General features: G+C 59.3%; 54 protein-coding genes (1 of these 54 running past the window's edge). 42 read left to right on the top strand and 12 right to left on the bottom strand.

The genetic code is table 11. The features are described from left to right. A protein-coding gene (locus HMPREF2849_RS08525) for a LysR family transcriptional regulator (protein WP_070546711.1) crosses the window boundary here: on the bottom strand, window positions 1–226 show its 5' portion. Its footprint begins 677 nt before the window's first position; only the first 226 of its 903 coding nucleotides appear in the window; its start codon is at window positions 224–226; the stop codon falls past the left edge of the window. A 69-nt stretch (window positions 227–295) separates the two neighbouring features. On the opposite strand from HMPREF2849_RS08525, the gene HMPREF2849_RS08520 reads away from it, so the two are divergent. Then, the gene (locus HMPREF2849_RS08520) at window positions 296–1219 is read left to right on the top strand and encodes a TDT family transporter (RefSeq protein WP_224433164.1); all 924 of its coding nucleotides are present in this window, start codon (window positions 296–298) and stop codon (window positions 1217–1219) included. On the opposite strand, the gene HMPREF2849_RS08515 is transcribed toward HMPREF2849_RS08520, so the two are convergent. Both HMPREF2849_RS08515 and HMPREF2849_RS08510 read right to left on the bottom strand, forming a co-directional pair. Beyond that, window positions 1220–2410, bottom strand: a complete 1191-nt coding sequence (locus tag HMPREF2849_RS08515) for an MFS transporter (protein ID WP_049189543.1) — start codon at window positions 2408–2410, stop codon at window positions 1220–1222. Continuing rightward, window positions 2410–3135, bottom strand: coding sequence for an IclR family transcriptional regulator (locus HMPREF2849_RS08510; RefSeq protein WP_070862879.1), 726 nt, complete (start codon window positions 3133–3135; stop codon window positions 2410–2412). Before HMPREF2849_RS08510 ends, HMPREF2849_RS08515 begins: the two co-directional genes overlap by 1 nt. A 65-nt stretch (window positions 3136–3200) precedes the next feature. Here HMPREF2849_RS08510 and leuC point away from each other — a divergent pair, with 65 nt between their 5' ends. Continuing rightward, a complete protein-coding gene (leuC, locus tag HMPREF2849_RS08505) occupies window positions 3201–4628 on the top strand; it encodes a 3-isopropylmalate dehydratase large subunit (RefSeq protein WP_049189542.1) in 1428 nt (475 codons plus the stop codon). 62 nt (window positions 4629–4690) lie between these two features. After that, window positions 4691–5281, top strand: a complete 591-nt coding sequence (gene leuD, locus HMPREF2849_RS08500; protein WP_070862878.1) for a 3-isopropylmalate dehydratase small subunit — start codon at window positions 4691–4693, stop codon at window positions 5279–5281. Window positions 5282–5298: 17 nt separating this feature from the next. Here the strand turns inward: leuD and HMPREF2849_RS08495 are convergent, their stop codons facing one another. Beyond that, entirely contained in the window at window positions 5299–6279 is a 981-nt protein-coding gene (locus tag HMPREF2849_RS08495) for an NUDIX hydrolase (protein ID WP_172954645.1), read from the bottom strand. A 112-nt stretch (window positions 6280–6391) separates the two neighbouring features. On the opposite strand from HMPREF2849_RS08495, the gene HMPREF2849_RS08490 reads away from it, so the two are divergent. Together HMPREF2849_RS08490 and HMPREF2849_RS08485 are read left to right on the top strand one after the other, a co-directional pair. Beyond that, a complete protein-coding gene (locus tag HMPREF2849_RS08490; protein WP_016422532.1) occupies window positions 6392–7390 on the top strand; it encodes an NAD(P)H-dependent glycerol-3-phosphate dehydrogenase in 999 nt (332 codons plus the stop codon). A 35-nt stretch (window positions 7391–7425) separates the two neighbouring features. After that, complete coding sequence (locus HMPREF2849_RS08485; RefSeq protein WP_070862877.1) at window positions 7426–8529, top strand: D-alanine--D-alanine ligase family protein; 1104 nt, start codon at window positions 7426–7428, stop codon at window positions 8527–8529. A gap of 10 nt (window positions 8530–8539) precedes the next feature. Here the strand turns inward: HMPREF2849_RS08485 and HMPREF2849_RS08480 are convergent, their stop codons facing one another. Next, window positions 8540–9520 (bottom strand): DUF3515 domain-containing protein, encoded by a 981-nt coding sequence (locus HMPREF2849_RS08480; RefSeq protein ID WP_070862876.1) that lies wholly within the window; start codon window positions 9518–9520, stop codon window positions 8540–8542. A 111-nt stretch (window positions 9521–9631) separates the two neighbouring features. Between HMPREF2849_RS08480 and HMPREF2849_RS08475 the strand changes: the two genes are divergently transcribed. The 16 genes from HMPREF2849_RS08475 (at window position 9632) to ftsY (ending at window position 27872) form a co-directional block, all read left to right on the top strand. Continuing rightward, window positions 9632–10588 carry a thiamine-phosphate kinase gene (locus tag HMPREF2849_RS08475; protein ID WP_070862875.1) on the top strand — a complete coding sequence of 319 codons (957 nt, stop codon included), beginning with the start codon at window positions 9632–9634 and terminating at the stop codon, window positions 10586–10588. A 37-nt stretch (window positions 10589–10625) separates the two neighbouring features. Continuing rightward, complete coding sequence (locus tag HMPREF2849_RS08470; RefSeq protein ID WP_038628617.1) at window positions 10626–11291, top strand: uracil-DNA glycosylase; 666 nt, start codon at window positions 10626–10628, stop codon at window positions 11289–11291. Between the two features lie 6 nt (window positions 11292–11297). After that, window positions 11298–12824: a DAK2 domain-containing protein gene (locus tag HMPREF2849_RS08465; RefSeq protein WP_070862874.1), complete on the top strand. Its 1527-nt coding sequence runs from the start codon at window positions 11298–11300 to the stop codon at window positions 12822–12824. Window positions 12825–12828: 4 nt separating this feature from the next. Then, on the top strand, window positions 12829–14979 hold the full coding sequence (locus HMPREF2849_RS08460) for an ATP-dependent DNA helicase RecG (RefSeq protein WP_070862873.1): 2151 nt from the start codon (window positions 12829–12831) through the stop codon (window positions 14977–14979). Between the two features lie 24 nt (window positions 14980–15003). Beyond that, a complete protein-coding gene (locus HMPREF2849_RS08455) occupies window positions 15004–15276 on the top strand; it encodes an acyl-CoA carboxylase biotin carboxyl carrier protein subunit (RefSeq protein WP_070862872.1) in 273 nt (90 codons plus the stop codon). Beyond that, entirely contained in the window at window positions 15277–15843 is a 567-nt protein-coding gene (rsmD, locus tag HMPREF2849_RS08450; protein WP_048735471.1) for a 16S rRNA (guanine(966)-N(2))-methyltransferase RsmD, read from the top strand. It begins immediately after the preceding gene. A gap of 45 nt (window positions 15844–15888) precedes the next feature. Next, a complete protein-coding gene (gene coaD / locus HMPREF2849_RS08445; protein ID WP_016422540.1) occupies window positions 15889–16362 on the top strand; it encodes a pantetheine-phosphate adenylyltransferase in 474 nt (157 codons plus the stop codon). A gap of 10 nt (window positions 16363–16372) precedes the next feature. After that, on the top strand, window positions 16373–17134 hold the full coding sequence (locus tag HMPREF2849_RS08440) for an SPFH domain-containing protein (RefSeq protein WP_049171555.1): 762 nt from the start codon (window positions 16373–16375) through the stop codon (window positions 17132–17134). 29 nt (window positions 17135–17163) lie between these two features. Continuing rightward, entirely contained in the window at window positions 17164–17724 is a 561-nt protein-coding gene (locus HMPREF2849_RS08435) for a YceD family protein (RefSeq protein WP_070856655.1), read from the top strand. Between the two features lie 42 nt (window positions 17725–17766). Next, window positions 17767–18495, top strand: coding sequence for a ribonuclease III (rnc, locus tag HMPREF2849_RS08430; protein ID WP_038628630.1), 729 nt, complete (start codon window positions 17767–17769; stop codon window positions 18493–18495). After that, window positions 18495–19358: a bifunctional DNA-formamidopyrimidine glycosylase/DNA-(apurinic or apyrimidinic site) lyase gene (gene mutM, locus HMPREF2849_RS08425; protein WP_070862871.1), complete on the top strand. Its 864-nt coding sequence runs from the start codon at window positions 18495–18497 to the stop codon at window positions 19356–19358. The genes rnc and mutM overlap by 1 nt, the downstream gene beginning before the upstream one ends. 18 nt (window positions 19359–19376) lie before the next feature. After that, window positions 19377–20837, top strand: a complete 1461-nt coding sequence (locus HMPREF2849_RS08420; protein ID WP_049181285.1) for an alanine/glycine:cation symporter family protein — start codon at window positions 19377–19379, stop codon at window positions 20835–20837. Next, a complete protein-coding gene (locus tag HMPREF2849_RS08415) occupies window positions 20827–21108 on the top strand; it encodes an acylphosphatase (RefSeq protein WP_070862870.1) in 282 nt (93 codons plus the stop codon). The genes HMPREF2849_RS08420 and HMPREF2849_RS08415 overlap by 11 nt, the downstream gene beginning before the upstream one ends. A 257-nt stretch (window positions 21109–21365) precedes the next feature. After that, complete coding sequence (locus HMPREF2849_RS08410) at window positions 21366–22682, top strand: ammonium transporter (RefSeq protein ID WP_070862869.1); 1317 nt, start codon at window positions 21366–21368, stop codon at window positions 22680–22682. A gap of 88 nt (window positions 22683–22770) precedes the next feature. Next, window positions 22771–26265, top strand: coding sequence for a chromosome segregation protein SMC (gene smc, locus HMPREF2849_RS08405; protein ID WP_070862868.1), 3495 nt, complete (start codon window positions 22771–22773; stop codon window positions 26263–26265). A 47-nt stretch (window positions 26266–26312) separates the two neighbouring features. Further along, the gene (gene ftsY / locus HMPREF2849_RS08400) at window positions 26313–27872 is read left to right on the top strand and encodes a signal recognition particle-docking protein FtsY (protein ID WP_049171536.1); all 1560 of its coding nucleotides are present in this window, start codon (window positions 26313–26315) and stop codon (window positions 27870–27872) included. Between the two features lie 167 nt (window positions 27873–28039). Here the strand turns inward: ftsY and HMPREF2849_RS08395 are convergent, their stop codons facing one another. After that, window positions 28040–28789, bottom strand: coding sequence for a hypothetical protein (locus HMPREF2849_RS08395; protein ID WP_048735495.1), 750 nt, complete (start codon window positions 28787–28789; stop codon window positions 28040–28042). A gap of 477 nt (window positions 28790–29266) precedes the next feature. After that, entirely contained in the window at window positions 29267–30118 is an 852-nt protein-coding gene (locus HMPREF2849_RS08390) for a hypothetical protein (RefSeq protein WP_070862867.1), read from the bottom strand. A gap of 605 nt (window positions 30119–30723) precedes the next feature. On the opposite strand from HMPREF2849_RS08390, the gene ffh reads away from it, so the two are divergent. After that, window positions 30724–32322: a signal recognition particle protein gene (gene ffh / locus HMPREF2849_RS08385; RefSeq protein ID WP_070862866.1), complete on the top strand. Its 1599-nt coding sequence runs from the start codon at window positions 30724–30726 to the stop codon at window positions 32320–32322. A gap of 16 nt (window positions 32323–32338) precedes the next feature. Here ffh and HMPREF2849_RS08380 read toward each other — a convergent pair whose 3' ends face one another. Then, on the bottom strand, window positions 32339–34489 hold the full coding sequence (locus HMPREF2849_RS08380) for an acyltransferase family protein (RefSeq protein WP_070862865.1): 2151 nt from the start codon (window positions 34487–34489) through the stop codon (window positions 32339–32341). A 298-nt stretch (window positions 34490–34787) separates the two neighbouring features. On the opposite strand from HMPREF2849_RS08380, the gene rpsP reads away from it, so the two are divergent. The 4 genes from rpsP (at window position 34788) to HMPREF2849_RS08360 (ending at window position 37440) form a co-directional block, all read left to right on the top strand. Then, complete coding sequence (rpsP, locus tag HMPREF2849_RS08375; protein WP_038628648.1) at window positions 34788–35270, top strand: 30S ribosomal protein S16; 483 nt, start codon at window positions 34788–34790, stop codon at window positions 35268–35270. Window positions 35271–35414: 144 nt separating this feature from the next. Next, window positions 35415–35909, top strand: a complete 495-nt coding sequence (gene rimM / locus HMPREF2849_RS08370; RefSeq protein WP_070862890.1) for a ribosome maturation factor RimM — start codon at window positions 35415–35417, stop codon at window positions 35907–35909. Continuing rightward, window positions 35906–36793: a tRNA (guanosine(37)-N1)-methyltransferase TrmD gene (gene trmD / locus HMPREF2849_RS08365; RefSeq protein ID WP_069358773.1), complete on the top strand. Its 888-nt coding sequence runs from the start codon at window positions 35906–35908 to the stop codon at window positions 36791–36793. The genes rimM and trmD overlap by 4 nt, the downstream gene beginning before the upstream one ends. After that, window positions 36793–37440, top strand: coding sequence for a phosphatase PAP2 family protein (locus HMPREF2849_RS08360; RefSeq protein WP_070546686.1), 648 nt, complete (start codon window positions 36793–36795; stop codon window positions 37438–37440). The genes trmD and HMPREF2849_RS08360 overlap by 1 nt, the downstream gene beginning before the upstream one ends. Here the strand turns inward: HMPREF2849_RS08360 and HMPREF2849_RS08355 are convergent. Beyond that, window positions 37400–37894, bottom strand: coding sequence for a DUF1877 family protein (locus HMPREF2849_RS08355; protein ID WP_016422552.1), 495 nt, complete (start codon window positions 37892–37894; stop codon window positions 37400–37402). The two genes, HMPREF2849_RS08360 and HMPREF2849_RS08355, sit on opposite strands and share 41 nt — an antisense overlap. A gap of 82 nt (window positions 37895–37976) precedes the next feature. On the opposite strand from HMPREF2849_RS08355, the gene HMPREF2849_RS08350 reads away from it, so the two are divergent. Then, window positions 37977–40292: a Tex family protein gene (locus HMPREF2849_RS08350; protein ID WP_070862864.1), complete on the top strand. Its 2316-nt coding sequence runs from the start codon at window positions 37977–37979 to the stop codon at window positions 40290–40292. A gap of 38 nt (window positions 40293–40330) precedes the next feature. Here the strand turns inward: HMPREF2849_RS08350 and HMPREF2849_RS08345 are convergent, their stop codons facing one another. Then, window positions 40331–41314, bottom strand: coding sequence for a DUF1648 domain-containing protein (locus tag HMPREF2849_RS08345; RefSeq protein WP_048735516.1), 984 nt, complete (start codon window positions 41312–41314; stop codon window positions 40331–40333). Window positions 41315–41654: 340 nt separating this feature from the next. Between HMPREF2849_RS08345 and HMPREF2849_RS08340 the strand changes: the two genes are divergently transcribed. From HMPREF2849_RS08340 to HMPREF2849_RS08300, 9 genes are all read left to right on the top strand, one after another. Continuing rightward, complete coding sequence (locus HMPREF2849_RS08340) at window positions 41655–43055, top strand: HNH endonuclease signature motif containing protein (protein ID WP_070862863.1); 1401 nt, start codon at window positions 41655–41657, stop codon at window positions 43053–43055. Window positions 43056–43194: 139 nt separating this feature from the next. Continuing rightward, on the top strand, window positions 43195–43536 hold the full coding sequence (gene rplS / locus HMPREF2849_RS08335) for a 50S ribosomal protein L19 (RefSeq protein ID WP_005509575.1): 342 nt from the start codon (window positions 43195–43197) through the stop codon (window positions 43534–43536). A gap of 74 nt (window positions 43537–43610) precedes the next feature. Continuing rightward, entirely contained in the window at window positions 43611–44408 is a 798-nt protein-coding gene (gene lepB / locus HMPREF2849_RS08330; protein WP_048735525.1) for a signal peptidase I, read from the top strand. Further along, window positions 44383–45087: a ribonuclease HII gene (locus HMPREF2849_RS08325; protein WP_224783775.1), complete on the top strand. Its 705-nt coding sequence runs from the start codon at window positions 44383–44385 to the stop codon at window positions 45085–45087. Before lepB ends, HMPREF2849_RS08325 begins: the two co-directional genes overlap by 26 nt. 54 nt (window positions 45088–45141) lie before the next feature. Further along, entirely contained in the window at window positions 45142–45444 is a 303-nt protein-coding gene (locus HMPREF2849_RS08320) for a DUF2469 domain-containing protein (protein ID WP_005509529.1), read from the top strand. A 211-nt stretch (window positions 45445–45655) separates the two neighbouring features. Beyond that, a complete protein-coding gene (locus HMPREF2849_RS08315; RefSeq protein WP_049194021.1) occupies window positions 45656–46078 on the top strand; it encodes a YraN family protein in 423 nt (140 codons plus the stop codon). Next, entirely contained in the window at window positions 46079–47611 is a 1533-nt protein-coding gene (locus tag HMPREF2849_RS08310; protein WP_070862862.1) for a YifB family Mg chelatase-like AAA ATPase, read from the top strand. It abuts the gene before it with no gap. Between the two features lie 29 nt (window positions 47612–47640). Continuing rightward, complete coding sequence (gene dprA / locus HMPREF2849_RS08305) at window positions 47641–48777, top strand: DNA-processing protein DprA (protein WP_070862861.1); 1137 nt, start codon at window positions 47641–47643, stop codon at window positions 48775–48777. Between the two features lie 290 nt (window positions 48778–49067). Beyond that, window positions 49068–49922 (top strand): tyrosine recombinase XerC, encoded by an 855-nt coding sequence (locus tag HMPREF2849_RS08300; protein WP_049170927.1) that lies wholly within the window; start codon window positions 49068–49070, stop codon window positions 49920–49922. Between the two features lie 14 nt (window positions 49923–49936). Here the strand turns inward: HMPREF2849_RS08300 and HMPREF2849_RS08295 are convergent, their stop codons facing one another. Then, complete coding sequence (locus tag HMPREF2849_RS08295) at window positions 49937–50458, bottom strand: murein hydrolase activator EnvC family protein (RefSeq protein WP_070429359.1); 522 nt, start codon at window positions 50456–50458, stop codon at window positions 49937–49939. Between the two features lie 376 nt (window positions 50459–50834). Here HMPREF2849_RS08295 and rpsB point away from each other — a divergent pair, with 376 nt between their 5' ends. The 5 genes from rpsB (at window position 50835) to HMPREF2849_RS08270 (ending at window position 55033) form a co-directional block, all read left to right on the top strand. Beyond that, on the top strand, window positions 50835–51656 hold the full coding sequence (gene rpsB, locus HMPREF2849_RS08290) for a 30S ribosomal protein S2 (RefSeq protein WP_038628671.1): 822 nt from the start codon (window positions 50835–50837) through the stop codon (window positions 51654–51656). A gap of 55 nt (window positions 51657–51711) precedes the next feature. After that, window positions 51712–52539 (top strand): translation elongation factor Ts, encoded by an 828-nt coding sequence (gene tsf / locus HMPREF2849_RS08285; protein ID WP_048735543.1) that lies wholly within the window; start codon window positions 51712–51714, stop codon window positions 52537–52539. 182 nt (window positions 52540–52721) lie between these two features. Continuing rightward, complete coding sequence (gene pyrH / locus HMPREF2849_RS08280; protein ID WP_005509726.1) at window positions 52722–53447, top strand: UMP kinase; 726 nt, start codon at window positions 52722–52724, stop codon at window positions 53445–53447. Between the two features lie 83 nt (window positions 53448–53530). Then, a complete protein-coding gene (gene frr, locus HMPREF2849_RS08275; RefSeq protein WP_038628675.1) occupies window positions 53531–54088 on the top strand; it encodes a ribosome recycling factor in 558 nt (185 codons plus the stop codon). Between the two features lie 39 nt (window positions 54089–54127). Beyond that, window positions 54128–55033, top strand: coding sequence for a phosphatidate cytidylyltransferase (locus HMPREF2849_RS08270; RefSeq protein WP_049170784.1), 906 nt, complete (start codon window positions 54128–54130; stop codon window positions 55031–55033). 21 nt (window positions 55034–55054) lie between these two features. On the opposite strand, the gene HMPREF2849_RS08265 is transcribed toward HMPREF2849_RS08270, so the two are convergent. Next, window positions 55055–55483, bottom strand: a complete 429-nt coding sequence (locus HMPREF2849_RS08265; RefSeq protein WP_065421645.1) for a lipopolysaccharide assembly protein LapA domain-containing protein — start codon at window positions 55481–55483, stop codon at window positions 55055–55057. 117 nt (window positions 55484–55600) lie between these two features. Between HMPREF2849_RS08265 and rlmN the strand changes: the two genes are divergently transcribed. Then, the gene (gene rlmN, locus HMPREF2849_RS08260) at window positions 55601–56698 is read left to right on the top strand and encodes a dual-specificity RNA methyltransferase RlmN (protein WP_083327229.1); all 1098 of its coding nucleotides are present in this window, start codon (window positions 55601–55603) and stop codon (window positions 56696–56698) included. The last annotated feature ends 67 nt before the right edge of the window (window positions 56699–56765 follow it).

The raw sequence follows: 56765 nt of genomic DNA, 5'->3' as shown, positions 1-56765 counted from the left end.
CGAGGAGGTCTGGGAGTGCGTCGATAAGCACTTGCCCGTTTTCCGTGGGAGATACGCCGTAGGGGGAGCGTTCGAAGACGGTGATTCCCAGCGCTTTTTCCGCCCGCGCGATGCGTGCGGACATGGTCTGCTGATTGATGCCTAGCTCACGCGCGGCCTTGGAGATCGAGCCTGCACGGGCGGCGGTGAGAAGTGCTTCGAGTTCGGCCACAGCGGAGGGGTACATGCATTTATGGTACCCCTCACAGAGTTTGGTGATAGCTGTAGCTGTGGCAAGAACAAATACGGTATGAGCATGACCAACTCTTCTCGCCGTGATGTGCTGGCACCCGCCGGGCCCGCGTGGGCAGGATCTCTGATGGGTACGTCCATCTTCGCCACACTTGCGCACATCCATGAGGTGCCGGTGATTCCGGAGCTTCTTCTAGTCATGGCGGTGGGCATTCTCGGCTTTATGGTGGTCGGCTGGCTGCGCCTTCGAAACCCGCCTTTCCACTCGAAGCTGATGGCGCCGTGGGGCATGCTCTCGATGGGCATCATGGCTCTCGGTAGTGCTGCGACTGCGCTAGCTAGTAACTCATCGTGGCAGCTGATGTCCTGGTGGATCGGTGCGCCGCTGGCAATCTACGTCAGCCTTCGCCAACTGCGAGGATTCGAAGGCGAACCAACTTTTCAGTGGGGCCTCGCGCTAGTCGCCCCGATGGTGGCGGCGACAAGTGGCGCACAGCTGAGCGTTGACTACGGCACGTTCTATCACGTCTGCGCACAAATACTCTTTTGGATGGCGCTGATTACGGTTCTGCCGGTTTTCGTACGCTGCTACGTCGCGCTGTTCTCTGGCGCCATGCGCATCCCCGATTCCATCGCCGGTACTGCCTGGATTCCGCTCGGGCTGGTCGGTCAGTCCACGGCCGCTGCGCAGCTGCTTTTCAACCGAACCTCCGCTGTCGCTTACGGCACCGCTGTGCTCATTGTCGGTGTCTTCCTCGCCGCCATCGCTTTACGACGATTCACCCGCGCCGTAATCAGTTGGGCCGGATACAGCCCTGGTTGGTGGGGTGCAACCTTCCCCGTGGGCACTCTGAGTCTTGGTACGCACAGCCTGGGTGACATTACCGGCGTGCAGTGGCTATACGTGGCCAGCGCTGGGCTGCTGTGTTTGCTGGCTGTGCACTGGTGCGCGTGCGTGGCTCGATTTGTTTGGTGGGCGCGGAGCTAGCTAGTCAAGCTCGACCCGCACCCGCCCGTTGCGGTTCTGGTCTTCTCGTGGCGCAATACCCAGCGCGGCGGCGGGGAACAGAGCCGTGACGGCAAACAGCGCGGGGAAGCCCGCAGCGGCCACAATCGCACCCGAAACCGGAGGCGTTGCAGCGTAGATAATGTTCTGGAACGTGTTCTGCGTACCCATAGCGCGTCCGGACCAGAAGGGGCCTGCGTATTCAGCAACTGCGGTGAAGGCGAGTCCATTCGGGCTGACCACAGCAACGGCCAGTGCGCAGACCAGCAAAGTTCCAAGCGTGCGCCAATCAGCCCAGCTGGCAATCATCATTGCGACAGCCAAAACAAAGGTCGCACCCGAGACCCAGCGGTAGGGGCGGATGCGAGATCGCACTCGGTCAGAGACCACACCCATCAGTGCTCGCGATCCGGCACCGAGCAGCTGCGAGACCATCACAATTGTGCCCGCCGTGCCATCGGAGTACCCCACAGACAGCAACCACACCAGAATGTAGGCACCCATCATCGACTGCGGCCAGGACAGCAGCGCCGAGGCGATGTGGATGCGCACGAGGTACTTGCCGTCCCGGTAGGGGCTGGCCGTGACGGTGGGGTTCGAGGCATCAGGGCGAGGGGGATTCTTCACGCCTATCAGTACAAGCAACGCCAGCACGGCGCACAGGATTGCGGGCATCGCGAGTGCGACTCCGATGCTGTAATTCTGCGCGAGAGGGTGCAGGGTTACCGCTGATAGTGCAGCGCCGAGGGGCTGAGCCATTTGGCGAATGCCCATCGCAGTGCCGCGCTGATGCGGTGGGTACCAGCCCGACACCACGCGGCCGGATGCCGAATTCACGCTCGCCGCCGCACACCCGGCGAGAAAGAGCGTGGCCCCGAGCAGAGCCGGGCTTGACGACGAAGCTAGCGCCGCAAGCCCCGTCGTTAAGGCAGTAGAGGTCAGGCCGGCGAACAGAGCTGCGCGTTCGCCATAGCGGTCGACAAACCAGCCCCAGGCGATGAGCGTGAAGACAATACCGGCCGCCGGCATTGCTGCGACGAGGCCGGCGGCGGAGAGGCTTAAGCCGTTTTCCTGTAGGGATGGGATGAGAAAAGGCACACCCATGTGAACGACGGACGAACCGACCGCCGCGAACATGGACAGAAGAAGGACAAGGTGACGGTAAGCGGGCATTACAGTCGGGAGCTCATCTCTTCAGCGGCGCCGAGAACCTTTGCGCCCCAGCATTCGTAGGGCGACGGAGTCATGCGCTCCACGGGGCCGGAGACCGATAGGACTGCAATCATGCGATGGTTGCTATCGAAAACCGGGGCGGAGACGGAGGCAAGTGCGGGATCGCGCTCACCCATGGACTCGGACCAGCCGAGACGTCGGCAGTCGTCGAGGTCCTGTTGGTTGAAGTCGGCGTCGGGAAGCATTCGCTCAGCGAGGTTGGCCGGGCCAAAGGCCAGGAGAACACGTGCGGCGGAGCCGGCGGTTAGCGGCATGCGAGAGCCAACTGGCACGGTGTTGCGCAGTCCGGTGGCGGGCTCCATGGAGGCAATACAGGTGCGGGTATCGCCGGTGAGCCGGTAGAGCTGCACTGACTCGCCGGTGACCTCTACCAGCTTCGGCAGGATGTGCGCTGCGGCGTCGGCAAGCAGGTCAGTGGTGACAGGCGTGATCTCGGTGAGCCCGGGGCCCGTCGTCCAGCGGCCGTCCGGAGTGCGGGTGACAAGGCGGTGCACTTCCAACGCCGTGGCCAGCCGATGGGCGGTCGCGCGGGGCAGCCCGGTGTCCTCGCAGAGCTCGGCGAGGGTGCGAGGAGTTTCTGCAACGGACTTGAGAATGAGTACCGAACGATCGAGAACTTTAATGCCACTTAGAGCTGGCGTCTCGGATGTGCTAATCTGTCCCATGCCATGATATTAACATCTCATACTTTGAGATAAAAGCGATATATCCGGAAGGCGGCTCACCCACTATGCGCACCACGGACACTAGCCCGAAGACTCTGGCCGAGAAAGTCTGGCATGACCACGTAGTCAAGCAAGGCGACAACGGCGAACCAGATCTGATTTATATCGATCTGCACCTCGTCCACGAGGTTACCTCGCCGCAGGCTTTTGATGGCCTCCGTCTGGCAGGGCGCAAGGTACGCCGCCCGGATTTGACCATCGCAACCGAGGACCACAACGTTCCGACCACTGTCGCCGGCGGCAAAATCAATCTGATTGAGGAGCCGACCTCTCGTACCCAGATTGCCACACTGCGCAAGAACGCCGAGGAGTTCGGTATCCGCCTGCATCCGATGGGCGACCGCGAACAGGGTATCGTGCACGTCGTCGGCCCACAGCTGGGCCTGACTCAGCCGGGCACCACCGTCGTCTGTGGTGACTCGCATACCGCAACCCACGGTGCTTTCGGTGCTATGGCCTTCGGTATCGGTACCTCGGAGGTTGAGCACGTTCTGGCTACCCAGACCCTGCCGCTGAAGCCTTTCAAGACCATGGCGGTCAACGTCACCGGCGAACTGCAGGATGGTGTTACCGCCAAGGATTTGATTCTGGCGATTATCGCCAAGATTGGCACCGGCGGTGGTCAGGGCCACGTTATTGAGTACCGCGGCGAGGCCATCGAGAAGCTGTCGATGGAAGCCCGCATGACCATTTGCAACATGTCCATCGAAGCCGGTGCCCGTGCCGGCATGATTGCTCCGGACGAGACCACCTTCGAATACCTGAAGGACCGCCCGCACGCGCCGCAGGGCGAGCAGTGGGACGAGGCAGTCGAATACTGGAAGTCCCTGGTTACTGACGAGGACGCGAAGTTCGACAAGGTCGTTGAAATCGACGGTTCCGCGCTGACTCCATTCGTTACCTGGGGTACTAACCCTGGCCAGGGCGTGCCGCTGGGGGAGACCGTGCCAGATCCGGAGTTCATCGCTGAGGACTCCGACCGCATCGCGGCCGAACGCGCACTGGAGTACATGGATCTGAAGCCGGGCACCCCGATGCGCGACGTCAAGGTCGACGTGGTCTTCGTAGGTTCCTGCACCAACGGCCGCATCGAGGACATGCGCGCCGTCGCCGACGTGCTGAAGGACCGCAAGGTTGCCGACGGCGTCCAGATGCTCATCGTGCCGGGCTCCGCAAAGGTCCGTGCGCAGGCTGAGGAAGAGGGACTGGGCAAGATCTTCGAAGAGGCAGGCGCCGAATGGCGTATGCCGGGCTGCTCCATGTGCCTGGGCATGAACCCGGATCAGCTGACCCCGGGCCAGCGTTGCGCTTCGACCTCCAACCGCAACTTCGAGGGCCGTCAGGGCAAGGGTGGTCGTACCCACCTGGTCAGCCCGGCTGTCGCCGCAGCCACTGCCGTCGCCGGTCACTTCGCAGCACCGGCTGATCTCTAACTGACTCTCACTGCCGATCTTTGTACAACAGACCCAAGCAGAACTTCTAAGGACCTTTCACCATGGAAAAGTTTGATACTCACACCGGCGTCGGCGTTCCCCTGCAGCGATCCAACGTCGACACCGACCAGATCATCCCTGCCGTCTACCTAAAGCGCGTCACCCGCACCGGATTTGAGGATGGCCTGTTCAGCAACTGGCGCAACAACGAGTCCGACTTCGTGCTCAACCGCCCCGAGTACGCCAAGGGCTCCATCCTCGTAGCAGGGCCGGACTTCGGTACCGGTTCCTCCCGTGAGCACGCCGTGTGGGCGCTGATGGACTACGGCTTCCGCGTCGTCATCTCATCCCGCTTCGCCGATATCTTCCGCGGTAATGCCGGCAAAGCGGGCCTGCTCGCCGCACAGATGCAGCAGTCTGATGTCGAGCTGCTGTGGAAGTTGCTCGAGGCCAACCCGGGCATGGAGCTCACCGTCAACCTGGAGACCCGCACCGTCGAGGCCGGCGAGCAGGTCTTCCCGTTCGAGGTCGACGACTACACTCGCTGGCGTCTGATGGAAGGGCTTGACGACGTCTCTCTGACCCTGCGCAACGAAGCGGACATTGTGGCCTACGAGGAGAGTCGTCCGGCCCACAAGCCTAAGACGCTGTAGGTCAAAATCCTCACAAACTACTTCACCGGCAGCGCCGAGGCGTAGTAATCAGCCGTGGTCATCACACCGTCGTTGAAGCCCAGCACCCAGGCAGAGCCCTTCTTGCACAGGATTTCCTCGTCGAAGGGCAGGGTGCCCTCAGCGGACCAGGCGGCAAGCAGGTCTGGGATGGTGATGCCCTGAGAGCAGATGACGCTGACTCCGCCTAGCGCGACAATGTCTTCGAATGCCTTCTTGGACTCAACCTGGTTGGCAATCCAGTGCTCGTCGCCAAGCCGTTCGTCGACTGTGACCTGCATGCCCAGCTCTGCGGCGAGTGGCGCGACGGTGTCCTGGCAACGCACGGGCTCGGCGGAGTAGATCCGCTCGGGGCGGAAGCCTTCCAGGGCAGAGACGAGCAGTTCCGCTTGACGACGTCCCTTCTTATCCAGTGGTCGCAGTGCATCATTGCCGTTCCAGTTGGTGCGACGGTGCGCACGCCCATGGCGAACCAGAATGAGACGGGTGTCCGGTTCCTTGTTCATGCGCTTGCGGGCCTTGACCAGCACGTCGCGGTCGAGGTCGTAGGACAGCAGCTCCTCGGCTTCGTCCCAGGAGACCCAACGAAGCTCGTTGACCTCGGAGTTCTGTTCGAATTCGCCGTCTAGAACCTCAGCGGTCCAGTACCAGACCAGCTTCGTTCGTCCGGCGACAGGGTAAGAGACGTTGCCGACGAGCTTGCCCAGACGGACGCGGTAGCCGGTCTCTTCCCAGATTTCGCGGACGGCGGTGGCAATGAGGTTCTCGCCGGCGTCGAGCTTGCCTTTCGGCAGCGACCAGTCGTCGTAGGAGGGACGGTGAATCACGCAGATTTCAGGGTTGTGGACATCGCCGCGCCATAGAACCGCGCCGGCCGCGAAGGTCGGCTTGGTGACATCCTGACCTGGCTTCGTTGGAATCTGGCGCAGGCGACCGGTCACGGAGGTATCGCCCTTGAGGTCCTTGTCCTCTTCGTGCATCATCGTGAATTCCCTTTCAATCCTTTGTCGCCGACCTAGTTTAGTATCGCAGTGTGAGAACGTCTCGCTAGACTTGTTGGAGATTAGAGACTAACGGAGGAAGGTCGCGGCGATGGTGCAGGTTTCAGTGATGGGTGCGGGCTCGTGGGGCACGACGCTCGCCAAGGTTTTTGCTGATGCGGGCAATCCTGTACGGCTGTGGTCGCGACGTGCGGAGCAGGCACAGCGTATTCAGATCAGCCGCGAAAACCACGACTACCTGCCTGGTCTGGGGCTGCCGCGCAACATCGAAGCCACCTCGGATGCAGAGGCCGCGCTGAAGGGCGCGGATGTGGTGGTGCTGGGCGTGCCCTCGCAGACTTTGCGTGACAACCTCAAGGTCTGGAAGGACTTCATCGGGCCGGAGACGATTCTGCTCAGCCTTGCTAAGGGTGTGGAGCGCGAGACACATCTGCGCATGAGTGAGGTCATTGCGGAGGTCACAGACCTGCCAGCAGAGCGTATTGCGGTGCTGTCCGGCCCGAACCTCGCCCGCGAGGTTGCGATGGAGCAGCCAGCGGCAACGGTGATTGCTTGCGCCGATGAGAACAACGCCAAGATGATTCAGGCGGCAGTTGCCACTAATTACTTCCGCCCGTACACCAACACCGATGTGATCGGCTGCGAAATCGGCGGTGCCTGCAAGAACGTCATTGCGTTGGCCTGCGGTATGGCCGCTGGTCAAGGATTGGGTGAGAACACGCTGGCAACCATTATCACCCGTGGCTTGGCGGAAATCACGCGTCTGGGCGACGCGGTTGGTGCAGAAGATAAGACTTTCGCGGGATTGGCGGGCCTCGGTGACTTGGTGGCCACTTGTTCCTCGCCGCTGTCGCGTAACCGCACCTTCGGTGACCGTCTCGGTCGCGGTGACACGATGGAGCAGGCGCAGCACGCTACGCGCGGTCAGGTGGCTGAGGGTGTGATTTCTTCAATCTCGGTCCGTGACCTCGCTCGTCGCAATGGCGTGGAAATGCCAATTACTGAGGCCGTTTACGCCGTCTGCCACGAAGGCGCGAAGGTCGATGAGACAATTCGCAAGCTGATGGGGCGAAGCCGCAAGTCGGAGTAACCACTTCAACGAGGTCGGGGCTAAACTAAGTCACCATGACTTCGTCGAATAGCTCGTCTGCAGATCGCATTTCCGTCGCCGTCATCTACGGTGGCGCAAGCCCTGAGCACAGCGTCTCCTGTGTCTCGGCCGGCGCAATTATGGATCACCTGGATGAGGACCGCTTCCGAGTGGTTCCCATTGGTATTACCAAGGATGGTGTCTGGACCGTCGGGACGCGTGAGACGGATACGCTGCGCACGCAGGGGCGTACGATGCCTGAGGTCATCCCGGGCGAGGAGGTTGCGCTGAGCACCTCGCCGTCACGCCGCGGTGAATTCCGCTTCGTCACCGGTGATCGCGCCGGCGAGGTTTTCGACACCGTCGACGTCATCTTCCCTGTTCTCCACGGTCCGCACGGCGAGGATGGCACAATCCAGGGGCTCTTTGAGCTTTCCGGCATTGCTTACGTCGGCCCGGGCGTGCTCGCTTCCGCGGCGGGTATGGATAAGGAACGCACGAAGAATCTCCTGCAGGCAGCGGGGCTTCCTATCGGCAAGCAGGTCGTTTTGCACGTTGGCGAGTCGCTTTCCGACGAGGACAAGGAGACCCTTGGCCTGCCGGTGTTCGTCAAACCTGCCCGTGGCGGATCGTCGATTGGTATCTCCCGCGTCGATGATTGGGCGAATCTGGATGCGGCGGTAGAGCTGGCCCGAGAGCATGACTGGAAGGTCATCGTAGAGGCCGGTGTAGACGGTGCCGAGGTGGAGATTGGCGTGTTGCAGCGCGCTGACGGCAGCCTGCAGGTATCGGTTCCGTCCTTGCTGCGTGGCACGGAGGACTCCGACGAGGGCTTCTACGGTTTTGAGACCAAGTACTTGGATGACATCGTTTCGGCGCAGATTCCGGCTGAGCTGCCAGAGGATGTTTTGAAGGCGCTGGAGAAGGATGCTCGTCGGGCGTTCAGGGCACTGGGCTCTGATGGTCTGACTCGCGTGGACTTCTTTGTCACGGATAATGGCCCGATTATCAATGAGGTCAACACCATGCCGGGTTTCACCCCGATTTCGATGTACCCGCAGATGTTTGCGGCCTCAGGTGTTGCCTACGAGGAGCTGCTCAGCGCCCTGATTGAGCGCGCGCTGGTAGCTCGTCGATAAAAGCTGGTTCTTACTTCTCTTCGCTCGGCGAGATGTTCTCCAGGTTGTCAGCGATGACCGAGGAGAGCACCGGCATCAGAGAGCTGGCCTCCGACATTGGCATTTCAACGGCGACGAAGCGTTCACGCCCCATGGCGTACCAGGTGGCGGAGGTACCGGAGGACAGCGTTGGTTCGTTGAACCAGACAATGTCACCAACCTGTGTTAGCTGCTGCGTGGTGGTGCTGTAGCCAGCCGGCTCGTCGACACCACAGCGCAGCACCACCGGATCGGCTGGGGTACCGCCCCAAATGACCATGTCCTTCGGCATGTCAGCCGGCATTTCCGCTGCGCTCAGACGGTGACGGTTGCCGAGATCGCGGGGGAGGGCAGCTTCCAAGCCGCTACAGCGCTTATCAGCTTCCGGAGCTGCCAATTCTGCCAGCGGGACACCGCCGCGCTCCGGTTTGTTCTTGTACTCGGAATCCGGGCGCAGCGCCTCGGCGAGATCACGCAGTGCGTCGTCCGCCTTTGCATTTCCTTCGGCGGTAATCGCAACCACTGGCTCACGGCCGACGGTGAACCAAGTCGCCAAAGATTCGTCGGTACTGTCGACAACGCGCAGCCACGAAATGCCCTTGACCTCTTCGGTCTTGGCCAGTTCGTTGTACTGGCTAGGTACGTTCGCGCCACAGCGCAGCGTGATGCGGTCTTGTTCCAAGTTTCGGTACACAGCGGCACCTTCTGGAGCCGGCTCTGCAATTTCGGCGCGAACCAGACCTGCGGCGCGTTCTGGCAGTCGGTCGAGCAGTTCCGCACACTCAGGCGAGTCATTGGCGGGGAGCTCCGGGTTGGAAATCGCGACTGGTTTCGCCGCCTGACTATCCTGGTAAATCTTTGCGGCAAAAATGATGCCGAGGATAGAGATAATGGAGATAGCGAGTGCGATGCCCGCGCGTGTCCGGCTACCCTTGGACTGAACTGTTTCTCCCGATGGGGGTGCGTCTACCATGGGCCTGATTCTACGTTGTCCGGTACCAACTCCAATTGGTTGGGGGCAATGCCGAGACGGGTTCCGTTATTAACGGTTAACCATCGACTATTAGGAATGTGACTCGACACTGTGACTGAATTGACCATTGGCGATATTGGCGAGTTTGGGGTCATTGAGGCTATTCGGGCTATCGCCCCGTCGGCACGCAATGGCGACGATGCCGCCGTCTTGACGCAGACAACCCCCAACGCCCGCTTTGTCACCTCCACTGACATGCTGGTGGAAGGGTGCCACTTCCGCCTGGACTGGTCGACACCTCAGCAAGTTGGAGCTAAGGCCGCGGTACAGAATTTCGCCGACATCGAATCGATGGGTGCACGTCCAACGGCAATGCTTTTCGCCATCTCAGCACCGTTGCATACTCCGGTGAGTGTGGTCACCGGTATCGCCGAGGGGTTGTGGCAGGAAGGCAAGCAATGTCCCGCGGAGCTCGTCGGTGGTGACATGGTCAGCGGAGATTCTCTGGTGATTTCCATCACTGCGATGGGCGAACTCGGTGGGCTGGGGCGGCCGCTGCTGCGCTCAGCGGCACGCGCGGGGGATACGGTGATTGCGTCGGGGCGCATCGGCTACTCTGCAGCGGGCCTTGCGCTGCTGCAGCACTGCGGAAGCCCGGCAAAGGTTCCAAGTGAGTTTGCGCAGCTGGTGGCAGCACACTGTACGCCCGAATTTGAATACCGCAGGGGGGCCACGGCGCGAGCCACAGGAGTGCGTTCACTGACGGACAATTCCGATGGACTGGTGGTGGATCTCCGCGCTATTGCGCAGGCCTCCAGGGTTACTTTGGAAGTTGACAGCAGTGCGATTGCGCCCGATGAGTTGCAGATTGCCGCTGGCGAATACCTCGCCGTCGATCCATGGGAGTGGGTGCTCACCGGCGGGGAGGACCACACACTGATTGGTTCGACACCGGGGGAGCCTCCGACGGGATTCCGCGCTATCGGCACGGTGTCGAAGGAAAAGTTCGATTCGGTGCTTATCGACGGCAAACCCCCTGCCCGCGATGCCGGTTGGGTTTCCTTTTAAGAGTTCGACGAGGTTTTGAGAAGAAAGGCTGCATGACATGGATCCGTTGCCGGTCGAAGAAGGGTGGCAGAAAGCGCTGGAGCCAGTGGCCGATGATATCCACCGGATGGGGCAGTTCCTGCGCGAGGAAAACGCGGCCGGCTACGGCTACCTGCCCGCGGGCACCGATGTGCTGCGCGCCTTCACTTACCCATTCGATGAGGTCAAGGTGCTCATCATCGGCCAGGACCCGTATCCGACCCCGGGGCACGCGATGGGGCTCAGCTTCTCGGTCCAACCGGATGTGAAGCCGGTGCCGCGGTCGTTGGCGAATATTTTTAAGGAGTACTCCTCCGACCTGGGGCTCCCGACTCCCTCCAACGGTGACCTCACTCCGTGGAGTAGGCAGGGCGTAGCTCTGTTCAACCGTGTGCTGACCGTGCGCCCGGGTGCTGCTGCCTCGCACCGCGGTAAGGGCTGGGAGGCAATCACGGAGCATGCCATCAAAGCATTGGTCGCTCGGGACAAGCCTCTCGTGGCAATTCTGTGGGGACGCGATGCGCAGAGTTTGCAGCGTTGGCTCCCGGGCGTGGACTGCATCTGTTCGCCGCACCCGTCACCGCTGTCGGCATCCCGTGGGTTCTTCGGGTCGCGCCCGTTCAGCCGGGCCAATGAGTCGCTGATTCGTCAGGGAGCTACCCCTATCGACTGGACGCTAGAATAGGAATTCATGTCTTCGCAGATTGGTTCTGCCGCGATTGTCGGCTGGGTTGCCCGGGGTATTGATGCGCTTCAATCCCGCCGCGATGAGATCAACAGTCTCAATGTCTTCCCAGTACCGGATTCCGATACCGGGTCGAATATGCTCGCGACGTTGAGTTCGGCGTATGAGGAAGCGCAAAAGGCAGACGCTTCCGATGTTCGCGCAGTCACCGCGGCTCTGGCTGCCGGTGCGGTGCGTGGGGCCCGCGGTAATTCGGGTACTGTGCTCTCGCAGGTTTTTCGCGCGGTGGCTGAGGCAGCTTCCGGTAGTGGCATTGGCGTTGAGTCGGTGCAGCACTCGCTAAAGTTAGCTGTGCAACATGTCTCTCAGGCGATTGCCAATCCGGTGGAGGGCACGATTCTGACAGTCCTGCGTCACGTCGCGATTGCCGCGGAGGAATTTGAGGGCGACTCGATTGAGGAGCTCGCCGACACGATCGCGGATGCCGCTCGCGATGCGCTGGCGAAAACCCCCAGCCAGCTCCCGGCACTGCAGCAGGCGGGTGTGGTCGACGCCGGCGGCGCGGGGTTAGTCATTCTGCTCGACGCGCTTGCCGACGAAGTCAGCGGCCGCGCAGCCGCGCCGGTCGATTTGCATGTCGACGCGCCACACCTAGCCACCGTTGAGATGGAGGTCATGTACCTGATTTCCTTGGCGGATACCCAGGCGGTGGAGACACTGCGAGAGCGGTTAAACCCGCTGGGAAACTCGCTCATCATCGCAGGTGACGCTGGTAATGCGGAGACCGCACAGTACATGGTGCATATCCACACAGTGGAGCCGGGCGCAGTTATCGAGGCGGCACTTGACTTCGGTCGTCCGGAGGGCATCCGCATCGAGGTGCTCGATGAACCGGAGACAACACCTGAGTCCACTCGCATCCTCATTGCGGTAGTGCCGGACGGTCCGCTGAAAGATCTCATCACTTCCTCTGGAGCGATTGCTATCAGCCCGACCTCCGCTCCGACTCCCACATCCACTCCAACAAATCGCGCAGCCATCGCCGACCAGGAGTTCGCTGACAATGTGGTCACCAAGGCACTGACTGCCATGCGGGGTGCGGATGAGGTAATTCTGCTGCCAAATGGTCTAGTCAGCGACCAGGAATTGGCGGATATCGAATTCGCTGCTGCCGCGGCTAATCCGACACTCGCGGTAGTTTCTACAGACTCCATTCCGGCTGGCCTCGCGGCCTTGGCCGTGCATTCGGCTGAGCTGCCGCTGGCGGTTGCTGCGTACGCGATGGGCGAGGCTGCCAATGGCACGCGAACGGCTGTAATCGCTGCGGACGTCGATAAGCCTTTGACTGACGCGCTCACAGAGACCGTCTCAGACCTGTTGGCTGGCGGCGGGGAACTAGTGACTCTGCTGCTCGGGCGCGGAGCTGAGGACGTGGACATAGAGCAAGTGCGGGCGCGGCTGGACAAGCCTGTGGAGGTCGTAGCCTATGATGCAACTGGCATCGATGAGCCGGTGCAGATAGGAATCGAGTAGCACGATGCTCGGATGGCTCGGCTCGGATTACGCGCGCACGCCCCTGAATATTGTGGTGGGGCCAAAGATTGCGAAGAAACTCCACACAGCCTTCGGTATGGAGACCGTTTCGGATGCACTGACGAATTTCCCAAAACGCTACGTGGCGCAGGGTAAGAGCTTAGATGTGTCATTTTCCGACATTGGCGACACCATCACCACAGTCGTGGAGGTGCACAGTATTTCGCCAGCGCCTGCCTTCGCCGACCGACGCAAGCCACTGAAAATCTATGTCAGTGACGGCGTGCGCATTCTTCCGGCCGCGATTTTCGGTGCCGAGTGGCTGCGCAATATGCTGCACCCGGGTGTGCGTCTGCTCATTGTTGGCACGCTCAGCGAGTTCCGCAATGAGCTGCAGCTGAAAAATGTTGACTGCATGGTGCTCAAAGCCGATGGTTCGGTAGGCGCAGCCACTGGCAAGCTGGCCACACTGACGAAAACGGCCAAGGGGATTGCGGAGATGCAGCGGCTTCTCACTCGCCCTTACCTGCCCATTTACCGTGGCCGCAAAGGAGTAGCGGGTATTCACCTGGCTCTGTTCATGCAGCGCATCCTCGAATGGTTACCGCTGCAGCCAGACCCGTTGCCCGCCACACCGGAGGGACTTACCGATTTCGACTCCGCACTGCGTGGCGCACACTTTCCCTCCATCGCGGGCCCCGACATTGCGCTCACCCGGCTGAAGTACGACGAAGCGCTTGAGCTCCAACTCGCCGTTGGTGCACGCAAACGCACTCAAGCGAGCCTCACCTCTCCGGCCTGCATGGAAGTCGCCGGGGGACTTCGCGACGAGCTACGCCGGGGGTTGCCGTTTTCGCTTACCGACGGTCAGGTCGCGGTCGCAGCCGATATCGCGCAGGATATAGCGAGGTCTAACCCGATGAACCGCCTGCTAGCAGGTGAAGTCGGCTCGGGTAAGACCGTGGTGGCCCTACTGGGAATGCTGCAAGCAGTCGATTCCAGCAGGCAGTGCGCGATGCTGGCGCCGACGGAAGTCCTGGCCCAACAGCACTACCGATCGCTGACAGCGATGCTGGAGCAAGCCGGAGTAGCAGTGACTGTACGACTGTTGACGGGATCGATGTCGACGAAGGAGCGCCGGGCAACCCTGTTGGAGGCAGTCAACGGGGAGGCTGACATTGTCGTCGGCACGCATGCCCTGCTCAGTGAGGGCGTGGAGTTCTTCGATCTCGGGCTGGTGGTCGTCGATGAGCAGCACCGCTTTGGTGTGCGCCAGCGCGATCAGCTGCGAAGCAGGGGACGGGGTGGAATGACACCGCATCTGTTGGTGATGTCGGCAACCCCGATTCCGCGCACGGTAGCGATGACCATTTTTGGCGACCTCGCAGTTTCGCAGTTGACGGAATTGCCACGGGGACGTCAGGAAATCCAATCCTTTGTCGTACCGACGCTGGAGAAACCCCGCTGGGAGGCACGAACCTGGGAGCGCATTGGGGAAGAAGTGGCCAAGGGCAACCGCGCCTTCATTGTCTGTCCCCGCATTACCCGCGATGAGGAACAGTTCCTCGACGAGTCCGTGGAGGCGGTGTTCGACCGAGCGAGGAAAAAACTGCCCGGTGTACGTATCAGTCAGTTGCACGGCAATATGGCACCGGAGGACAAAGACCGCGTGATGCAGGCCTTTGCCACAGGACAGCTGGATGTGCTGGTGTCCACCACAGTTATCGAAGTCGGCGTGGATGTACCAGAGGCCACGATCATGATGATTCGCCGCGCCGAGAGCTACGGTATCTCGCAGATTCACCAGCTGCGCGGTCGTGTCGGCCGTGGTGACCGTGGTGGCCTGTGCTTCCTATGTACACACACGCATTCGCAGACACCGGAGCGCACCCGGCTGGACCGCATTGCCGCCACCACCGACGGCATTCAACTGGCGGAGCTGGACCTGGCCACGCGTAGTTTCGGCGATCTGCTCGGCGATGACCAATCGGGACTGGCAACCGGCCTCGGCCTGGTGGACCTCACCACCGACGGCGAAATCATCGAGCGCACCCGACATGATGCCATGGCTCTTCTCGATGTTGATGAGAGGCTTGTGGGAGAGCTTATCTCCGATATCGATGAAGAGCAGTCGAACTACTTGGACCGCTCCTAGTAAGACCAAAGTAGACTGTTGGGCATGGTAGATGTCTGTGCACCTTTTGCAGGAGTAGTCCGCTGGGAGGTCGCCGAGAAAGACTCGGTGACGACCGGTCAGGTTATTGCGGTCGTGGAGGCCGTCAAGCTAGAAGCGCCGGTTTTAGCGCCCTGCCCGGGTACGGTCGCGGAGGTGGCGGCAGATCAATTTGTGGATGTCGAAGGTGGTCAGCTGCTGGCACGAATCACGCCAGCAACTCACAGCACGATGGCACAGAACAACGGCAACGAGAACACATCGCACGAAGGGAAGTAGATGACCCGCATTATTGCAGGTGAGGCGCGCGGTCGCAGACTAGTCGCACCCAAGGGAGAGACCACTCGGCCAACCAGTGACCGCGCGAAAGAAGCCATCTTTTCATCCTGGTCCACACGCTTTGGGTTAGAGGGAACTCGCGTTCTCGACTTGTTCGCGGGCTCAGGTGCGCTCGGTTTGGAAGCGGCTTCCCGTGGCGCGCGTTCCGTCGTGTTGGTGGAAAACGATCCGAACGCCATTGCCGCTATTGAAAAGAACATTCGCACCGTGGGGCATCCTGATGTGGCCGTGTCTCCGATGAAAGTGTCGTCGTACCTTGCGGGCGCGCCGGGCGAGCCTTTTGACCGCGTTATTGCGGATCCGCCCTATGAGCTGGCGGGGGAGGCCGTTACAGAGATGCTGGAGGCGCTGCGCAGTTTCCTCGCGCCGGGCGCGGTCGTGACTGTGGAGCGTCACCGCGATGACGAGGAGACGCAGTGGCCCGAGGGCTACGAACAGCTCCAGCAGAAGCTGAAGCGTCGCATTCACGGTTTGGCGCGCTTCGACACCGCTATCTACAACGCTTAACGTTCTTCTTTACGCTTTACGACGGCCAAAGGTGGTTTGACCTCTATGACTCACGCATGCTGCCCCGGTTCCTACGATCCCATGACCTCTGGTCACCTCGATGTGATTGAGCGTGCCGCGCGCCAATTCGATCAGGTGACCGTGCTGGTTACCCACAACCCGAATAAGCAGGGCATGTTCAACGTCGAAGAGCGCATGGACCTCATTCGGCAGTGCACGCAGCACTTGGACAATGTGCAGGTGGACTCCTGGTCGAAGCTGTTGGTTGACTACACCTCCGCGCAGGGTATCACCTGCCTGGTCAAGGGTCTGCGCTCGGCGGCGGACTACGAGTACGAGGCGCCCATGGCGCAGATGAATCGGCGCATGACGGGCATTGAGACTCTCTTTGTGGAAGCTGATCCGAAGTACGGTCATGTGTCGTCGACACTGATGAAGGAAGTTGTTCGCTACGGCGGTTCGGTGGAAGGGCTAGTTCCTGAGCCTGTCTTGCACGCCCTGCAGCGCCGACTGAAGTAGCATGTAAGTCATGTTTCGCGTCTTCGAATCTCTTGATGAACTGGTCCAGATCCTAGAAGAGGCACACGGCGTGCCACTGTCGGCCAATTGTATGGTTCCGCGTCAGCGTGTTCTCGAGTTGCTCGATGAGCTGAGGGATGCTTTCCCGGCTGAGCTCGATGACGCGCAGGATGTCTTGGACCAGCGGGATGAGATTATCAACGATGCTGAAGCCCGGGCGAACAACACCATTTCGACTGCGGATGAAGAAGCCCATCGCATTGTCGACGAGGCCGAGGCCCGCGCTAACCACACCGTCGAGGATGCCAATGCCCACGCAGCTGGCACCGTCGCGGCCGCTGAGGACGACGCCCGTCGCCTCCGCGAGGATGCTCAGCACGAGTACGACAGCATTGTGGATCGTGCTTCTGCCGAGTCCGATCGCCTGATTCACGCTGGTAACGAATCCTACGAGCGTTCCGTTGCGGAAGGCCGCGAGGAGCAGGCTCGCCTGGTCGCTGAGTCAACGGTCGTCCGCGAAGCCAACGACGAGGCGAATCGTCTGCTTTCCGACGCACACGCGGATTCCTCTCGCCTCCGTGAAGAGTGTGACCGCTACGTTGATTCCAAGCTCGCCGAGTTTGAACAGACTCTCCAGGAGACCCTGCGTAATGTCGGTCGCAATCGCTCGGTACTGCGTTCGGGGGCCGGTGCCGTCGGCGGTGGTGCAGGGGCACAGAGCGCGCCGTCTTCCTTCTCCGAGGGGCAGGAACGCCGCCGGTACGAGCGTTAGCGCATCTTCGGGGTAGACTGAGGTCTATCATGACTGACTCATCCCCATTTGTTCTGGACGTTTCGACATGTCTGCAGGGCGGCATGCCCGAGCAGTTCCGCAAGGTAGGCGATAGCCCCGTCCGCGTTGGTGTCGAGATGATTGGCATCGCCGCTGGCGAGGAGGTTGTCGTTGACGGCATTGTCACGAACCTCGGCAGTGGTGTCATGGTTGACGCGACTGTGACTGCCAAGGCTACCGGTGAGTGCGTGCGCTGCCTAGCCCCGCTGAATCCGGAGCTCAGCTTCCATATTTCGGCTGTCTTTTCCAACAACGAGGACTTCATCACAGGCGACGGTGCCGAGGAAGAAGACCTTGAGGACGAAGTTGGTCAGATCGTCGACAATACGGTGGATTTCACTCAAGCCGTCATCGATGAGGCGGGCTTGAATCTGCCTTTCAATCCGACCTGTCTGGATTTCGATTCCAGCTGTGCTGAGTCGGACTCGGAAGTGCCGGAACCAGACGGCATCTCGGGTGAAGAGGAGCGTATTGATCCGCGTTGGGCTGGCCTGGCGGAAAAGTTTGGCTCGCTCGGGGACGATAAGTAATCGACGACGACTTAGACGAAGACTTTAAAGGAGATATAACGGATGAGCCGCAAGCGTCGGCTAACCGGTGAAGCGGCTAGAAAGGCGGCCTTTGAGGCCGTCGATCACGCCCCGCTGCTGGAAAAACTCGGTGTTGAACTACCAGAGGAGTCCCTGAAGCTCGCTCTGACCCACCGCAGTTTCGCAAATGAAAATGGCATGCTGACCAATAACGAGCGTCTAGAGTTCCTGGGCGACGCCGTGCTGGGCATGTGCGTTGCTGAAGAACTCTACCGTCGCTTCCCGGACCGCGCTGAGCAGGATATTTCCAAGATGCGCGCAGGTGTAGTGAACATGTACGCGCTGGCTGACCTGGCCCGCAGTATCGGATTGGGGGAGCACATTCTCCTCGGTCGCGGTGAGAAGGCCACCGGTGGTGCGGATAAGCACTCAATTCTCGCTGACACCACCGAGGCGCTGCTGGGTGCCATTTACCTGCAGCATGGCTTTGAGGTTGCCCGCGAGACCGTTCTTCGACTGTTTAACCAGATGATTGACGATGCCCCGACGGAGTCTCGCGGTCGTGACTGGAAGACGCTGTTGCAGGAGCGCCTGGCAGCCAAGCAACTACCGGCTGCTGAGTACACTGTGCGCACCACCGGCCCCGACCATGACCTAACCTTCTACGTTGACGTGCTGGTTGACGGCGTGGTTAAGGGCAGCGGTACCGGCGCCACGAAGAAGGAAGCCGAGATGCACGCCGCGCATCAGGCGCATACTGCACTGGCATAATGCCCGAGCTTCCTGAAGTCGAGTCCGTACGCCGCGGTCTCGACGCTTACGTCGTCGGTGGCCGCATCGAGGACACTTTCGTCTACAACGCTCGTGCCGTGCGGCGCCAACCCGGTGGTGCCGCAGAGTTTATCGGTCGTACGCGCGGGCGTACGGTTATCGCTACGGATCGCCGCGGCAAGTTCATGTGGCTCACGCTTGACGACGACTCCGCAATTGCCATCCACCTGGGTATGAGCGGCCAATTGCGTGTGGAAGCTCCGTACACGCCCGATACGCTGCCCGGACGCCACACCAGGGCCGCATTTGACATAGCCCTGCCGGACGGCGCTCGGCACCTTATCAACTTCAACGATCAGCGCACCTTTGGTTGGGTCTGGGCCTGTGAAATGGTCGAATACCACGGTCGCTTTGTTCCGGAACCCGCAGCCAAGATCGCGCCCGATCTATTGGAGCCAACTGTCGATGTGGTTGCACTTGCACACCGCATGATGAAGTCGCGTTCGCCAATCAAGGCCGTATTGCTCAATCAGAACATCGTGTCCGGCATCGGCAACATTTATGCCGACGAAATGCTTTGGGCGGCGAAGGTTGATGGTCGCGTGCCGGCGTGCGACCTTTCGGTCCGTCGATTAGCGAAACTTCTGCGGAAGGGCCAAGCGGTACTTCAGCGGGCGCTAGCGGCCGGCGGCACGAGCTTTGACGCACTATATGTACATGTCAACGGCGAAAGTGGCTATTTCGAGCGGAGCTTGAACGCCTATGGCCAAGCGGGGGAGCCGTGCTCGAGGTGTGGGCGCGCAATTGTACGTCTGCCATTTGGGAATAGATCGAGTTATCTGTGTCCCACCTGTCAGCGCTAGAATTTCCTTATGAGCTTCATGGAACAAGCGACCGATTGGGTCAACGCCTGGAATGACAAGTACTGGCTGTTCATGATTCTGCTACTCAGCGGTGCAGGCCTGTACTTCTGTTGGCGGACCATTGTGGTGCAGCTCCGTTACATCCCGGAGATGTTCAAGGCAATTACCGAAAAGCCGTCTGACATCTCCGAGGGGGTCAAGGGCATCTCGGCCTTTAAGGCCTTCACAATCTCTGCTGCCTCGCGTGTCGGTACCGGTAACGTCGCAGGTGTGGCGGTGGCAATCACTACGGGTGGGCCAGGTGCCGTGTTTTGGATGTGGCTACTCGCTGCGATTGGCGGTGCTACCAGCTTCGTGGAGTCAACGCTGGCGCAGCTGTACAAGGTGCGGGATAAGGACTCTTACCGAGGAGGGCCCGCGTACTACATCACCAAGGGGCTGGGAGAGAACTGGCGCTGGATGGCGTCGCTGTTCGTCATCGCGATCACGGTGACCTACGGTTTTGTGTTCAATGCGGTGCAGTCCAACTCAATCACGGCGGCTGTGGCTGAGTCGACTGGTCAGGAAACGCCGATCTTTAAATTCTGCGTCGGCATTGTGCTGGCAATCTTGGCCGGCGTCATCATCTTCGGTGGTGTGCAGCGTATTTCGGCGGTGACACAGATCATCGTGCCGATTATGGCCGTGGCTTACATTATCCTCGGCCTGATTGTCTTGGCTCTCAACATCACCGAGGTGCCGGGCATGATCAAGCTGATTTTTGAGCACGCCTTCGGTATCCGTGAGATCGCTGGTGCCGCTGTCGGTACTGCCATGATGCAGGGTATTCGCCGTGGTCTGTTCTCCAACGAGGCCGGTATGGGTTCCACACCAAATGCGGCGGCTACGGCGTCGGTGTCGCACCCGGTCAAACAGGGCCTAATCCAGACGATGGGTGTCTACTTCGACACCTGGGTCGTCTGTACCATCACCGCAGTTATCATCCTGTTGTCCGATCCGACCTTCGGCGGCGATGCGGAGGGCACCGCGTTGACTCAGGCTGCGCTGTCGGCGCAGGTGGGTACGTGGGCCATCCACGCGGTCACGGTTATCATCTTCTTCCTCGCGTTCTCCTCGCTGGTGGGTAACTACTACTACGCCGAGGCGAATATCCCGTTCCTGTCAAAGAGCAAGGCTGTCTTGAACACCGTGCGCGTCCTGGTTATCCTGTGCGTGATTGGCGGAGCTGTCGGTTCCGTGCCGCTAGTCTGGTCGCTTGCAGATACGTTCTCCGCACTCATGGCCACCATCAATATCATCGCGATTCTGCCGCTAGGCGGTGTCGCAGTCGCCCTGTTGAAGAACTATTCCGAGCAGAAGGCCAAGGGACTTAATCCAGTATTCCACCGCGATGATCTGCCTAACCTCCGCGGTCACGACAAGATCGAGTGCTGGGATGGTTCCGACCCGATGACGGTGCGTGAGTCCGATGCCGCTTAACGACGTCCGCCTCACCGCATGGGTACACGGACGCGTTCAAGGTGTCGGTTTTCGCTGGTACACCCGCGCGACGGCACTGGAGTTGGGGTTGGTCGGTTATGCCCAGAACTACCCGGATGGTCGGGTGTTAGTTGTTGCTGAAGGGCAACGGGCAGACTGTGAGAGTTTGCTCGCTTGGCTTGAGGGGCCGAATACTCCGGGCGATGTGACGGCAGTGGTGCCGTTATGGCAGGAACCGAAGGGTGCATTGAGCACGTTTGACCGTCGTTAAGGGGTGCCAACTGCCTTCCTCCCCCCCCCATGTCGGTGTAGGAATCCGAAAAATTCGAAAACGTTCTATCCCTCGCTCTGCGTCATTGTTTTTACGCAGTTAGCGGGGGATTTTTTCGTGTCTTGAGGTAGTCGATTGGGACGCTGAAGAGGTCTTAGAGCGCTGAAAAACTACGCAAGTGAGAAAAAGAATACGCAAATACGGAGGAAAAGTGATTTAAGTTAATAACTACCTACTGACAGACAGGGGAGGCACATATGACGCCTGAAGAAGTAATTGCACAGTCTGGAAACTCAGCGTGGATGCTGATTTCGGCTTCGTTGGTTTTGCTGATGACACCGGCGCTCGCGCTGTTCTATGGCGGCATGTCGCGACAGAAGTCGGTGCTCAACATGATGATGATGAGCTTTGGTGCTGTCGGCGTTGTCGGTGCCATTTACGTGCTGTGGGGCTGGTCGATGTCCTACGGATCGCAGTCGATCGGTGGTGTTTTTGCCAACCCATTCGAGTTCTTCGGTCTGCGTAACTCAATCACGGATGGCGACGGCAACTACATTGCGAGTGCGAACGGTTACCCAAACATCATCGACATTGGGTTCCAGCTCACGTTCTGCTCGATTTCTGTAGCGCTGATCTCTGGGGCGCTGGCCGAACGCGTGAAGTTCTCCACCTGGTTGATTTTCGTCGGTTTCTGGACAACGCTGGTGTACTTCCCAATGGCCTTCATGGTCTGGGGCGGTGGTCTGCTGAGCCACTCTGCAGAGAGCCTTTCGGCAAAGCTGTTTGGGACCGCTGACGGTGAAGCATTGATCGCTCCAATTGACTTCGCTGGCGGTACGGTTGTGCACATTGCTGCTGGTACCGCCGCTTTGGTGCTGGCGATTATCGTCGGCAAGCGCAAGTCTATCGATGGCAGCCAGCATCGCCCGCACAACCTGCCACTCGTCATGCTCGGTGCTGCACTGCTGTGGTTCGGCTGGTTTGGCTTCAACGGCGGTTCGGCATTTGCTGCCGACGGTGTCGCTGGTCTGGCATGGCTGAATACGACGGTGGCAGCGTGCGTGGGGATGCTCGGCTGGATTTCACTCGAGCGTATTCGTGATGGACATCCCACCTCGCTGGGCGCCGCTTCGGGTGTCATCGCAGGGCTTGTGACTATTACTCCGGCCGCAGGAGATATGAACCCAGTGACGTCAATCATTCTGGGCTATATCGGCGGTGCGCTGGCTTGCTGGGGCGTTGGCTTAAAGTACAAGTTCAACTTCGATGACTCCCTGGATGTGGTTGGTCTACATCTGGTTGCAGCTATGTGGGGAACGATTGGTGTTGGCCTGCTGGCTAATGATCGCGGACTGCTTACCGGTGGTGGCATCGACGGCCTGAAATTGTTTGCCATCCAGATCATTATTGCTGTCATCGCGACGGTGTTCTCAGGCGTGCTGACGTACATCATTGCCCGAGTCCTGAAGGCAACTGTCGGTTGGCGTATCCACGGCGAGCAGGAACATTCTGGTATTGACGTCGCTCAGCACGGTGAGTCGGCCTACACGTCGGCCAAGCAGGCGGCTGTGTAAACGGCGCCGTGTAAACAAGGCTGTGTAAATGAGTGAGTGCTTGGGGTAATTCAGCTCCAAACCGTAACTACGGGTAAGATATTGCCCCATGTATTTGAAATCGCTGACTCTGAAGGGCTTTAAATCCTTCGCTTCGGCGACGACGATGAAATTTGAGCCCGGCATCTGCGCAGTTGTCGGCCCGAACGGATCCGGAAAGTCGAATGTCGTCGATGCCCTCGCGTGGGTTATGGGTGAGCATTCCGCCAAGACCCTCCGTGGCGGCAAAATGGAAGATGTCATCTTTGCGGGTACCTCCGGGCGAAAGCCCTTGGGGCGCGCGGAGGTTACTCTTACCATCGACAATTCCGATGGGGCACTTCCCATTCAATATAAGGAAGTCTCTGTCACGCGTCGCATGTACCGCGACGGCGCAAGTGAGTACGAAATCAACGGTTCTCGCGTCCGCCTCATGGATGTCCAAGAGCTCCTCAGCGACACCGGTATTGGCCGCGAGATGCACATCATCGTCGGCCAGGGCCGGCTTTCGCAGATTCTGGAGTCGCGGCCAGAGGAGCGTCGTGCGTTTATCGAAGAAGCAGCGGGTGTGCTCAAGCACCGCCGCCGCAAGGAGAAAGCGCAGCGCAAACTCCAGTCGATGCAGGCTAACCTCGACCGTCTGCAGGATCTGACAGGTGAGCTTTCCCGTCAGCTCAAACCGCTGAAGCGTCAGGCTGAGGCCGCCTCTCGCGCCCAGACTGTGCAGGCGGACCTGCGCGACGCCAAGTTGCGCCTGGCCGCTGCGGATTTTGTGGATTTGCAGGACAGCCTCAATGACATTGCTGGTCAAGCCAAGCTCATTGAGGAAAAGGTGGAGGCCGCCACTGAGCGAGCCGAGATTGCCGCTGAGCGCACTGCAGAGCTTGAAGCGGAACTGGAAGACATCACTCCAGCAGCTGATGCTGCCCGAGATTTGTGGTTCCGTCTCTCCGCACTCGGTGAGCGTATTCAAGCGACGGCCCGCATCGCCGCCGATCGTGCGGCCGACCACTCCGTCGCGCCGTGGGTAGGCCCAGACCCGGACTTCCTGGAGCAGCGGGCCGACGACGCCGCGACCGAAGAAGCCACGCTTGCTGAGGCTGAGGCAGAGGCCCGCGAGAAACTGGAGGAAATTCGCGAAACGCTCTTCGACGCCGAGGAGACTTTCCGTGAAGCCGAAGCGGAGCACCTCGCGGCCGTTCGCGCAATCGCCGACCGTCGCGAAGGCGTGGTTCGTCTCATTTCCGCAGAAGAATCTCTGCGCACCCGCTTGGAAGCCGCCGAAGCCGAAGCTGCACGCCTTGCCGAGCAAACCAATGAGGCCGACGAACGCCGTGCCGATGCCACCGAAGCCGTGGAAAACGCCGCGCAGGAGCTAGCCGAGGCAGAATTCGAAGGTCCCGAGCTGCAGAGTGCTTATGAACAGGCCAACCGAGAAGCAGAGCTGGCCTCTACACGGTTGAAAGAACTCCGCGCTGACGAGCGCGACCTTGAACGCAGCGTCTCAGGTCTGTCCGCCCGCATCGAAGCTCTGGAGACCGCCCGCACCGCCGCTGCCAACGACGGCACCGCGTGGCTACGTGAAAAACACGAACTCGGCGTTCTCTCTGAAGTCATCGATGTCGACGCTGGCTGGGAAAAAGCGCTCACTGCCGCCCTCGGCGCGGCCGCCGAAGCACTGGTCAGCGAGGGCAGTGGAGATTCGCTTATCGACGAGCTGGTGGCCACGGGCAAGGGCAGTGCCGTTGTTATCAATTCTGCGGATGCATCCGACTCCTGGCGCTTGGACATCACTCTGCCCGCACAGGCATCCTGGCTGCTCGATCATGTGACAGTGCCGGCGGAGCTTTCGGGTTCGTTGACCTCTCTGCTCGTTGATGTCGTGGCCTGCGACGACGAGCACGTTGCCCGTGAGTTAGTGTCGCAGGATACTCGACTGCGCGTTGTTGACCGCGATGGTGTGCTGCGTGGCTCTGGTTGGGTAGCTGGCGGTGCTGGTGGCACTGCATCAGGTGTGGAAATCGCCGCCGACATTGCTAAGACTCGCGAAGAACTAGCAGAAGCACAGGTGCGTTTGAGTGACCTCGGTGGTGTGCTCTCCGGTGCACAGGCCGAAGAAGAGGACCGCCGCACGGACGCGGCGGCCGCCCGTGCTGCGTTGCGTGAACATCAGAGTCGTATGAAGGTCCTCACGGATGCCCGAACTCGGGCCACAGCGCAGCTGTCCGGCGTGGTGCATGATGCCGAACGTGCTGAGCAGCGCGGAGCCGAAGCCGCGGACCGAGTAACGAAGCTCCAGAAGGAGTTGGCGGAGGTCGCAGACCGCTTGGCACGCGTTGACCGTGACCCCGAGGAGGGGGAACCGTCGACAAGCGAACGTGATCGGGCCTCGGAGGCGCTGACGGCTGTGCGCGCCATGGAAACAGAGGCGCGTCTGTCGCTGCGTACGGCAGAGGAGCGACTGTCGAGTGTACGAGGCAAGGCCGAGCGGCTCCGTCGCCAGGCTGCATCGGAGCGCGTAGCGAAGGCCCGCCATGAGCAGGCGCAGATGGCGAAGGTTGCCCAGCGCGAATTGGCAGAAGTTGTCGCGGAGCTGGCTGAGGATTTGCATGCGAAGGTCAACGTGTCGTTGGCGCGGGCAGAGGCCGATCGCGACGATGCCGAGGCGCAGAAGAAGACAGTGTCGCAGGCACTATCAGCGGCCCGGACGGAGGCAAATACGGCGCAACGTGAGCTGGCACAGCTAACGGATTCCGCGCACCAGGGCGACATCGCCCGTGCGCAGGCGCAGGTCCGCGTGACCGAGGCTGCAGAGCGCATCGTCGACCAGTTGGGGCTGTCTGTCGATGACCTGCTCGCGGACTTTGCTCCTGATGAGAACTTCGACCGCGCAGCCGTGACGAAGCAGCTCAAACAGGCGGAGAAGGATCTGCGTGTGCTCGGCCGCGTCAACCCGTTGGCGCTGGAGGAGTATAAGGCGATGGAGGAGCGCTACTCTTTCCTATCCACGCAGCTCGATGATGTCCTCAAGGCCCGCCAGGACCTCACCGATGTTGTCGAGGAAGTCGATGCCACGATCCTGCAGCTCTTCACAGACGCGTGGAACGATGTCGAGGCAGAATTCCCCGCGGTCTTTCAAACGCTTTTCCCGGGCGGCGACGGACGACTGGTTCTCACTGAGCCGGACAACCTTCTCACGACAGGTATCGAGGTTGAAGCCCGCCCGCCGGGCAAAAAGGTTAAGCGGCTGTCGTTGCTCTCCGGCGGCGAGAAGTCGCTGACGGCGCTGGCAATGCTCGTCGCTATTTTCCGCGCGCGCCCGAGTCCCTTTTACGTACTCGACGAGGTTGAAGCCGCGCTTGACGACGTTAACCTGCGTCGCCTTATTGCGCTGCTCGAGGAACTCCGCGCGACCAGTCAGCTGATTGTCATTACGCACCAGAAGCCAACAATGGACGTTGCGAATGTGCTCTACGGCGTGACCATGCGGGGCGATGGTGTGACTCGAGTAATCTCGCAGCGAATGTCACCGGCATCCGCAACTCCGTCGACAGGAGCGGAGTAAGCGCGGAGTAAGTGAGGAAGAGTCGTTGATACTGCATAATGAGAGTTATGACTCCAACTCAGTGGATACTCCTTGTCGTCGCGATTGTCGTTATTATCGCGCTGCTCTTTGTTGTGGGCTATGTCCGCAGGAAGAACCAGCGCATTTCCTTTGCGAAGGAAGATACTAAGGAACTCACCCAGCAGGAGAAGTCTGGAAATTACCAGGCCACTAGTGGTTTTAACTTCGCTCCGGCCGGTGGTGGGACTGATACCCGCGAGAAGCAGCCGGTTGAAAAACCGATGCCGAAACCGGCGGAAAAGCCGATTGAAAAGCAGGCCCCGGAGCCAGAGGAAAAGCAGGCTGATATACCTGCCGATCAGCCGGACGGTTCACTGCTGAAACCAGAAGGTCGACTGGTTATTCCGGATAACCCCACCGAAATGGAGGGGGATTATGACCGCGTAATGCGGGAAATCCCAATCGATTTGCCAACGGCCGGGGAAGAGGAATCAGAGCCCGAGCCGGAACCACAACCAGAGCCCGAAGCAGAGCCTGAGGTAGAGGTAGTTCCTGCTCCTGAACCGGAGCTGGAGCCGGAGCCGACTCCCGAACCAGAACCGACGCCAGAGCCGGAGCCGGAAGCTGCGCCGGAGCCGACGCCAGAGCCAGAAGCAGAACAGCAGATTGACTCCATCGACCCGGCTGAGGGACGTCTGGGCCGCCTGCGCGGTCGTCTGTCACGGTCGCAGAATGCAATTGGCCAGTCTGTGCTCGGCATCTTGGGCGCGGGTGACCTTGATGAGGACGCGTGGGAAGAGGTTGAAGACATCCTGGTTATGGCTGACCTCGGTGCGGCTGCGACGCAGCGTGTCGTCGATAAGCTGCGCGAGCGTATTGCCAGCCAGAAGGTGAGCACGGAAGAGCAAGTGCGCGCCCTGCTGCGTGAGGTGTTGATTGAGGAGTGCAAGCCTGAGATGGACCGCTCCATCCGCGCACTTCCGCACGAGGGCAAGCCCGCAGTGATTCTGGTAGTCGGTGTCAACGGCACAGGTAAGACCACGACGACGGGCAAGCTGGCTCGTGTACTGGTCGCCGGTGGCCACCGTGTTGTTCTCGGCGCAGCGGATACCTTCCGTGCTGCTGCAGCCGACCAGCTGGAGACCTGGGGGCGACGCGTTGGCGCGGAGACCGTTCGCGGCGCTGAAGGCGCCGATCCTGCTTCTATTGCATTTGAGGCAGTTGCTCACGGTATCGAGTCCGGCGCTGATGTGGTGCTCATCGACACCGCCGGCCGCCTGCACACCAAGGTCGGTCTGATGGACCAACTGGACAAGATTAAGCGCGTGGTGGAGAAGAAGGCTCAGGTTGACGAAGTCATCCTGGTTTTGGACGCGACGGTTGGCCAAAATGGTCTACTGCAAGCTCGTACGTTCCGGGATGTAGTAGACATCACCGGCGTTGCCCTGACCAAGCTGGACGGTACCGCGAAGGGCGGCATTGTATTCCAGGTGCAAAACGAGCTCGGTGTGCCGGTGAAGTTGGTTGGCCTTGGTGAAGGTGCTGACCACCTGGCGCCGTTTGAGCCGGAGAGCTTCGTAGACGCACTGCTCGGCGGCCGCAAATAGTAACTAACATCGATGAGTGAATTTTCCATCGATTGGTGAGTACAGCGTCGCCCGTTGCCCCCGGCAAAAATAAAGGCCTCGGAGCCACCGCGTAGATTTCTGTAGAGGATACGCGGGGCTCCGGGGCCTTTAATGTTGAGGTGCTAGGAATCTAGCGGAGAGTTGTGCTAGGAATCCTTAGAATTCTTGCGTGCGAGGCGGGTAGCTGCCACGCCACCGACCAAGAGTGCAAGAGCGGCACCGCCGAGGGCAGTCGCCTGAACACCAGTGACTGCTAGCCCAGTGTTCTTGGTCCCGGTTTGCTTACCGTCATTCTTAGGGGTGTCGGGCTTGTCGCCTGGATTTTCCTCCCCAGGATTCTCGTCCTCCCCGGGCTGTTCGTCACCTGGGTTTTCATCGTCGCCCGGAGCGTCATCGCCTGGGTTCTCATCGTCGCCCGGAGTTTCGTCATCGGAGGTCGGACAGTAGCCGTAGACTCCGGTTGCCGGGTCGATCTTGCTCATATCACGCGGGGAACCGTCGGGGCACGTTGCGGTGTCATCAACTCCCGGCGGAATTCCGTCATTTTCTGGGGCATCTTCATCAGGCTCCGGAGTTGGGCCGGAATCATCTGAAGTGCCACAAGCACCGTAAGCCCCGGTTGCCGGGTCAATCTTACTCATGTCACGCGGGGAACCGTCGGGACAGGTCTGGGTGTCCTCAACGCCCGGTGGAATGCCATCGTTCGATGAACCTCCTGGATCCGGATTTGCAGCGTCATCTACACACTGGAAAGTACCGCCAACATTTTCAAAATGTTGACCGGCGGGGCATTCCGACGGGGCGGGGTCAGGAATCTGTGCGGTGGCGGCGCCAACGCCGATGAGCATGCCGGCTGAAGCGGCAGCGGCCACCATGGTCGAAGAGAGCTTCTTCATTTGGAAACCTCACAATGTCTATAGGAAAGCCCTGCAATCAAAGGACTTAAGGGGGAACACTGTTCACACTTTTGATTCTAATAACTAATTACAGTCTTTGGTGGTATGGGTTTGGGAAGGGGGGGTAAAGAGAAATTGTTGACTTGTCCAAACCCCAGTAAGGGGAAGTGGGAACTTATATTTACAACGCTGAGTGTGTACACCCGTTGTGGGTAGGGCGTTTATAGAACCAGTCACTGTCGACTCGGTAGGGGGCTTTTCTGTCTTCGCTAGCGAAGCGTGGTACCTGATTGTGTCGGGTGGTGAAAGGTGGATGGGGCGTAGAGGTTCGGTAAAAAATCGGTGCCTGTGAGGTTTTATGCTTCGGGCTATAGGAGCTATGACTTTTCGGAGGTATGGCGCACAAAAATGCTCCCGATGCTAAATAGGCATCAGGAGCATTTTATGTTTCGTTACCGGGGTAGAACCCCAAGCTTCTTAGCGGTTCTTGCGGGCGATGCGGGTAGCGGCGACACCGCCGACAAGGAGAACCAGAGCGGCTCCGCCCAGGGTGGTGGCGTCAACGCCGGTGGCTGCCAGGCCAGTGCTCTGAGTCGAAGAAGCCTTCTTGGACTCCGAGGTATTCTGCTCAGACTTCTTGGAGTCCGAAACCTTCTTTACATTCTCGGAAGAGGTCGTCTTCTTGGACTCGGAAGCCTTCTTCTCGGCCTTTTCCTTGGCCTTCTTCTCTTCCTTCGTGCACTTGTTTTCGTTCTTGCACTCAGCAGAGATCTTGATGTCAACGTTTACCTTGACATCCTTGCCGTCCTTGCCCGGCTTACCGTCCTTGCCGTCCTTGCCTGGCTTGTCAGCGTCCGGCTTGTCCGTGCCTGGTTTGTCAGTGTCCGGCTTCGCCTCGTCCTTGACGCAGACACCGAAGACGTTCGGGTTGCCTGGGACTGGCTTGCTCATGTCGAAGTGCTCGCCCTCCGGGCACTGCTTATCAGAAATGCCTGGGTTTCCCAGGTCGCCCGGCTGGGACTCATTGTCGCCCGGTGTTTCGGGCTTAGGAGCTTCCTGGTCCGCGACGCACTGGAAGGTTCCGCCGACGTTCTCAAAGTGCTGCCCGTCTGGGCACTTGTCCGGCATTGGGGCCGGAATTCCGTCAGTGGAATCCTGCTCAGGCTGGTCTGCGACGCACTGGAAGGTGCCTCCGACGTTTTCAAAGTGCTGGCCGGCGGGGCACTCGGTCGGCATTGAGTCCGGAATCTGTGCAGTAGCGGTGCCTGCGCTTGCAATCATGCTGGCGGAGAAGGCAGCGGCGGCGATAGCCGTGGTGAACTTCTTCATGAAAACCTCTCAAGGAGTCAAACGGTCAGAGACCAATGAATATGATTTCGCCGTTCATCCCTCATCGTGCACGGCGGAAAATAAAACCAGGCCAACTGCGGTTAACTAGGTTCATGATTAACCATAAACTGGTTGATATATGAATGGTATTGGAGGTAGTTATAGGAATAACATCAGGTGCGCAGTGGCGTGCTTTGACCTGCTGCAATGCCGCCGGTTTGCTATTTGGCTTACACCATTCCGGGGGAGGTTCTTACTAAGGGTGCCCTTAGCAAAAGCTGGCCACTGGCGTCATTTGTCTGTTATCTAACTGGTGGTAGCTGAGTTGGATAAACGTTCTTTACGCAGTAGGGCATTCATATCTGGAGGCTCGTTTAATTGTCACGTTAAAATAACGAACAGTAATTTAACGTCCGCGAGAATAAAAGAGCTTTATCCTATTGCTATTTTTTACTTCCTATTGGTTACACCCGAATCGGGGCATTTAGGGTGGGTGGGCTGCAATCGTTGTCGATAGGCGAAGCTGTAGATATGTGCCAAATGGAGTATCCAGCGGGTACGGTAGAACAGTTAAGAAAAAACAAGGCAAAAGGGGAGCTGGAAACTTGTTTGAGTCTCTTTCCGATCGTTTGACGGGTGCCCTGCGGGGGCTGGGCGGGAAGGGCCGCCTGACTGAGGCGGATATTAACGCCACCGCCCGCGAGATTCGGCTGGCTCTTCTGGAAGCCGATGTCTCCCTCGAGGTTGTCCGTACCTTCATCAAGCGCATCAAGGAACGCGCTAACGAAATTATTGGCAGCCAGACTGTCAACCCGGCAAACCAGATTATTGAGGTCGTCAATGAGGAACTGATTAACATCCTCGGTGGCGAGACTCGACGGCTGAATATGTCGAAGCAGCCACCAACGGTTATCATGCTGGCCGGTCTGCAGGGCGCTGGTAAGACCACCTTGGCCGGTAAATTGGCCAGGTACCTCACGGATCAGGGGCACACTCCGGTCCTCGTCGCCTGTGACCTGCAGCGTCCAGGTGCGGTGCAGCAGCTGGAAATTGTCGCTGAGCGTGCAGGCGTGCCGTGCTTCGCACCGTTCCCGGGCACCAGCCTCGATTCTACCCATGAAATGGGCACCAGCGAGGACAACCCAGTTGACGCCGCGTTCCGTGGCCTCGCTTATGCTCGCCAGCATCGCCACGATGTGGTGATTATCGATACCGCAGGTCGCCTGGGTATCGATGAGGTTCTGATGAAGCAGGCTCGCGACATTCGCGATGCCATCAACCCGCATGAAGTTCTGTTTGTCATCGACTCCATGATTGGTCAGGATGCGGTAGAGACCGCCAAGGCCTTCCGAGACGGCGTTGACTTCACCGGCGTTGTACTGACCAAGCTCGATGGCGACGCGCGCGGTGGCGCTGCACTGTCTATCCGTGAGGTCACCGGTAAGCCGATTCTGTTCGCCTCCACGGGCGAGAAGTTGGAGGACTTTGACGTCTTCCACCCAGACCGTATGGCCAGCCGCATCCTGGGCATGGGTGACCTGAAGACGTTGGTTGAGGTCGCTTCCAAGGAAATCGATCATGAGCAGGCTGCCAAGTCCGCCCAGAAGATTGGTTCCGGCGAGCTGACTCTCGAGGACTTCCTCGAGCAGATGATGATGGTCCGCAAGATGGGCCCAATCGGCAACATCCTCAAGATGCTCCCCGGCGGCGCGGAAATGTCCAAGGCCGCGGAAATGGTCGACGAAAAGCAGCTTGACCGCATCGAGGCGATTATCCGCGGTATGACTCCGGAAGAGCGCGAGAATCCGAAGATTTTGAATGCTTCACGACGTCGTCGTATCGCCAACGGTTCCGGTGTGTCCGTTTCAGAGGTTAACCAGCTCATCGAGCGTTTCAATGAGGCGCGGAAGATGATGGCGCAGATGGCCGGCCGATTTGGTATGGGCGGTGGTCGCCCATCGAACCGCAAGGCCAAGCGTGGTCGAAAGGGCAAGGGCAAGAATAAGCGCAAGGGCGCTAACCGTGGTCCAACGCCGCCGAAGGCAATGCCCGGTATGCCTGGAATGCCAGGTATGCAGGGCATGCCGGGTATGCCTAGCATGGCTGAACTGCAGAAGCTGCAGAAGCAGATGGGTAATCAGCTGCCAGAAGGTATGGAGGACTTTGACCTCAACAATCTCGACTTCGGACAGGGCAAGAAGTAGCAGGGACTAGAAGTAGCTAGTCCCGCAGAGCCTTCTGAATCTGGCGGTCCATTTCAGGACTGAAAGTGGCCGCTAGTTCATCGGTGATGTGATTGCTGTCGCGGTAGACGTAGATATTGCCAATAACTTTACGGCAGGTGGTCGGACCGCAGAAGATATCGGAGAAATCTAGACTGTGCCCGTTGGGGAAGTTCGCAAGAATCTCCTCAGCGGGATTTTCTGCATTTAGGGCAGTTTTGCGGTGGATAGTGCAGTCTTCTTCCGCTTCTTCGCATACGCTGGGGGAGAATTGGTCCAAGTCCTCCCGTAGCGCCCATGGGTTATCGCGGATGGCGAAGAAATCAATTCCGCGTTCTTGTAGAGCAGCGAAAAACGAAACGTAACCATCCGGTGTGTAGTCGCCCGGCTGCGGTGGGTCCGCCTGGAACAAGGGTCTGGTTGAAGTGGTGAAAACCATCTTTGGCTGAATCTCGTCAATTTTCTGCAGAGCCTCGAAAGTCCAGGCCACGCAGATATCGCCGACTCCGTGGATCGGTTCTAAGGTCGCTGGACAGCCTTGTCGGAGAAGAACCACCACTCGGTACCCGTTGTTTTTGCCGTAGGCATCAATCGGGGCAAACCAATGTTCCATGTGCGAGCCGCCGACGATGACAATCGATTCACTAGCATCTGGATCACCGTAGACACACGGCTGGGTCTCATCGCGCCAACGGCGATTCGGCGGGAAGTATCCGACGTCCTCACCGCCTGTCGCAAGGCAGCCATCGAGGGCAGGTTCCGGCCAAAGGTCCGTGATGAAATCGGTATTCGGCTTTGTGGCTGCCTTGGGGACCTCGTACCCGTCGGTAAGCGCGAGTGCACCTGGATAGACCTCTGGATCTAGGCTGGTGGCGGAGGCGCGATCGACGCGCACCTGTTGCACGTTGACAAGGCTGGACATGCCGACCAACGCAATGACGACAACAGTGCCGACTACCGCTAGACGACGAGCCGGGCGACGATGCTTCATTGCGTGGATTGCATCGCCGACGACGGGCTGAGTCCGGGTCGGTCGGCGAGTCGATTGAGCCAGCGGCAGCTCGACATACTTGTTGGTGAGTTTGGCCAAAATAAAGGAAACGACGATCACTGCGGTGCCAAGCTTCAGCCCCGGAGTATCGCGGTTGAGGTAGTTTATGGCCAGGATGAGAAGAGGCCAGTGCCACAGGTAGAGCGCGTAGGCGCTCTGGCCTACTTCGCGCATTGGGCGGCTGGCCAGGAACTTGGAGATCCAGCCCGCCTCAGGGCCGGCGATAATAATCAGCGCAGCACCACCGAGGGGCCATAGGGTCCAAGGGCCTGGGAACTGTGCGGCGCCGTCGAAGATGAAACCGGTGGAGACTACCAGTGCGAGGCCGATGCTGGCTAACAGCACTCGAAGTGGCTTGGGCATGGGGATGGAGCCCCGGACAAGAATCAGTCCGAGTAGTGCGCCGAGGCAGAGCTCCCAGAGGCGGCTGACAGTGGAGTAGTAGTTCCAGCCCTGGTTTTCGGAGTGCATATAGAAGGCATAGGCAAGCGAGCCGAGAGTGATAACTGCCAGCAAAGGGGTGAGGATTCGGCGGAGTTTACCGCCGGTAGCGTCGGTGCGCTTCGCCTCCACCGGTGAGGTAACCGCGCCGACAATCTGGGGTGAGCGCGTCATCCAGGCGAGTAGGGAGATGAGCAAAATGGAGCCGAGATAAAACTGGCCCTGTACCGACATTGACCACAGGTGCTGCAGTGGGGAAGTTTCGCTCTCTGCGGCAGCGTAGTCCGAGCCCTGGAGTGCCAGTTCATAATTTTGGTAGTAGAGCAGGCTGGCGCGGAGTTGCTGGGCAATGTCGATGGTGCGAAGCGATGGAATGAAGTAAATGACAAACAGGGTTGTCGCGAAGAGGACCAGCACCAGTGTCGGGATTAGGCGACGCAGCGTGCGCCAGATACTCCACCATGGATTGATGGACTGCCTGGGGTTGATGGCATTGCGGTACTGCGCGCCGAAGAAGAAAAACCCGGAGAGCAAGAGGAATACGTCCACACCACCGGAAACGCGGCCGACGTAAACGTGGAAAAGGACTACGAGGGCAATCGAAATGCCCCGTAGTCCGTCCAAGTCATACCTATATTGGGTGCCGGTGGTTTTCATAGAATGTTACGTTACCGCACTGTCAACGACGTTCAGCCTTAGTGGGTATGCAGCGTTTCGAGTGCGCAGTTTTGTTAATTTCCAAAAACTGCTGGTAACATACCTCGAGTTGTCTCAATGAGAATCCTCAGCTGAGGCACGACTGCGAATTCATCGGATCCGGCCACGGCCGCCCGGTGGTCACGCGCAGTGTAAATATCCCAAGGGCAAAACCGGTCCGAAGCACTTCGTTAGTAATTACTCGTGAGCTCGGATGCATAAGTATTGTCCAGTGACATAGAAGAAAGAGGAACTCCTCATGGCAGTCAAGATTAAGCTGCAGCGCCTGGGTAAGATTCGTACCGCTCAGTACCGCGTTGTCGTTGCTGATGCTCGTACCCGTCGCAACGGTGCGGTCATTGAGAACCTGGGCATCTACCAGCCGAAGGAAGAGCCGTCGATCATCAAGATTGACTCCGAGCGCGTTCAGTACTGGCTGGGTGTCGGTGCACAGCCGACCGAGCCGGTTCTGGCTCTGCTGAAGGTCACCGGCGACTGGCAGAAGTTCAAGGGCCTCGAGGGTGCAGAGGGCACTCTGAAGGTTGCTGAGCCGAAGCCGACCAAGCTCGAGCTGTTCAACAAGGCTCTAGAAGAGGCCAACAACGGCCCGTCCGCTGAGGCCATCACCGCTAAGCGCCGCGAGGCCAAGGAAGCAGCGAAGGCTGCTAAGGAAGCTGAGGAGGCCGCAAAGGCTGCCGAGGCTGAGGCTGCTGAGTCCGAGGCTTCCGAGGACGCCGAGTAATAAGGACGCTGAGTACGCCGCTTAGCTAATCCGGGCGCTACCTTATACTTCAAGACGAAGTGTTGGGTGGTGCCTTTTTGCTTTACGCGGGGTGTTTTACAGAGCCTTTATAAGAGAGGGAGTGTGCGCGTGTCGGTAGCTGACATGGTGCTTATTGGCCGAGTGATCAAGCCCCACGGTGTGCGCGGGGAAGTCGTCGTCGATGCGACAACGGATGACCCGGAAGGGCGTTTCGCAGTCGGGACCACGCTGTTGGGTGTACAGGCCGGCCGTGAGGAACAGCTGACTGTGAAAACGGCACGCCCGCACCAGGGGCGTTTGCTGATTCGCTTCGAGGAGATTCCGGGCCGCAATGAGGCCGAGCGTCATCGGGGTATGAAGTTTTATGCCGAGCCCGTCTTCGAAGACGAGGACTTTTATGACTTTGAACTTGAAGGCCTGCGCGTAGTCCATAACGGCACCGATATAGGCGAGGTCACTTCTATCGTCCGCGCGCCCGCTCATCGTCTCCTTGAAGTCACGCTTGACGACGGGGCCCGGGAGGTACTCATCCCTCTGGTAGAGGAAATCGTTCCGGAAGTTGACCTTAAGAATTCTACTGTCACCATCACCCCGCCGGAAGGACTGTTGGAGCTGTGAGCTTACGTCTCGATGTAGTCACAATCTTCCCGGAGTACCTCGAGCCACTGCGTCATGCGTTGCTGGGCAAGGCAATTGAGCAGGGCATTTTGAGTGTCGGCGTACACAACCTGCGCGACTGGGCGCCAGGTGTACACCAGGCCGTGGATGACTCACCCTACGGCGGTGGCCCCGGCATGGTTATGAAGCCGGATGTCTGGGGTCCCGCCCTCGACGAGGTAGCGGCGCTGAAAGCGGAGCAGTCGCTCACGTCCGCGGTGCCACATTTGGACAATGTCCGCCATGATCAGAAATTGGGTTTGGCCGAGGAATCTTCCTATGCTGCAGCGGAAGTGCCGTCGTTAAGCGAAGAAGATTCAGCGAAGCCCCTGCTGATCGTCCCGACCCCGGCGGGCGAGCCGTTTACGCAGCAGATGGCGCAGGAGTTCTCACACGAGGAGCACATTGTGTTCGCGTGCGGGCGCTACGAGGGCATCGACCAGCGAGTTATTGATGATGCCGCTAATCGTTACCGCGTGCGTGAGGTCTCTATTGGGGACTATGTGCTGATCGGCGGGGAAGTGGCGGTGCTGGTGATTGCGGAGTCCGTCGTGCGGTTGATCCCGGGTGTGTTGGGCAATCGCAAAAGCCACGAGGAGGACTCTTTCTCTGACGGTCTGCTCGAAGGGCCGTCCTACACCAAGCCGCGCGAGTGGCGTGGACTGGCAGTGCCGGACGTTCTCCTCAGCGGCAATCACGCGCTGGTGGACCGTTGGCGGCGCGACCAGTCACTCATCCGCACGGCCGAACGTCGTCCCGATTTGCTTGCCGACGTCGACCTCAGCGCCCGTGACCGGGAAATAATCCAAGGAGTCATTGGGGAAGTAACCGAGGAGAACTGCTAGTGGCACGTGTTCGAATTGCGCGACCTCGGCACGTCATTGGTTGGTTAGCTGTCCTAGGTGCACTGGCGTGGTTCACTCAGACGCAGCTGGCGGGGAGCGTGGATCAGTCGTTTGCGGGCTGGGTCAGTGACCTGCATGGGGCGCGGGATGGCCGCGTCGATAGTTTGATGCTGGCTTTGAGCGAGATTATCCGGCCGATTTACATCGCGCCGGTCACGCTTGTTGCTGCGGCACTCCTGTGGTTCCGCTTCCGTGCGTGGGCGTTGCTACTGCCGGCGTCATTCGGTTCGTCGATTGCGGTGACTTATGCCATGAAGTGGTTTTTGGACCGCGACCGACCGGGTGAGGAGTTCTCGCTGGTCAACCTACATGACGCGGCGTTTCCTTCTGCACATGTGGCAGCGGTTACTTCCAGCGGTATGGCCGCGATGCAGCTTGCCATCCCCGTATTGCGCCGCACAGCCCGCAAGCTGCTCGACCTGGCCATCATCGCGCTTATCGGCGCTGTGGCACTGTCGCGCGTGTGGGTCGGGGCGCACTGGCTTACCGATGTTATCGGCGGCCTCATCGCCGGAGTTATCGGCTTAGCAGTTGCGCTGCTAGTTCTTAGGAGATGGCCACGAGCACGGCGCTACGCGCTGCCTTAGTCTCCTCGTAGAAGGCCACGAGTTCGCGGTACCGCTGTGTCGCAGTGGCTTCGTCGATAAGCGAACCATTGTCCGTGATGCGGGCGGCAAGATCGATGCTTGCCAGCGTCTGGTGCACGTCGCCGACGCGATCGGCGCGGATGACTGCAGACAGCGGCTTGCGGCAGACGCGGTCGGCGCCGAGGATGGCCTCCGCCAGCGGGTCGCCGAGTGCTTGGCCGTCGATGGGATTGCCGGTCAACGTGCGCAGCAGGGACTCCCAGTCCGTGTCGATGTCCAGGGCGTCTTCGTCCGGAACGTCGACGAAGTGCTGCAGGATAATCTTCTCCGCGCCGTCGTTAACAAGCCCCGCCGTGCCGCCGTCGCTGGTTGCCGCAGGTGCTGCGACCTCAACTAACCGCGCTGCCTCCTCGTCGGAGATGCGCAGGTATTCGGCACAGAGTTTCTGCTTCATGGGGCTCCTTTTCCGGTGTTTACTGCGAGCCTTCTGTGGGGCGTTCGCCAATTGGTACTTCCACGATAGTAAAGTTGCCCGGGTGATTTCATCAGTAATTGCCCGAGAACTCGCCGCCACTGGTGCGGACGTTGCCGAAAGTGCCGTCGCCGCCGCTATCAAGCTTCTCGACGAAGGCAACACCGTGCCTTTCATCTCCCGCTATCGCAAGGAAGTAACCGGCGGACTCGATGACACACAGCTGCGTTTCATCGAGGAACGCGTCGTCTACCTGCGCGAACTAGAAGAGCGCAAGCAAACGATTCTCGCCGCTATCGAAGAGCAGGGAAAGCTTAACGACGACCTGAAGGCCGCCATCCTCGCCTGCGACACTAAGGCGCGGTTGGAGGATCTCTACCTGCCGTACAAGAAGAAGCGCAAGACCAAGGCCGATATTGCACGTGAGGCCGGGTACGAACCGCTGGTGGAGGAGCTGCTGGCCGACCCAGCCGCGGACCCCGAGACTCTGGCCACTAAGTACGGCGAGGCAGCTGGTAAGGATGCGAAGGACGCTCTGACCGGTGCCCGTGCCATCTTGGTCGATCGCTTCGCTACCGATGCTGATTTGGTTGGCTCTGTCCGTGAGCAGGTGTGGTCCTCCGGTTCCGCCGCCGCTGCCGTGGTGGAGGGCAAGGAGACTGCGGGTGCGAAGTACCGTGACTACTTCGAGCACAACGAACCTCTGGACACCATGCCTAGCCACCGCGTGTTGGCCGTGCTGCGCGGTGAGGCCGAGGGCATCCTGACGCTCAACATCGATGCGGGTGAGGATGAGACCTACGAGCACATGATCCGTGAGGCCTTTGAGCTTCCCGACGGCGGTACCTCCAAGTGGATTGACCAGGCCGTTCGTTTCGGTTGGCGCACCAAGTTGGAGGTGTCCGCTGCCCTCGATGCCCGCACTCGACTGAAGGAGCGCGCCGAGGCCGAAGCCGTGGATGTCTTCGCCCGTAACCTGCGTGACCTGCTGCTGGCCGCACCGGCTGGCCAGCGCGCCACTCTCGGCCTGGACCCGGGATACCGCAATGGTGTTAAGTGCGCCGTTGTCGACTCCACTGGCAAGGTGCTCGACACTGCCATCGTCTACCCGCACCAGCCGCGCAATGACTGGTCCGGCGCCAAGGAGCAACTGGCCACTCTCTGCGCCACGCACCGCGTGGAGCTCATGGCCATCGGCAACGGCACCGCTTCCCGCGAGACCGAAACCCTGGCCCGCGAAATCGCTGACCTGATAGCTCAGGCCGGTGGCAAGAAGCCGACCCCTGTGGTGGTTTCTGAGGCCGGTGCTTCCGTCTACTCCGCATCGTCCCTGGCAGCAGCTGAGTTCCCGGACATGGATGTATCTCTCCGCGGTGCCGTATCGATTGCCCGCCGCCTGCAGGACCCGCTTGCTGAGCTCGTCAAAATCGATCCGAAGTCCATCGGTGTCGGCCAGTACCAGCACGACGTTTCCCAGACCAAGCTCGAGCACTCTCTCGATGCCGTGGTCGAGGATGCCGTCAACGCTGTCGGCGTGGAGGTCAACACCGCCTCTGCGCCGCTGCTCGGTCGCGTTGCTGGCGTGTCCTCGACTGTTGCGGACAACATCGTCGCTTACCGAGACGAAAACGGCGCTTTCACCTCCCGCAAGGAGCTGCTGAAGGTTCCGCGTCTTGGCCCGAAGGCCTTCGAGCAGTGCGCCGGCTTCCTTCGCATCCACGGCGCTAACAACCCGCTGGATGCCTCCGCCGTGCACCCGGAGTCCTACCGCGTCGTCGATGCCATCGCCGCTTCGACCGGCGTTAGTGTCCAGGAGCTCATCGGCAACTCCCGTGTCCTGTCCAAGGTGCGTGCTGCAGACTTCGTCGACGAGTCCGCAGGTATCGGCCTGCCCACCGTCCAGGACATCTTGACCGAGCTGGACAAGCCCGGCCGCGATCCGCGTCCCGAGTTCGTCACCGCCACCTTCAAGGAAGGCGTGGAGAAGGTCTCCGATCTTCAGCCCGGCATGATTCTCGAGGGCACCGTCACCAACGTCGCGGCCTTCGGCGCCTTCGTCGACGTCGGAGTCCACCAGGACGGCCTCGTCCACGTCTCCAACATGGCCCGCGGTTTCGTCTCCGACCCGCACGAGGTCGTCCGCTCGGGCGAGGTGGTCAAGGTGAAGGTTCTCGACGTTGACGTCGAACGCAACCGCATCGGTCTATCGCTCAGGCTTGACGACGACGCCTCGGATGCCAAGCCAAAGCGTGACGGCGGTCGCGGAGAAGGCCGTGGAGGCGGCCGAAAGCGTGGTTCCCAGAATAAGAAGCGCGGTGGAGCCAACCGCGGTGGAGGCGGCGGTTCCATGGCTGACGCGCTGCGCAGGGCAGGCTTTTAGCTCCTGATCTGTTAGCGCTTGATTTATTAGCGCATAGCCTATTGGCGCATAGCGTCGATGCGGCTGTTGATCTCACCCGCGACAGCCGCAGCCATTCCATCCGGTACGACGATGGTGTAATCGGACCCCGAGGTCTCAATCTTGACTGCCTCGCCTGACCGTGCCGCCACGGTGATGCGGCCATCATTGCCAAGTCGAAGCCCAATACCGCCACCGTCGGCCCAGTTATAAGTGGCCGGCTTCGCATATTTGATGGTTCGAAGCTCAATGGGGTGTTTCATCTTCAGCGGTCCACAGCCGTTAAAAACGGTAATGGAATCTGTCTTCGGGTCCGTGTCTAGTGTCATGCCGGTTTCATATGCGATGAGGAATAGCGGCGTGCACAGCAGAAAAACAATGCCGAGGCTTGGCAGGAACACTGCGAGCGCTACAGACACCACGCACCAGACTGCGAGGGTGACCTTGACCCCCTTAGAGATGGTCACACTGACATCGATGGGAGTCGGGGCTCCTTCTCGATGGGGCAACTGTGGCGATGTCGGCTCGGTGACCGTGGCGTCGGTAAGCGAGGAGTAGTCCTTGAGGCGGCGCGTCACGAGCAGGGCCGCTACTAGGCCGATGATGACGCCGGCTATTGCATAGATCCAGCCGATTCGGGCGGTCGTAGGGTCCGTCGTGCCGATCTGCGGGATGATAATCGCGAATTCAATGCCGATTAAGAAGCCGCAGAGGGCGAGGTTGGTTATTGCAATTGGCTTGCGCACGACAAGCGGCGTGCTGGTCTTTGCACCGAGCCAACCGATCTGCGCACATGCGATGACGATGATGGCCATAATCAATGTGCTTTGAATTGGCGGCATGAAACCGTTGGGAGTGCCGCTACCGCTCCAATGCGTTGCTAACTGCTCCGGTAGTCGGTCGGAAATGGCAATTACCCACAGAAGCTGTGCAATCGCCAGAACGCACGGGGCGATGATTGTTCCTCGAACAATCCAGGGGTCAAAGCGTGGAATCTGCTGCATGGAGACAATCTAGCAGTTGGGGGGGGCTTTGTAGCAACGGTCGGCAGCGGTCGTTATTGGAGTGCTGTATCAGCGTGACGTTGTAGCGAGCGGTTGTAGCGTGCCGTCTTAGTGTGCGCGGAGTTTCGCCAGAAGATGCACCTCGTGACATTTGATAACACGCTCAACAATTCACTCGAATGTACAAGCGAAAAAGTTTTATTAAAGGGGTTGCGCAATCGAATGGGTGTGCTAAAATGGAGGCATCAAGAACAAAGTGCTTGAGCTTCTCTTCTTGGCGTTGGGCTAGTGGTATTCACTGGTTATCGACACTGAGCGGGGTTGGGGCTTTGGGGGAACAATGTCTGAAAAAGATAGTCCGGCCAAACAACCGTCCGATGTTTACCAAGCGGCTCTGCTGCCTGAAGCGCCGCAGTTTTTCCACGAGTCATCCACGAACCAGTTGGCGGTGGCGGGTATCCAACGCAATCGCCTGGAACTGGGTATAGCTTGCGGTTGCACGCCGAAGTCGCTTGAGATTGATGTGGATGCATACATTGCTGAAATCGCACCCGAGTTGGGTATTTCCCGCGGTAAGGCGCTCGAGTATGTAGAGGTCGGCATTCAGTTAGCGCGTATGCCCCGGCTGGGTGCCTTTATTAAAGCTCGAGCTCATTTGCCCTTTGCGCATCTGATCACCATTGCTCGCGCGACAGCGCCGCTCCACGATCCAGAGGTGCGTGCAGCTGTTGAAGAAGAAATTGCCCGCTTTGTCATTCCCCGAAAGCATGGCGAGGCACTCCGGGGAGTTCGCAGCCTACATAAATTCCTGCAACGGGTTATCGAAGAAATTGAACCTCAGCTTCGCCCCAAAAACCTTCCGGGTGATGTCGATCCGCTGCTTCCTGCAGGAGAACGCGAAATAGTAGGAGAGAGTATCGGTTTTGAAGAGAGCGACAACTTCGCGGAAGTTTTTATGGAGCTGGAAAAGACCCGCGCTCTCGAATTCAAAACCACCCTCGAGTCCATCTCCAGCTCAGCTGGCTGCACTCGAGTCGAAGCTTTGACACACCTCATCCGCGGCACCGCCGAGGCAAAAATCGTACTCAACCTATACTGTCCTGCCACAGAGGAGCGTCCCCGCACCGCCTGGCTTGGCGGCGTTGGCTGGATCTCGCAGTTAGCTACGCAGGCGTGGATTGATAAGGTCACGCATATTCGTATGCTTGCCGACGAAACCGCGGAGGGCTACGCCCCAACCGAAAGTCAGAGAGCCTTCGTTAAAGGTCGGGACGGAACGTGTCGCTTTCCGGGGTGTGATGTACCCGCGGAGCTCTGCGACATTGACCATATTGAGCCGTACGACAAAGAGCACCCAGAGGAGGGCGGGGCAACAGAAACGCCGAACCTCCACTGCCTCTGCCGCCGGCACCACAACATGAAAACAGCTGGTCTGTGGAATGTTGCACGTGATCGGGGTGGGGTGGAACTGTGGACGTCGTCAAGCACGGGCAAAAAGGCGGTGAGCCTGGAAGATGGGCCGCTCGCCGGGCACGGACGCTACACCTTTGACAAACGGGGACTGCGAATGGCGCAGGCGTTGGCAGAGTACAACGAGTATCGCCAGGAGCTGATAGAGCAATCGCGGAAGCTGGTCGAGGATGCGCGCAGGGGAGAAGACGCCGATACTCTTAAACCGCAAGACCCCCAGGCCCCACAAGATCCACAAGACCCGCCGAACATGGATGAGTTTGGTTTCTGACCAGGGGGTGTGTAATAATTTCCAGGTTGTCTTTATAGGCAGCTTTACCTGTTTCGGGCATGAACCGGCCGAGCGTCCCTCTGTGGGAAAGCGCCGCCAGGGTCCTCTGTCTATGCAAAAAGTAAAGGAATAAGTTTCCATGAACATTCTTGACAAGGTTGATGCAGCATACCTGCGCGACGACGTTCCGGAGTTCCGCGCTGGTGACACCGTCGAGGTCGACGTAAAGATCGTTGAAGGTAAGACCGAGCGTATTCAGGTCTTCAAGGGCGTCGTTATCCGCCGTCAGGGCGGTGGCGTCCGCGAGACTTTCACCGTCCGCAAGATGTCCTTCGGTATCGGCGTTGAGCGTACCTTCCCGGTGCACTCCCCGAACATCGACGAGATTCGCGTTGTCTTCAAGGGCGACGTTCGCCGTGCGAAGCTGTACTACCTGCGCAACCTGCGCGGTAAGGCTGCACGCATCAAGGAGCGCCGCTAGTCTTTTGGCGCAAAATAATCCCCATCGAGTGTTGAGCTCGGTGGGGATTTTTCTATCGCGTATAGTCTTTTCCCATGACCGACGACGATTCTCGCGAACAGACTGACGGCCAAAAAGAAGACCGTACTGAAGGCTTGAAAGGCTTCCGGAAACTTGACGAGGAGCCTGAAAAGCACACTCCGTGGTACATCGAGATTCCAATCATTATCGTGATTGCCCTGCTCATCAGTGCTGGTGTGCAGTCCTTTATCGGCCGTGTCTACGTGATTCCATCCGAGTCGATGCAGCCGACGCTCAACGGATGTGTCGGGTGCACCGGTGACCGCATTTGGGTGGATAAGGTTTCCTACCAGTTCTCAGATCCCAAGCCCGGCGATGTTGTCGTCTTTAATGGCCCGGAGTCCTGGAATAGTAACTACGTGTCACAGCGTTCTACTAACCCGGTGGCAAACTCGCTGCAGACGGTTGGTTCCTGGATTGGCCTTGTCGCCCCTGATGAAAATGCGTTGGTCAAGCGTGTGATTGCCACGGGTGGGCAGACTGTGCAGTGTCGCCCAGGAGATCCCGGCATCATGGTTGACGGCAAGATGACAGACCAGGATTTCATTAAAACTCCAGCAGACAAGCCGGTGGTGGATAATCTTGGCTCAGAGCAGTGTGGTGGCCCGTACTTCGGGCCGGTAACAGTGCCGGAGGGGCATCTGTGGGTCATGGGTGATAACCGCACCAACTCCGCGGACTCTCGCTATCACATGGGCGACGAGCTGCAGGGTACTGTGCCACTGGATAACGTCGTCGGCAAGGTGCAGGCAATCATCCTGCCGTTTAACCGCATCGGTGGCGTCGATGATCCGGACATCCAGCACAACTAGTCAGCACAGTCTGCTCACGCCGCCGGCGCCGAAACTGCGGAGGCTGAAGCAGTCGCGCACGATAGAGGTCGCGCTGGCAAAGCGCGGCTTTGGACCTGTAGCCGGGGTCGACGAGGCTGGTCGCGGCGCCTGTGCAGGCCCGATAGTTATCGCCGCCTGCTGCCTTCCAGAACGCCCTATCGCAGAGCTGGATAAGCTCACCGATTCTAAAAAGCTCACGCCGGCCGCACGTGAACGGCTCTTTCCGCTCATCCAACGCTTCGCCACCTCTTTTTGCGTGACGACGATTCCCGCGTCCTACATCGACCAATTCGGCATCCAGGACGCGAATGTCACTGGAATGCGCCGCGCGGTAGCCGGGTTGGGGCAGCGTCCTGGCTACGTGCTTACCGACGCACTCAAGGTGTCTGGCTTCACGGCACCCTATTTGCCCGTGATTGGTGGTGATTCCGCTTGCCGATGTATTGCTGCTGCGAGTGTCTTAGCCAAAGTCACCCGCGACCGCATTATGGTTGACCTATCGGAGAAGTATCCGGACTATGGTCTGGCGGGGCATAAGGGCTACGGCACGTCATCGCATATGGAAGCGATTTCACGCCATGGCGCAACCCCGGAGCATCGGTGGTCATACCGCAATGTGCGCTTGGCACACGCGGAGTATCTTGAGCACCCCGAATAGACCAACATGTACAAAAAGAGCAACATGTAAACACTCGAAGGAGCCGTCGCGGTCGTGAGCGCAGAAGATCTAGAAAACTACGAGGCCGACGTTGAACTATCCCTGTACAAGGAGTTCCGCGATGTCGTTAGTCAGTTTTCGTACGTTGTTGAGACGGAGCGCAGGTTCTACCTTGCTAATGCTGTGGAGCTGATTCCGCACAACAGCGAAAACGAGGTCTATTTCGAGCTGCGGATGTCGGATGCGTGGGTGTGGGATGTCCATCGCCCGGCTCGGTTTGTCCGCTACGTGCGCGTTATCACTTTCAAGGATGTCAATATCGAGGAACTGGATAAGCCGGACTTGCGACTGCCGTAGGTTATCGTCGCCTGTCATCGCATGTTATGGCTAGCTGCTAACAGTTATCCACAGTCGAAAAATTATCCACAGTTAGGGCCCTCTGAGCATTTATCGGAGGGCCTTTGTCATGCCCGCTGTGCAAGAGTGTTTCCGAACCGCCAAGGCGGCAAAAGTCTAGGCAGTAAACCGCCAAGGCACAATTCAACGGGGAACCAGGGGGACCGGGGCTATGACACAGAGCTTTGAAGAACTAACCACAAGACAGCTCGGCGCGTTTGGGGAGGATTTCGTTGCTGAGATGTTGGAGGATCAGGGGTGGGAAGTTATTGCTCGGAATGAGCGGGTGGGGCGCTATGAGCTCGATCTTATTGCTGAAGATGTTGACGGCAGGCTGCATTTTGTGGAGGTAAAAACGCGGCGCAGCTCGCGAAGTAGTCAGTTTGGGGACGGCAGAGAGTCCATCACAGCAGCCAAGCTTCGTCATTTGCGCAAGGCGGCGGGACAGTGGCTGTCAGAGAGTTCTACCTACTGGTTAGAGTCCGTAGTTATCGACTGCGCAGAAGTCACAGTGTCCAGCCCTTCGTCCGGTCCTCCAGTCGTTGCAGTTACGTACATTCCCGCAATCAGCGACGCAATCATGTGGGACTGCTAGATGACTGTCGGTACAGCTCTTGCAGTCAGCCTCAGCGGCATTGAAGGAACTATTGTGCAGGTGGAAGCCGATGTTGGGCGTGGCTTGCCGGGAATGTATATCGGTGGGCTCGGCGATGCCGCCGTCGGAGAAGCCAAACATCGCGTGCGCACGGCGGTTGCTAACTCGCAGTTGCCCTGGCCGAAGACAAAAGTCGTGGTGAGTCTGTCGCCGGCGCATATCCGCAAGCACGGCACTAGCTTTGACCTCGCCATCGTCTGCGCCATCCTTATCGCAACCAGCGATGACATGGAGGCCCGAGGTCGTCTCCGCCACACGGTTCTCATTGGCGAACTTGGGCTCGACGGTTCCATTCGCCCGGTGCGTGGAGTGCTGCCGCAGGTCCTTGCCGCCCGCGAGGCAGGTGCCCGTTGGGTTGTCGTCCCCGCCGCCAACGCCGCCGAGGCCGCGCTCGTCGACGGCATCGCAGTCTGCACCGCAGCCGACCTCACACAGCTATGGGGCTGGGTACTCACCGGCTCAGGTTTGACGACCGCGCTTAACGACGACCCCAGCGAACAAGCCTTCTCGGTAGACCTGGCCGATGTCGATGGCCAACCTGAGGCCCGCTTCGCCCTCGAGGTAGCCGCAGCAGGTGGGCACAATCTGTTCATGCAGGGTTCTCCGGGAACTGGGAAGTCCATGCTCGCTGAGCGCTTGCCCACAATTCTGCCGCCATTGCAGAAGTGGCAGCAGCTGGAGGTCACCGCGCTGCATTCGGTGGCCGGAGCGCTCGATACTGCGGACACTCTTATTCAACATCCGCCGTTTGTGGCTCCACATCACAGCGCGACTGTGACAGCGTTAGTCGGCGGCGGTGCTGTGCCCAAGCCCGGCGCGATTAGCCTTGCCCACCATGGGGTGCTGTTCTTGGACGAAATCACCCTCATGCGCCCGGCGGTATTGGATGCGTTGCGGATGCCGATGGAAAACGGGGTGGTCGTCCACCTGCGTACGCACCATCGAGTGACCTTTCCGGCGAGAACACAACTAGTCATGGCGACCAATCCCTGTCGGTGTGGGGCGGCGTATGCCAGCGAATGCACCTGTTCTAGTACCGAGCGAGCCAAGCATGGTCGCGCATTATCGGGCCCGCTACGCGATCGCATGGATCTCAACGTCACGCTCAGTCCTGCCGGGGCCAAGCTGGGAATTAAAAACAAAGCACACAATGAGCCCTCCGCGGCCGTTCGCGATCGGGTACAGGCCGCACGTGACCGTGCCCGACATAGGTGGCAGGCCCTGGGGCTTGCCGACGAAGCAGCCGTCACCAACGCGAGTGTGCCACGCTCGCTTCTCCGTCGTCACGCGGGCTTAGACGAAGAAGCGATGGCGTTATTGGACTTCCAGTTGAGGAACGGAGAGATTACCCAGCGGGGAGTGGACAAAGTAATCGCAGTGGCGTGGACGCTCGCAGACCTCGGGGGAGTAGACGCGTTTACCTTCGAGCACGTGCAACGTGCCTGCCAGCTGCATGACCGCGAGGGCGGCTAATACAACCGAACCACTATCAAGGGGGAGAAATGGACGAAATTCACGCGTGGGCTTACCTGAATCGTGTGATAGAGGCGACGCATCCGCAGATTGTGCGGCTCGTGACGGAGTTTGGGCCGGTAGAGGTAGCAGAGAGGATCAAGGCTCGCGCCGGGCTGCCGGAAGGTCTGCTCAATACGACGCAGGCACGGGCCGACGTTGACCAGAGCGGCCACGATTTGGAGCTGGCGGCAGCGATGGGGTGGCGTCTTATTTATCCGGGGCACCCAGAGTGGCCGGGGGAGCTGCTGTCCTGCTTTACGACGCTCGAAGTCCGTGACCGCGCCGATGCACCACCACTTGCGCTGTGGGTGCGTGGCCGTGACTTGCGGGACGTGGTCAGTGAAGCGGTGGCGATTGTCGGAACGCGGATGGCCAGCAGCTACGGGACACAGGTGGCGGCCCAATTCGCGGGGCAGTTCGCGAATGCGGGGGTTAGTGTCATCAGTGGTGGTGCGTTGGGTATTGATGCCGCGGCGCATCGAGCTGCGCTCGACGCTGGCGGCACTACGGTTGTGGTCGGAGCCGGTGGTGTAGGGGTTGACTATCCGCGGGCGCATGCAGAACTCTTCGACGGGATTGCAGAGCGGGGTGCGCTGATTACGGAGTATCCACCGGGGGTGCGACCTGCGCGGCATCGGTTTTTGACTAGGAATCGTCTGGTAGCGGCCCTATCGCGAGCAACCACAATCGTCGAGGCGGGCTGGCGTTCAGGGGCGCGCAACACAGCGCACTGGGCAGTGAGGCTAAACAAGCCCTTGGGAGCAGTGCCGGGACCGGTGACGCTGCAAACTACCTCTGGCTGTCATGACCTAATCCGCAGTGGCGAGGCTGTCCTGGTGTGTAGTGCCGATAATGTGCGGTCGCTGTATCGGTCAGTTGGCACAGTGAACGAGGATGCTCAGCTTGAATTGTTGTGGGAAAAGTCGGCGGTGCAGAAGCTTTCTCGAAACGAGCTCGCTGTCTACGACTCTCTGAATTCTGCGGAGCCAACGCCGGTGGGAGAAGTCGCAGCGCAGGCGGGATTGGCCGTGGCGCTTACGACACATTTGTTGCTGGAGCTGCAGGGACAGGGGCTGACCAGTCGGGTGGAGGGTGGGTGGTTGCGCCAGGAACAGAAGCGTTAGTGAGGCGCTAATAAAGCCTTCTGCAGAGAATCTCGAAAAAATCTTGAATTAGGTATTGCAATTCTCTGTACGCTCAGTAATATAGGCAAGGCAAGCCTAAGTAACTGTTACGGAAACGGGCTTGTGACATGGGTGAGGCAATAGGGCAGTGGCTCTGGCGAAAGTCGGAGTCACTGCCTTTTCCGCTGTCTGGTGAGGCCTCGCGGTGTGCGTCTACTAAGGTCAGAACCGTGAAGCGCGCAACCAATAACGACGACAGGACTGAGCCGGATCTCGGGTTATCCGCCAATATTGAGGCCGTGCTCATGGATTTTCTCGATGAGCTGACTTATTCCCGCAGACTCTCTGACGCAACCGTCCGTGCCTATCGAGCCGATCTCATCCCCCTCCTCGCCGGCCTGGACCACATCAGTGAACTCTCCACCCCTGTCATCCGTGCGCACCTCGGCGCGAAGCATGCGGAGGGTGCTGCGCGGTCATCGCTGGCTCGCTTAACGACGTCCATTCGCCAGTTCTGTAGTTGGCTCGTAGCTCGGCAAATTCTCGATGCTGATCCGTCGCTGCGGCTGTCAACGCCGAAGAAACATCAGCATCTTCCGGAAGTGCTCTCGCCGGAGAGGGTTGAGGAGGCAATCGAGAAAGTCTCATCCGAGGACAGCGCAGTTGCGGCTCGCGACTTGGCCATTGTGGAACTGTTGTATGCCACCGGGATGCGTGTAGAAGAGCTGTGCAAGGCCGACGTCTCTGATGTGGACTTTTCCCGCCACATCATCTCGGTAGTGGGTAAGGGGAACAAGCAGCGCATCGTGCCCTTCGGTGCACCAGCGGAGGCGGCACTCAAAGGCTGGCTCCAGGTGCGTGGAAGCTTTCATGCTTCCGCACAGGCCGAACATGCGCTTTTTCTCGGTGTGCGTGGAGGTAGATTGAATCCTCGTCAGGCGCGCCGAGTTATTCATAAATGGGCTGATGTTTCACCGCATGCTCTCCGACATTCTGCGGCCACGGCCATGGTGGAAGGTGGCGCTGACTTGCGTGTGGTGCAGGAGATGCTCGGTCATTCGAGTCTGGCGACCACGCAGATTTATACCCACGTCTCAGCGGATCGTCTCCGTGAAGTACATAAGCGGGCACATCCGCGCGCTTAATTGCGCAGGGTTGTTTAATTGCGTACAGGCTTGAGCACGATTGGTCTCCGCTGTATCAAATCCAGTGGGTTGAGATAGTCTTTGCCGCGCAGTGCGCCCCAATGCAGGCCCGGTTCGGGATGTTTGGCGTTGACCACAAGATGACCAATCACCTGGCCAGCGGCCACGTGGTCTCCCTTTTCTAACGCGGTATCTATGGGCTGATAGGTTGTGCGGATGCCATCGGCGTGCATGATTGACACGGAAGTCATTCCGGCGATCGAACCGGCGAAATGCACCACACCGGGAGCTGAGGCGCGGATTGGCTGGCCCGGGGAGGCGTTCAGGTCTACTCCGCGATGTCCAGGCTGCCAGCGTTTTTCCGGTGGGGTGTAGAAGCGTAGAACTTTGCCGTGCACAGGGAAAGTATGCGTAATAGCGGATATTGGCTCGCCGGTAGCTGCAGGTGGGCTTGGGGGTGTTGTTAGCGCGACAGCGAGCACGAATAGCGCTAATGTGCGCATTAGCGAGCGCCTGAAACTCTGCTTGGTTGTCATGCGCGATAGTGTGGCGGACGCTACACCCGTCGACAAGCGGCAGTGCATTGCAAACGGTTCTAGCTGTGGATGACTTTTTGTCCTGTGGATAGCAGGGCGTGTCAGATATTGCGACCTGCGCGATGTATCAGATAAGATTACGCTCGCGGTGTCTGCCTTAATGGGCGGTCATTAGCACAAAGACTACGCGCGCGACCCATTCCGGCTGGTTCACGGGTGCTCGGCAGGATATCTGTCGGGTGTGAGGCAGCGGGGGAGCGCTAGGGCACAGGGAAAGCCTGTGCGTGAACTGTAACCACCTATATCGGATAAGAAAGGAAGGGAAGCAGCCGCAGCCCTAGTCAGGCTGGACGTGAGGATCTTCCCTGAATATGACATGGCTGTTGTATCCATGCGAGAACTGCTCGATGCAGGTGTCCACTTCGGTCACCAGACCCGTCGTTGGAACCCGAAGATGAAGCGTTTCATCTTCACCGAGCGCAATGGCATCTACATCATCGACCTGCAGCAGACCCTGACCTACATCGACGAGGCTTTCGAGTTCGTCAAGGAGACTGTCGCTCACGGTGGCAACATCCTGTTCGTCGGTACCAAGAAGCAGGCTCAGGAAGCCGTTCAGAACGAGGCAGAGCGCGTTGACATGCCGTACGTCAACCACCGCTGGCTCGGCGGTATGCTGACCAACTTCGCCACCGTTTCCAAGCGCCTGGCTCGCCTGAAGGAGCTTCAGGCAATGGACGCTGCTGAGAACGGCTACGAGGGTCGCGGCAAGAAGGAAATCCTGATGCTGACCCGTGAGCGCACCAAGCTGGAGCGCACCCTGGGCGGTATTCGCGACATGTCCAAGGTTCCGTCCGCACTGTGGATTGTTGACACCAACAAGGAGCACATCGCTGTCTCCGAGGCTAAGAAGCTGGGCATTCCGGTTGTTGCCATCCTGGACACCAACTGCGACCCGGATGACGTTGATTTCCCGATCCCGGGCAACGACGACGCAATCCGCGCTGCTTCCGTGCTGACCCGCATCATCTCCACCGCTGTTGAAGAGGGCCGCAAGGCTCGCGCTGAGCGCGAGGCCAACGCTGCTCGCGAAGCAGCAGGCGACGCTCCGATCGAGTCCGCCGCTGAGAACACCGACCAGGCTGCAGAGATGGACGCCGAGGGCTCCGCTGCAACTGAGACGGCATCCGCTGAGTAAAGCTGAACTTTCTAACCACCACAAGTTCTAACCACCACAAGGAGGAACGCCCAGCATGGCGAATTTCACTGCTGCTGACGTCAAGAAGCTCCGTGAGCTGACCGGCTCCGGCATGAAGGCTTGTAAGGACGCACTCGTCGAGACCGACGGCGATTTCGACAAGGCTGTCGAGATCCTGCGCATTAAGGGCGCAAAGGACGTCGGCAAGCGTGCAGAGCGCACCGCTGCCGAGGGCCTGATTGCTGTTTCTGGTAACACCATGGTCGAGGTCAACTCCGAGACCGACTTCGTTGCCAAGAACCAGGAGTTCATCGACTTCGCCAACAAGGTCGCCGACGCTGCCGCAGCAGTCAAGGCAAACTCCCCGGAAGAGCTCGCAGCAGCTGACCTCGACGGTCAGACCGCAGCTGAGGCTACCCAGGAGCTCTCCGCAAAGATCGGTGAGAAGCTGGAGCTGCGTCGCGCTGCTACTCTCGAGGGCGACAACATCGCTGTCTACCTGCACCGCCGTGCAGCAGACCTGCCGGCAGCTGTCGGTGTTCTGGTTGCTTACACCGGTGAGGGAGAGGGCGCTGCAGAGACTGCTCACGCAGCAGCTATGCAGGTTGCCGCTCTGAAGGCTCAGTACCTGTCCCGCGAGGATGTCCCGGCTGACCGCGTCGAGGCAGAGCGCGCTGTCTACGAGAAGATTACTCGCGAAGAGGGCAAGCCGGAGCAGGCTATCGCCAAGATCGTCGAGGGCCGTCTGAACGGCTTCTACAAGGACGTTGTTCTGCTGGAGCAGCCGTCCGTCGCTGACAGCAAGAAGACCGTTAAGCAGCTCATGGAAGAGGCTGGCGTTACCCTGACCGGTTTCGTCCGCTTCGAGGTTGGTCAGCACTAATTCGCTGTAATTTGTGCTCTAACCTCTAGCTGCTAGCTAGTGTGAATGCCCCATCCGATTGCTTCGGGTGGGGCATTTTGCTGCCATGTTGCAGACAATGCGGAGCGTCAAGTGTGCCTTGCTGTCGTGACCGGGTAGACTCGTCTGCGACTTTTTAAACGGTGTGAGAAAGGTGCATGGTCATGGCAGAATCTGTCGAGCGCAATGGCTTCAAACGTGTGATGCTCAAGCTCGGTGGTGAGATGTTCGGTGGCGGCAAGGTTGGCGTTGACCCGGACGTGGTGCAAAACGTTGCCCGACAGATTGCGGAAGTTTCCCGAAAGGGCGTCGAGGTCTGTGTCGTCATTGGCGGAGGTAACTTCTTCCGTGGCGCACAGCTTCAGCAGCGCGGCATGGACCGCGCACGCTCTGACTACATGGGCATGCTGGGCACGGTCATGAACTGCCTGGCTCTGCAGGACTTCCTCGAGCAGGAGGGCGTGGACTGCCGCGTTCAAACTGCAATCAACATGGCACAGGTCTCGGAGCCGTACCTGCCGTTGCGTGCTAAGCGCCACCTGGAGAAGGGCCGCGTGGTCATCTTTGGTGCAGGTATGGGTATGCCGTACTTCTCCACCGACACCACCGCCGCCCAGCGCGCCCTGGAGATCGGCTGCGAGGTACTGCTGATGGCCAAGGCCGTTGACGGTGTCTACTCGGCCGACCCACGTGAGGTGCCGGACGCAGAGCTGTTCGATGACATCACCCACCGTGAGGTTCTGGAACGGGACCTGCGCGTTGCTGATGCCACCGCCTTCTCCCTGTGCATGGACAACAACATGCCGATTCTCGTGTTTAATCTGCTTACCGACGGAAACATTGCGCGCGCGGTAGCCGGTGAGCAAATCGGTACTCTCGTCCACAGCTGATAAATTTGTTCGTAATACGTTCTTTCCACAGAGCGCTCTAGAACTATCTAGAACCCGCGTAGAAACCCGAGGTTAAAAACACAATGATTGATGAAGTCCTGCTTGACTGTGAAGAAAAGTACGGTAGCTCCGTAGAACACTGCCGCGAGGAGCTGACCCACATTCGCACTGGCCGTGCGAACCCGGCGATGTTCAACGGCGTTATTGCGGAGTACTACGGTGTTCCGACTCCGATTACCCAGATGGCTACCATTTCGGTTCCAGAGCCGCGCATGCTGCTGATTAAGCCGTATGAGCTGAGCGTCATGGGCGACATCGAAAACGCGATTCGCAACTCCGACCTGGGTGTGAACCCGACTAATGATGGCCAGGTCCTGCGCGTAACTATCCCGCAGCTGACCGAGGAGCGTCGTCGTGAGATGGTTAAGGTCGCACGTTCGAAGGGCGAAGACGCCAAGATCGCGATTCGCAATGTCCGTCGTAAGGGCATGGAAACTCTGAAGAAGATTCAGAAGGACGGCGATGCTGGCGAGGACGAGGTGCAGGCAGGCGAAAAGGAGCTGGACCAGGTCACCAAGAACTACGTCGAGCAGGTGGACTCCTTGGTTGAACGCAAGGAAGCGGAATTGATGGAGGTTTAGGCCTTCATATTCAACCGGGAGAGGGGATTTGAGGCGCCAATGCCAACGTCGAAGCCAGCGTCCAATAAGGAACGTGTTCTAGACGAGCTACGGCTTATTAAGCCGCGTAACTCGGCAGGTCGGAACCTGCCGGTTGCAATTACGGTGGGCGTAGCACTTGGTGCAGTCGTCATCATCGGCTTGCTGCTGGGGGCGCTCGCCTGGACCGTTCTGGTCGCCGCGGCGGTTGGCCTTGCAACCTGGGAGGTCTGCGAGCGGCTCCGCGAGTCCGATTGGCAGGTCCCTCGCCCGGTTCTGATTTTCGGCGGACAGCTGATGGTGTGGCTGTCCGCCTACTGGGGGATTGACGGTCTGGTCATGGGCCTGACTGTTACCCTGATGCTTTTACTAGTCACCCGTCTGTTTTTGCACGGGATGGCTGAAGCACCACGGAACTGGCTGCGGGATGTCGCAGTCGGAGTTTTCGTGGTGATGTGGATTCCGTTCTTTGCGGCGCTAGCTGTGCAGCTGGTGCACATGGACAATCCCTGGGAAGTCGATCCCCGTCTGGTCATTGTGACCTTCATGATCGGGGTGATTTCCAATGACGTCGGAGGCTATGCCGCCGGTGTCATGTTCGGAAAGCATCCGATGGCTCCGAAGGTAAGCCCTAAAAAATCCTGGGAAGGGTTCGGCGGCTCTCTCGTACTCGCCACTATTACTGGAGCGCTCTGTGCAATCTTTATGTTGCACGCGCCGTGGTGGCAGGGCATCGTGCTGGGCATTGCCTTGGTTATCTCCGCCACGCTTGGTGACCTGATGGAGTCCCAGTTCAAACGCGATCTGGGGATTAAGGATATGTCCTCGATATTGCCGGGCCACGGCGGTCTGATGGACCGCCTGGATGGCATGCTGCCATCAGCCGCGATGACGTGGCTGATATTGCAGCTTTTCAGCCTGGTTTAATTTGGCTGGTTCAGTCGGGCTTTAGTTGTCGCCCTTACGAATCTGGCGGCGCAGATCAAACATTCGCCAGCCACCGATTAGCGCAGTGATGAGGGCGCCGAGGATAGCAGCGAACAGCATTCCGACACCGACCGGGAAGTTCCAGGCCCAGCCGAACAGGTTTAGTGTGGTCTCCTGCTGATTCTGCAGAATGAATACAAGCAATACGATCAGCAAAACTGCACTGATGACCAGGCCAACCCACATCGAGCCCGCGGTAGTCTTTTTCACCTTGCGCCGGCCAGGAGCGGGCGCTGGCTCCGGTGTGGAGTCCTTCTCTGCGGGCGCGTCAACGACTGGCTCTGGAAGGTTGTCCTGCTCTGGTGCAGGAGCCACGGAATCATTTGGAGAGTACGACGGAGTATCGTCGAAAAGCGGACTGTCGTTATTCGGCTGATTAGCGTTAGTCATACCTATCATTCAACACGTTTTGGCAGGTATGTACCACTTGTAAAGGTCCACTTAGTTGCGGCTGCCTAGTCGCTCATTAGGCCAAAACCGTTATTACATGCGAAAATGGGTGCCATCATGCCATCTTCACTTCCAATCGTTCTTAAAGCTCCACGTCGCGGCATGCCCGCGACCCATTTTGCGGACCTCGATGTTGAGGAACGGAAGGCTGCGGTCAAGGAACTGGGCCTGCCGGCCTTCCGCGCCGATCAGATTGCCCGGCACTATTACGGTCGGCTTGAGGCTGACCCTATGACGATGACTGATCTGCCGGAAGCAGACCGTCAAAAGGTCAAAGACAGTCTGTTCCCACCTTTGTTGACTCCCGTTCGCCACATCACCTGTGACGACGGCGAAATCCGTAAGACGCTGTGGCGTGCAGGTGACGGTACGCTGCTGGAATCCGTGCTGATGAAGTACCCGGGGCGTGCGACCCTCTGTATTTCCTCACAGGCCGGTTGCGGTATGGCATGCCCATTCTGTGCGACGGGTCAGGGCGGTCTGCAGCGTAATCTCTCCACCGCGGAGATTGTCGACCAAGTTCGTGAGGCCGCTGCCACTATGGCAGCCGAGGGCGGTCGCCTGACCAACATCGTATTCATGGGCATGGGTGAGCCGCTCGCGAACTACAATCGCGTTCTCGCCGCCGTCCATCGCATCACGCGGCCGTCGCCGGAGGGATTCGGCATCTCGATGCGCAATGTCACCGTCTCTACGGTCGGTTTCGCGCCGAACATCCGACGGCTTGCCGACGAGGACTTGTCAGTCACCCTCGCGGTGTCTCTGCACACTCCGGATGACGAGCTTCGCGATGAGCTGGTACCGATCAACAATCGCTTTACAGTAGCTGAGGTGCTTGATGCAGCTCGCTACTACGCAGACAAGACAGGCCGTCGCGTATCTATTGAGTACGCTTTGATTCGCGATATTAACGACCAGGATTGGCGTGCAGACTTGTTGGGTAAGAAGCTCCACAATGCTCTGGGCTCACGTGTCCACGTCAACCTGATTCCGCTCAACCCGACTCCGGGGTCGAAGTGGGACGCCTCTCCGAAGAAGCAGCAGGAGGAGTTCGTCCGCCGCGTACAGGCGCAGGGGGTACCGTGCACGGTCCGCGATACCCGTGGCAACGAGATTGCGGCAGCGTGTGGTCAGCTGGCGGCCGAAGAGGTTTAGCCGACAAATAGCAAAAAATCCGCACCGAATTCGGGGGTTAAGTGACAAAAAGTGTGTCTGATTTTCA

Origin of the sequence: Corynebacterium sp. HMSC073B01 (genome assembly GCF_001838255.1) — a bacterium.
Lineage (GTDB): Bacteria > Actinomycetota > Actinomycetes > Mycobacteriales > Mycobacteriaceae > Corynebacterium > Corynebacterium jeikeium_D.
Note: the sequence above shows the minus strand (reverse complement) of the source record. Positions and strands in the feature narration are given on the sequence as shown.

What these genes read in the sequence shown, in the direction of transcription:
- rpsP (WP_038628648.1), top strand. Translation starts at nt 34,788, where the DNA reads ATGGCAGTCAAGATTAAGCTGCAGCGCCTGGGTAAGATTCGTACCGCT.
- HMPREF2849_RS08495 (WP_172954645.1), bottom strand. Translation starts at nt 6,279, where the DNA reads ATGCACGAAGAGGACAAGGACCTCAAGGGCGATACCTCCGTGACCGGT.
- rimM (WP_070862890.1), top strand. Translation starts at nt 35,415, where the DNA reads ATGGTGCTTATTGGCCGAGTGATCAAGCCCCACGGTGTGCGCGGGGAA.
- rpsB (WP_038628671.1), top strand. Translation starts at nt 50,835, where the DNA reads ATGGCTGTTGTATCCATGCGAGAACTGCTCGATGCAGGTGTCCACTTC.
- smc (WP_070862868.1), top strand. Translation starts at nt 22,771, where the DNA reads ATGTATTTGAAATCGCTGACTCTGAAGGGCTTTAAATCCTTCGCTTCG.
- dprA (WP_070862861.1), top strand. Translation starts at nt 47,641, where the DNA reads ATGGACGAAATTCACGCGTGGGCTTACCTGAATCGTGTGATAGAGGCG.
- HMPREF2849_RS08440 (WP_049171555.1), top strand. Translation starts at nt 16,373, where the DNA reads ATGTTTCGCGTCTTCGAATCTCTTGATGAACTGGTCCAGATCCTAGAA.
- HMPREF2849_RS08345 (WP_048735516.1), bottom strand. Translation starts at nt 41,314, where the DNA reads ATGCAGCAGATTCCACGCTTTGACCCCTGGATTGTTCGAGGAACAATC.
- HMPREF2849_RS08520 (WP_224433164.1), top strand. Translation starts at nt 296, where the DNA reads ATGACCAACTCTTCTCGCCGTGATGTGCTGGCACCCGCCGGGCCCGCG.
- HMPREF2849_RS08485 (WP_070862877.1), top strand. Translation starts at nt 7,426, where the DNA reads ATGACTTCGTCGAATAGCTCGTCTGCAGATCGCATTTCCGTCGCCGTC.
- HMPREF2849_RS08395 (WP_048735495.1), bottom strand. Translation starts at nt 28,789, where the DNA reads ATGAAGAAGCTCTCTTCGACCATGGTGGCCGCTGCCGCTTCAGCCGGC.
- HMPREF2849_RS08460 (WP_070862873.1), top strand. Translation starts at nt 12,829, where the DNA reads ATGCTCGGATGGCTCGGCTCGGATTACGCGCGCACGCCCCTGAATATT.
- HMPREF2849_RS08420 (WP_049181285.1), top strand. Translation starts at nt 19,377, where the DNA reads ATGGAACAAGCGACCGATTGGGTCAACGCCTGGAATGACAAGTACTGG.
- HMPREF2849_RS08415 (WP_070862870.1), top strand. Translation starts at nt 20,827, where the DNA reads ATGCCGCTTAACGACGTCCGCCTCACCGCATGGGTACACGGACGCGTT.
- HMPREF2849_RS08410 (WP_070862869.1), top strand. Translation starts at nt 21,366, where the DNA reads ATGACGCCTGAAGAAGTAATTGCACAGTCTGGAAACTCAGCGTGGATG.
- HMPREF2849_RS08355 (WP_016422552.1), bottom strand. Translation starts at nt 37,894, where the DNA reads ATGAAGCAGAAACTCTGTGCCGAATACCTGCGCATCTCCGACGAGGAG.
- lepB (WP_048735525.1), top strand. Translation starts at nt 43,611, where the DNA reads ATGACCGACGACGATTCTCGCGAACAGACTGACGGCCAAAAAGAAGAC.
- HMPREF2849_RS08265 (WP_065421645.1), bottom strand. Translation starts at nt 55,483, where the DNA reads ATGACTAACGCTAATCAGCCGAATAACGACAGTCCGCTTTTCGACGAT.
- rnc (WP_038628630.1), top strand. Translation starts at nt 17,767, where the DNA reads ATGAGCCGCAAGCGTCGGCTAACCGGTGAAGCGGCTAGAAAGGCGGCC.
- leuC (WP_049189542.1), top strand. Translation starts at nt 3,201, where the DNA reads ATGCGCACCACGGACACTAGCCCGAAGACTCTGGCCGAGAAAGTCTGG.
- HMPREF2849_RS08390 (WP_070862867.1), bottom strand. Translation starts at nt 30,118, where the DNA reads ATGAAGAAGTTCACCACGGCTATCGCCGCCGCTGCCTTCTCCGCCAGC.
- coaD (WP_016422540.1), top strand. Translation starts at nt 15,889, where the DNA reads ATGACTCACGCATGCTGCCCCGGTTCCTACGATCCCATGACCTCTGGT.
- HMPREF2849_RS08270 (WP_049170784.1), top strand. Translation starts at nt 54,128, where the DNA reads ATGCCAACGTCGAAGCCAGCGTCCAATAAGGAACGTGTTCTAGACGAG.
- HMPREF2849_RS08340 (WP_070862863.1), top strand. Translation starts at nt 41,655, where the DNA reads ATGTCTGAAAAAGATAGTCCGGCCAAACAACCGTCCGATGTTTACCAA.
- rsmD (WP_048735471.1), top strand. Translation starts at nt 15,277, where the DNA reads ATGACCCGCATTATTGCAGGTGAGGCGCGCGGTCGCAGACTAGTCGCA.
- rplS (WP_005509575.1), top strand. Translation starts at nt 43,195, where the DNA reads ATGAACATTCTTGACAAGGTTGATGCAGCATACCTGCGCGACGACGTT.
- leuD (WP_070862878.1), top strand. Translation starts at nt 4,691, where the DNA reads ATGGAAAAGTTTGATACTCACACCGGCGTCGGCGTTCCCCTGCAGCGA.
- rlmN (WP_083327229.1), top strand. Translation starts at nt 55,601, where the DNA reads ATGCCATCTTCACTTCCAATCGTTCTTAAAGCTCCACGTCGCGGCATG.
- HMPREF2849_RS08510 (WP_070862879.1), bottom strand. Translation starts at nt 3,135, where the DNA reads ATGGGACAGATTAGCACATCCGAGACGCCAGCTCTAAGTGGCATTAAA.
- mutM (WP_070862871.1), top strand. Translation starts at nt 18,495, where the DNA reads ATGCCCGAGCTTCCTGAAGTCGAGTCCGTACGCCGCGGTCTCGACGCT.
- ftsY (WP_049171536.1), top strand. Translation starts at nt 26,313, where the DNA reads ATGACTCCAACTCAGTGGATACTCCTTGTCGTCGCGATTGTCGTTATT.
- HMPREF2849_RS08490 (WP_016422532.1), top strand. Translation starts at nt 6,392, where the DNA reads ATGGTGCAGGTTTCAGTGATGGGTGCGGGCTCGTGGGGCACGACGCTC.
- HMPREF2849_RS08455 (WP_070862872.1), top strand. Translation starts at nt 15,004, where the DNA reads ATGGTAGATGTCTGTGCACCTTTTGCAGGAGTAGTCCGCTGGGAGGTC.
- HMPREF2849_RS08480 (WP_070862876.1), bottom strand. Translation starts at nt 9,520, where the DNA reads ATGGTAGACGCACCCCCATCGGGAGAAACAGTTCAGTCCAAGGGTAGC.
- HMPREF2849_RS08380 (WP_070862865.1), bottom strand. Translation starts at nt 34,489, where the DNA reads ATGAAAACCACCGGCACCCAATATAGGTATGACTTGGACGGACTACGG.
- tsf (WP_048735543.1), top strand. Translation starts at nt 51,712, where the DNA reads ATGGCGAATTTCACTGCTGCTGACGTCAAGAAGCTCCGTGAGCTGACC.
- HMPREF2849_RS08310 (WP_070862862.1), top strand. Translation starts at nt 46,079, where the DNA reads ATGACTGTCGGTACAGCTCTTGCAGTCAGCCTCAGCGGCATTGAAGGA.
- HMPREF2849_RS08515 (WP_049189543.1), bottom strand. Translation starts at nt 2,410, where the DNA reads ATGCCCGCTTACCGTCACCTTGTCCTTCTTCTGTCCATGTTCGCGGCG.
- HMPREF2849_RS08435 (WP_070856655.1), top strand. Translation starts at nt 17,164, where the DNA reads ATGACTGACTCATCCCCATTTGTTCTGGACGTTTCGACATGTCTGCAG.
- HMPREF2849_RS08295 (WP_070429359.1), bottom strand. Translation starts at nt 50,458, where the DNA reads ATGACAACCAAGCAGAGTTTCAGGCGCTCGCTAATGCGCACATTAGCG.
- HMPREF2849_RS08325 (WP_224783775.1), top strand. Translation starts at nt 44,383, where the DNA reads ATGATCCGGACATCCAGCACAACTAGTCAGCACAGTCTGCTCACGCCG.
- HMPREF2849_RS08315 (WP_049194021.1), top strand. Translation starts at nt 45,656, where the DNA reads ATGACACAGAGCTTTGAAGAACTAACCACAAGACAGCTCGGCGCGTTT.
- frr (WP_038628675.1), top strand. Translation starts at nt 53,531, where the DNA reads ATGATTGATGAAGTCCTGCTTGACTGTGAAGAAAAGTACGGTAGCTCC.
- pyrH (WP_005509726.1), top strand. Translation starts at nt 52,722, where the DNA reads ATGGCAGAATCTGTCGAGCGCAATGGCTTCAAACGTGTGATGCTCAAG.
- HMPREF2849_RS08465 (WP_070862874.1), top strand. Translation starts at nt 11,298, where the DNA reads ATGTCTTCGCAGATTGGTTCTGCCGCGATTGTCGGCTGGGTTGCCCGG.
- HMPREF2849_RS08470 (WP_038628617.1), top strand. Translation starts at nt 10,626, where the DNA reads ATGGATCCGTTGCCGGTCGAAGAAGGGTGGCAGAAAGCGCTGGAGCCA.